The 55,852-nt window shown below is 72.0% G+C and carries 53 protein-coding genes and 1 pseudogene (1 of these 54 running past the window's edge); 40 read left to right on the forward strand and 14 right to left on the reverse strand.

Features of this window, described 5'->3' with window-relative positions:
* The 5 genes from BMW85_RS51450 to BMW85_RS32495 all read right to left on the reverse strand — a co-directional run.
* Nucleotides 1-261, reverse strand: a 261-nt coding sequence (locus BMW85_RS51450) for a TetR/AcrR family transcriptional regulator (RefSeq protein ID WP_245775192.1), incomplete at its 3' end; no start/stop codon positions are given.
* Nucleotides 258-1,415 carry an acyl-CoA dehydrogenase family protein gene (locus tag BMW85_RS32480; protein WP_091089167.1) on the reverse strand — a complete coding sequence of 386 codons (1,158 nt, stop codon included), beginning with the start codon at nt 1,413-1,415 and terminating at the stop codon, nt 258-260. The genes BMW85_RS32480 and BMW85_RS51450, both read right to left, overlap by 4 nt.
* Nucleotides 1,416-1,494: 79 nt before the next feature.
* Nucleotides 1,495-2,649 (reverse strand): acyl-CoA dehydrogenase family protein, encoded by a 1,155-nt coding sequence (locus tag BMW85_RS32485; RefSeq protein ID WP_091089169.1) that lies wholly within the window; start codon nt 2,647-2,649, stop codon nt 1,495-1,497.
* A gap of 2 nt (nt 2,650-2,651) precedes the next feature.
* The gene (locus BMW85_RS32490; protein WP_091089171.1) at nt 2,652-3,806 is read right to left on the reverse strand and encodes an acetyl-CoA C-acetyltransferase; all 1,155 of its coding nucleotides are present in this window, start codon (nt 3,804-3,806) and stop codon (nt 2,652-2,654) included.
* Nucleotides 3,807-3,858: 52 nt separating this feature from the next.
* Entirely contained in the window at nt 3,859-4,656 is a 798-nt protein-coding gene (locus tag BMW85_RS32495; RefSeq protein WP_091089174.1) for an SDR family NAD(P)-dependent oxidoreductase, read from the reverse strand.
* Between the two features lie 104 nt (nt 4,657-4,760).
* Here BMW85_RS32495 and BMW85_RS32500 point away from each other — a divergent pair, with 104 nt between their 5' ends.
* Genes BMW85_RS32500 through BMW85_RS32515 form a run of 4 tightly spaced genes read left to right on the forward strand, consistent with a single transcriptional unit; the run spans nt 4,761 to nt 7,522 of the window.
* A complete protein-coding gene (locus BMW85_RS32500) occupies nt 4,761-5,213 on the forward strand; it encodes a MaoC family dehydratase (protein WP_091089176.1) in 453 nt (150 codons plus the stop codon).
* Nucleotides 5,210-5,959: a 3-oxoacyl-ACP reductase FabG gene (fabG, locus tag BMW85_RS32505; RefSeq protein WP_091089179.1), complete on the forward strand. Its 750-nt coding sequence runs from the start codon at nt 5,210-5,212 to the stop codon at nt 5,957-5,959. Before BMW85_RS32500 ends, fabG begins: the two co-directional genes overlap by 4 nt.
* Nucleotides 5,956-6,711, forward strand: a complete 756-nt coding sequence (locus BMW85_RS32510) for an enoyl-CoA hydratase/isomerase family protein (RefSeq protein ID WP_091089181.1) — start codon at nt 5,956-5,958, stop codon at nt 6,709-6,711. The genes fabG and BMW85_RS32510 overlap by 4 nt, the downstream gene beginning before the upstream one ends.
* 1 nt (nt 6,712) lies before the next feature.
* Nucleotides 6,713-7,522 (forward strand): enoyl-CoA hydratase/isomerase family protein, encoded by an 810-nt coding sequence (locus tag BMW85_RS32515; protein ID WP_091089183.1) that lies wholly within the window; start codon nt 6,713-6,715, stop codon nt 7,520-7,522.
* 53 nt (nt 7,523-7,575) lie between these two features.
* Here BMW85_RS32515 and BMW85_RS32520 read toward each other — a convergent pair whose 3' ends face one another.
* Nucleotides 7,576-8,604 (reverse strand): MBL fold metallo-hydrolase, encoded by a 1,029-nt coding sequence (locus tag BMW85_RS32520; RefSeq protein ID WP_091089184.1) that lies wholly within the window; start codon nt 8,602-8,604, stop codon nt 7,576-7,578.
* A gap of 92 nt (nt 8,605-8,696) precedes the next feature.
* On the opposite strand from BMW85_RS32520, the gene BMW85_RS32525 reads away from it, so the two are divergent.
* From BMW85_RS32525 to BMW85_RS32605, 17 genes are all read left to right on the forward strand, one after another.
* Nucleotides 8,697-9,491: an enoyl-CoA hydratase/isomerase family protein gene (locus BMW85_RS32525; RefSeq protein WP_091089187.1), complete on the forward strand. Its 795-nt coding sequence runs from the start codon at nt 8,697-8,699 to the stop codon at nt 9,489-9,491.
* A 155-nt stretch (nt 9,492-9,646) separates the two neighbouring features.
* On the forward strand, nt 9,647-11,290 hold the full coding sequence (locus tag BMW85_RS32530; protein WP_091089189.1) for a class I adenylate-forming enzyme family protein: 1,644 nt from the start codon (nt 9,647-9,649) through the stop codon (nt 11,288-11,290).
* A 74-nt stretch (nt 11,291-11,364) separates the two neighbouring features.
* Entirely contained in the window at nt 11,365-13,062 is a 1,698-nt protein-coding gene (locus BMW85_RS32535) for a class I adenylate-forming enzyme family protein (RefSeq protein ID WP_091089192.1), read from the forward strand.
* On the forward strand, nt 13,059-14,303 hold the full coding sequence (locus BMW85_RS32540; RefSeq protein WP_091089194.1) for an aromatic ring-hydroxylating oxygenase subunit alpha: 1,245 nt from the start codon (nt 13,059-13,061) through the stop codon (nt 14,301-14,303). Before BMW85_RS32535 ends, BMW85_RS32540 begins: the two co-directional genes overlap by 4 nt.
* On the forward strand, nt 14,300-14,794 hold the full coding sequence (locus tag BMW85_RS32545) for an aromatic-ring-hydroxylating dioxygenase subunit beta (protein WP_091089196.1): 495 nt from the start codon (nt 14,300-14,302) through the stop codon (nt 14,792-14,794). Before BMW85_RS32540 ends, BMW85_RS32545 begins: the two co-directional genes overlap by 4 nt.
* Nucleotides 14,795-14,805: 11 nt before the next feature.
* Nucleotides 14,806-15,036 (forward strand): hypothetical protein, encoded by a 231-nt coding sequence (locus tag BMW85_RS32550; protein ID WP_218156024.1) that lies wholly within the window; start codon nt 14,806-14,808, stop codon nt 15,034-15,036.
* Nucleotides 15,020-16,297 carry an acetyl-CoA hydrolase/transferase family protein gene (locus BMW85_RS32555; RefSeq protein WP_091089198.1) on the forward strand — a complete coding sequence of 426 codons (1,278 nt, stop codon included), beginning with the start codon at nt 15,020-15,022 and terminating at the stop codon, nt 16,295-16,297. Before BMW85_RS32550 ends, BMW85_RS32555 begins: the two co-directional genes overlap by 17 nt.
* Complete coding sequence (locus tag BMW85_RS32560) at nt 16,294-17,505, forward strand: acetyl-CoA C-acetyltransferase (protein ID WP_091089200.1); 1,212 nt, start codon at nt 16,294-16,296, stop codon at nt 17,503-17,505. Before BMW85_RS32555 ends, BMW85_RS32560 begins: the two co-directional genes overlap by 4 nt.
* On the forward strand, nt 17,502-18,875 hold the full coding sequence (locus BMW85_RS32565; protein WP_091089203.1) for an OB-fold domain-containing protein: 1,374 nt from the start codon (nt 17,502-17,504) through the stop codon (nt 18,873-18,875). The genes BMW85_RS32560 and BMW85_RS32565 overlap by 4 nt, the downstream gene beginning before the upstream one ends.
* The gene (locus BMW85_RS32570; protein ID WP_091089204.1) at nt 18,872-20,065 is read left to right on the forward strand and encodes an acetyl-CoA acetyltransferase; all 1,194 of its coding nucleotides are present in this window, start codon (nt 18,872-18,874) and stop codon (nt 20,063-20,065) included. The genes BMW85_RS32565 and BMW85_RS32570 overlap by 4 nt, the downstream gene beginning before the upstream one ends.
* 58 nt (nt 20,066-20,123) lie before the next feature.
* Nucleotides 20,124-21,335, forward strand: a complete 1,212-nt coding sequence (locus BMW85_RS32575; protein ID WP_218156026.1) for an enoyl-CoA hydratase-related protein — start codon at nt 20,124-20,126, stop codon at nt 21,333-21,335.
* A gap of 3 nt (nt 21,336-21,338) precedes the next feature.
* The gene (locus tag BMW85_RS32580; RefSeq protein ID WP_091089209.1) at nt 21,339-22,490 is read left to right on the forward strand and encodes an acyl-CoA dehydrogenase family protein; all 1,152 of its coding nucleotides are present in this window, start codon (nt 21,339-21,341) and stop codon (nt 22,488-22,490) included.
* Between the two features lie 36 nt (nt 22,491-22,526).
* A complete protein-coding gene (locus tag BMW85_RS32585) occupies nt 22,527-23,390 on the forward strand; it encodes an SDR family NAD(P)-dependent oxidoreductase (protein ID WP_091089212.1) in 864 nt (287 codons plus the stop codon).
* A gap of 4 nt (nt 23,391-23,394) precedes the next feature.
* The gene (locus tag BMW85_RS32590; protein WP_091089214.1) at nt 23,395-24,714 is read left to right on the forward strand and encodes a phytoene desaturase family protein; all 1,320 of its coding nucleotides are present in this window, start codon (nt 23,395-23,397) and stop codon (nt 24,712-24,714) included.
* A gap of 31 nt (nt 24,715-24,745) precedes the next feature.
* Complete coding sequence (locus tag BMW85_RS32595; protein WP_091089217.1) at nt 24,746-24,937, forward strand: ferredoxin; 192 nt, start codon at nt 24,746-24,748, stop codon at nt 24,935-24,937.
* Nucleotides 24,934-26,148 carry an NAD(P)/FAD-dependent oxidoreductase gene (locus BMW85_RS32600; RefSeq protein WP_091089219.1) on the forward strand — a complete coding sequence of 405 codons (1,215 nt, stop codon included), beginning with the start codon at nt 24,934-24,936 and terminating at the stop codon, nt 26,146-26,148. The genes BMW85_RS32595 and BMW85_RS32600 overlap by 4 nt, the downstream gene beginning before the upstream one ends.
* The gene (locus tag BMW85_RS32605) at nt 26,145-26,843 is read left to right on the forward strand and encodes a nitroreductase (RefSeq protein ID WP_091089221.1); all 699 of its coding nucleotides are present in this window, start codon (nt 26,145-26,147) and stop codon (nt 26,841-26,843) included. The genes BMW85_RS32600 and BMW85_RS32605 overlap by 4 nt, the downstream gene beginning before the upstream one ends.
* Before the next feature lie 13 nt (nt 26,844-26,856).
* On the opposite strand, the gene BMW85_RS32610 is transcribed toward BMW85_RS32605, so the two are convergent.
* Entirely contained in the window at nt 26,857-27,540 is a 684-nt protein-coding gene (locus BMW85_RS32610) for a TetR/AcrR family transcriptional regulator (RefSeq protein ID WP_091089223.1), read from the reverse strand.
* 102 nt (nt 27,541-27,642) lie between these two features.
* Here BMW85_RS32610 and BMW85_RS32615 point away from each other — a divergent pair, with 102 nt between their 5' ends.
* The 7 genes from BMW85_RS32615 to BMW85_RS50540 all read left to right on the forward strand — a co-directional run bounded on the left by BMW85_RS32615 (nt 27,643) and on the right by BMW85_RS50540 (nt 34,382).
* On the forward strand, nt 27,643-28,494 hold the full coding sequence (locus BMW85_RS32615) for an HpcH/HpaI aldolase/citrate lyase family protein (protein ID WP_091089225.1): 852 nt from the start codon (nt 27,643-27,645) through the stop codon (nt 28,492-28,494).
* Nucleotides 28,491-29,501: a MaoC family dehydratase gene (locus BMW85_RS32620; protein ID WP_091089230.1), complete on the forward strand. Its 1,011-nt coding sequence runs from the start codon at nt 28,491-28,493 to the stop codon at nt 29,499-29,501. Before BMW85_RS32615 ends, BMW85_RS32620 begins: the two co-directional genes overlap by 4 nt.
* A gap of 355 nt (nt 29,502-29,856) precedes the next feature.
* Nucleotides 29,857-31,365 (forward strand): OmpA family protein, encoded by a 1,509-nt coding sequence (locus BMW85_RS32625; protein ID WP_091089232.1) that lies wholly within the window; start codon nt 29,857-29,859, stop codon nt 31,363-31,365.
* 198 nt (nt 31,366-31,563) lie between these two features.
* Nucleotides 31,564-31,977, forward strand: a complete 414-nt coding sequence (locus BMW85_RS32630) for a VOC family protein (protein ID WP_091089235.1) — start codon at nt 31,564-31,566, stop codon at nt 31,975-31,977.
* Nucleotides 31,978-31,982: 5 nt separating this feature from the next.
* Nucleotides 31,983-32,348 carry a YdeI/OmpD-associated family protein gene (locus BMW85_RS32635; RefSeq protein ID WP_091089238.1) on the forward strand — a complete coding sequence of 122 codons (366 nt, stop codon included), beginning with the start codon at nt 31,983-31,985 and terminating at the stop codon, nt 32,346-32,348.
* Nucleotides 32,349-32,409: 61 nt separating this feature from the next.
* Nucleotides 32,410-32,964, forward strand: coding sequence for a cysteine hydrolase family protein (locus tag BMW85_RS32640; protein ID WP_091089240.1), 555 nt, complete (start codon nt 32,410-32,412; stop codon nt 32,962-32,964).
* Nucleotides 32,965-33,167: 203 nt separating this feature from the next.
* Entirely contained in the window at nt 33,168-34,382 is a 1,215-nt protein-coding gene (locus BMW85_RS50540; protein WP_218156027.1) for a metallopeptidase family protein, read from the forward strand.
* On the opposite strand, the gene BMW85_RS32655 is transcribed toward BMW85_RS50540, so the two are convergent.
* The 4 genes from BMW85_RS32655 to BMW85_RS32670 all read right to left on the reverse strand — a co-directional run bounded on the left by BMW85_RS32655 (nt 34,315) and on the right by BMW85_RS32670 (nt 38,428).
* Nucleotides 34,315-35,556 carry a hypothetical protein gene (locus tag BMW85_RS32655; RefSeq protein WP_091089243.1) on the reverse strand — a complete coding sequence of 414 codons (1,242 nt, stop codon included), beginning with the start codon at nt 35,554-35,556 and terminating at the stop codon, nt 34,315-34,317. The genes BMW85_RS50540 and BMW85_RS32655 overlap by 68 nt on opposite strands.
* 4 nt (nt 35,557-35,560) lie before the next feature.
* The gene (locus tag BMW85_RS32660) at nt 35,561-36,607 is read right to left on the reverse strand and encodes a Gfo/Idh/MocA family protein (protein ID WP_091089246.1); all 1,047 of its coding nucleotides are present in this window, start codon (nt 36,605-36,607) and stop codon (nt 35,561-35,563) included.
* 9 nt (nt 36,608-36,616) lie between these two features.
* Nucleotides 36,617-37,387: a ThuA domain-containing protein gene (locus BMW85_RS32665; RefSeq protein ID WP_091089248.1), complete on the reverse strand. Its 771-nt coding sequence runs from the start codon at nt 37,385-37,387 to the stop codon at nt 36,617-36,619.
* A gap of 69 nt (nt 37,388-37,456) precedes the next feature.
* Nucleotides 37,457-38,428, reverse strand: a complete 972-nt coding sequence (locus tag BMW85_RS32670) for a helix-turn-helix transcriptional regulator (protein WP_091089251.1) — start codon at nt 38,426-38,428, stop codon at nt 37,457-37,459.
* 63 nt (nt 38,429-38,491) lie between these two features.
* Between BMW85_RS32670 and BMW85_RS32675 the strand changes: the two are divergent.
* Nucleotides 38,492-39,483, forward strand: a pseudogene (locus BMW85_RS32675) (epoxide hydrolase family protein).
* 25 nt (nt 39,484-39,508) lie between these two features.
* On the opposite strand, the gene BMW85_RS32680 reads toward BMW85_RS32675, so the two are convergent.
* On the reverse strand, nt 39,509-40,399 hold the full coding sequence (locus BMW85_RS32680) for an RNA polymerase sigma-70 factor (RefSeq protein WP_177240999.1): 891 nt from the start codon (nt 40,397-40,399) through the stop codon (nt 39,509-39,511).
* Between the two features lie 176 nt (nt 40,400-40,575).
* Between BMW85_RS32680 and BMW85_RS32685 the strand changes: the two genes are divergently transcribed.
* The 6 genes from BMW85_RS32685 (at nt 40,576) to BMW85_RS32710 (ending at nt 45,726) form a co-directional block, all read left to right on the forward strand.
* Nucleotides 40,576-41,073, forward strand: coding sequence for a carboxymuconolactone decarboxylase family protein (locus BMW85_RS32685; RefSeq protein ID WP_091089256.1), 498 nt, complete (start codon nt 40,576-40,578; stop codon nt 41,071-41,073).
* 14 nt (nt 41,074-41,087) lie between these two features.
* Nucleotides 41,088-41,840: an SDR family oxidoreductase gene (locus BMW85_RS32690; protein WP_091089259.1), complete on the forward strand. Its 753-nt coding sequence runs from the start codon at nt 41,088-41,090 to the stop codon at nt 41,838-41,840.
* A gap of 537 nt (nt 41,841-42,377) precedes the next feature.
* The gene (locus BMW85_RS32695) at nt 42,378-42,797 is read left to right on the forward strand and encodes a cupin domain-containing protein (protein ID WP_091089260.1); all 420 of its coding nucleotides are present in this window, start codon (nt 42,378-42,380) and stop codon (nt 42,795-42,797) included.
* A 114-nt stretch (nt 42,798-42,911) separates the two neighbouring features.
* Complete coding sequence (locus BMW85_RS32700; RefSeq protein ID WP_091089263.1) at nt 42,912-43,121, forward strand: ferredoxin; 210 nt, start codon at nt 42,912-42,914, stop codon at nt 43,119-43,121.
* Nucleotides 43,111-44,481, forward strand: a complete 1,371-nt coding sequence (locus BMW85_RS32705; protein ID WP_091089266.1) for an NAD(P)/FAD-dependent oxidoreductase — start codon at nt 43,111-43,113, stop codon at nt 44,479-44,481. Before BMW85_RS32700 ends, BMW85_RS32705 begins: the two co-directional genes overlap by 11 nt.
* A 33-nt stretch (nt 44,482-44,514) precedes the next feature.
* Nucleotides 44,515-45,726, forward strand: coding sequence for a cytochrome P450 (locus BMW85_RS32710; RefSeq protein ID WP_091089268.1), 1,212 nt, complete (start codon nt 44,515-44,517; stop codon nt 45,724-45,726).
* Here the strand turns inward: BMW85_RS32710 and BMW85_RS32715 are convergent.
* Nucleotides 45,723-46,484, reverse strand: coding sequence for an SDR family NAD(P)-dependent oxidoreductase (locus BMW85_RS32715; protein ID WP_245775193.1), 762 nt, complete (start codon nt 46,482-46,484; stop codon nt 45,723-45,725). The genes BMW85_RS32710 and BMW85_RS32715 overlap by 4 nt on opposite strands.
* Before the next feature lie 145 nt (nt 46,485-46,629).
* Between BMW85_RS32715 and BMW85_RS32720 the strand changes: the two genes are divergently transcribed.
* Nucleotides 46,630-48,933, forward strand: coding sequence for a HelD family protein (locus BMW85_RS32720; RefSeq protein ID WP_091089273.1), 2,304 nt, complete (start codon nt 46,630-46,632; stop codon nt 48,931-48,933).
* A gap of 23 nt (nt 48,934-48,956) precedes the next feature.
* Here the strand turns inward: BMW85_RS32720 and BMW85_RS32725 are convergent, their stop codons facing one another.
* Complete coding sequence (locus BMW85_RS32725; RefSeq protein ID WP_245775194.1) at nt 48,957-49,412, reverse strand: MarR family winged helix-turn-helix transcriptional regulator; 456 nt, start codon at nt 49,410-49,412, stop codon at nt 48,957-48,959.
* A gap of 97 nt (nt 49,413-49,509) precedes the next feature.
* Between BMW85_RS32725 and BMW85_RS32730 the strand changes: the two genes are divergently transcribed.
* The 4 genes from BMW85_RS32730 to BMW85_RS32745 form a co-directional block, all read left to right on the forward strand.
* Nucleotides 49,510-52,737, forward strand: a complete 3,228-nt coding sequence (locus BMW85_RS32730) for an efflux RND transporter permease subunit (protein WP_091089278.1) — start codon at nt 49,510-49,512, stop codon at nt 52,735-52,737.
* Between the two features lie 111 nt (nt 52,738-52,848).
* Nucleotides 52,849-54,279 (forward strand): adenylosuccinate lyase, encoded by a 1,431-nt coding sequence (purB, locus tag BMW85_RS32735; RefSeq protein ID WP_091089541.1) that lies wholly within the window; start codon nt 52,849-52,851, stop codon nt 54,277-54,279.
* A gap of 19 nt (nt 54,280-54,298) precedes the next feature.
* On the forward strand, nt 54,299-55,057 hold the full coding sequence (locus BMW85_RS32740; RefSeq protein WP_218156028.1) for a GNAT family N-acetyltransferase: 759 nt from the start codon (nt 54,299-54,301) through the stop codon (nt 55,055-55,057).
* An 81-nt stretch (nt 55,058-55,138) separates the two neighbouring features.
* Nucleotides 55,139-55,852 carry the 5' portion of a DUF4037 domain-containing protein gene (locus tag BMW85_RS32745; protein ID WP_245775195.1) on the forward strand. The gene runs 309 nt beyond the window's last position, so the window shows 714 of its 1,023 coding nt (coding positions 1-714); it begins with the start codon at nt 55,139-55,141; its stop codon lies beyond the right edge, outside the window.

Here is a 55,852-nt window from a genome sequence, read left to right on the forward strand (position 1 = left end):
TCCGGTCCACATGACCTCTTCGATGAGTTCCTCGCGGGAGCCGAAGTAGTAGTAGATGGCCGGTGCCTGCAGTTGTGCCTGGTCGGCGATGTCGCCGAGGCGGGTGCCCGCGTAGCCCTTGCGGCTGAGCACGTGCGCCGCCGCGTCGAGGATCCGCTCGCGGGTGCGGCTGGACTTGGAGGGGGTGTCGTCGGCCGGGGCCGCCCCGTCCCCGGCCTTCTGCCTGCGGGCCCTGCGCGTCGGGGGGTGTTCCGGCGTCAAAGGTCCAGGCCTCCTCTGCGGACGAGCTGGGAGGCGATGACGTTGCGCTGGATCTCGTTGGTGCCCTCACCGACGATCATGAGCGGGGCGTCGCGGAAGTAGCGCTCGACGTCGAACTCGGTGGAGTAGCCGTAGCCGCCGTGGATGCGGACGGCGTTGAGCGCGATCTCCATGGCCGTCTCGGAGGCGAAGAGCTTGGCCATGCCCGCCTCCATGTCGCAGCGCTGCCCGAGGTCGAGTCGTTCGGCGGCGTGCAGGGTGAGCTGGCGGGCGGCGGTGAGCTTGGTGGCCATGTCGGCGAGGTAGTTGCCGATCGCCTGGTGCTTCCAGATCGGCTTGCCGAAGCTCTCACGCTCCTGGGCGTAGCGCAGCGAGTCCTCGAACGCGGCCCGGCCGACGCCGAGGGCGCGGGCGGCGACCTGGATGCGGCCGGTCTCCAGCCCCTTCATCATCTGGCCGAAGCCGCGGCCCTCGACGCCGCCCAGCACCGCGGAGGCGGGGGCATGGTAGTCGTCGAAGGAGAGCTCACAGCTCTCCACGCCCTTGTAGCCGAGCTTGGGCAGGTCCTTGGAGACGGTCAGGCCGGGCCCGTGCTCGACGAGCAGGATGCTCATGCCGCTGTGCGTGGGCCGCGCGGCCGGGTCGGTCTTGCAGAGCAGGGCGATGAGCTGGGAGCGGCGGGAGTTGGTGATCCAGGTCTTGGCGCCATTGATCACGTAACCGTCGTCGGAACGCCGGGCCGTGGTGGTCATGGCCTGCAGGTCGGAGCCGCCGCCCGGCTCGGTGAGCGCCATGGTGGCGCGGACCTCGCCGGTGGCCATGCGCGGCAGGTAGTGCTGCTTCTGCTCCTCGGTGCCGAAGGCCGAGATGAGCTTGGCGACCACGGTGTGCCCGCCCATGGCGCCGGCCAGGCTCATCCAGCCGCGGGCCAGCTCCTCGGTGACCATCACGTAGCACGCGGTGGAGACGAGGACGTCCCCGTAGGGCTCGGGGACGGCGAGCCCGAAGATGCCGAGCCGCTTCATCTGCTCGATGAGCTTCTCCGGGTACTCGTCGGCGTGTTCCAGCTCGCGGGCCACCGGCCTGACCTCGCGGTCGACGAAGTCCCGCACGGTCTCCACGACCGCCTTCTCCTCTTCGGACAGTGCTGTCATCTCGGCTCCTCCCGTACTGCCGCTGCGCGGCTCCGAGGCCGCTTTGAACATGGATAAGAAAATGTGGTGGGGGCGAAGCTCAGGACCGCGCGGCGAGGTCCCGGCCGATGATCTCTTTCATGATCTCGGTGGTGCCGCCGTAGATGGTCTGGATCCTGGTGTCGGCGAAGGCCCGGGCGACGGGGTACTCCAGCATGTAGCCGTAGCCGCCGTGCAGTTGCAGGCACTGGTCGACGACGCGTTTCTGCAGCTCGCTGATCCACCACTTGCCCTTGGCCGCGTCCACGGGCGTCAGCTCGCCGGCGTTGTGGGCGAGCACGCACCGATCGGTGTAGGCCTGGGCGATGTCCAGCTCGGTCTCCATCTCCGCCAGGGCGAAGCGGGTGGCCTGGAAGTCGCCGATCCGCCGGCCGAACGCCTCCCGCTGGAAGCAGTAGTCCCGGGTCAGCTCGTAGACGGCACGGGCGCCCGTCATGGACTGCGCGATGATCCCCAGCCGCTCGCGGGCCAGATGGCTCATCAGGTAGCGCAGCCCCTGGCCCTCGGCGCCCAGCAGGTTCGCCTGCGGCACCCGGACGTCCTCGAAGAACAGCTCCGCCGTGTCCTGGCCGTGGAGCCCGAGCTTGTCGAGCTGCCGGCCACGGGTGAAGCCGGGCATCCCGTCCTCGACGACGAACAGGCTGTACCCGCGCGAGCCCGCCTCCGGGTCGGTCCGGGCGGCCACGATCACCAGGTCCGCGGTGATCCCGCTGCTGATGAACGTCTTCTGCCCGTTGAGCAGCCAGGAGTCGCCGTCGCGCCGGGCGGACGTCCGCATTCCCTGAAGGTCGCTGCCGGTGCCCGGCTCGGTCATCGCCAGCGCGCCGATCACGTCGCCGCCCGCGAACCCCGGCAGCCAGCGCCGCTTCTGCTCCTCGGTGGTGAGGTCCAGCAGGTAGTTCAGGACCAAGTCGTCCTGGAGTCCGAGGGTGACGGTGAAGGTCGTCGCGTGGACGCGGGCCACCTCCTCGCACACCACCATGCGGTAGCGGTAGTCCTTCACGCCGGCGCCGCCGTACTCCTCGGGGACCTCGAGCCCGGCCACGCCCTGCCTGCGGGCCGCGGCCAGGACGCCGCGGTCCATGCCGCGCTCCTCCTCCCAGCGCCGGTAGTGGGGGACCACCTCGCGGGCCAGGAACTCCCGCACCGTCTGCCGGTACTCCTCGTGGTCCTCGGTGTAGAGCTCTCGCCTCATGCTCAGCCCAGCCGCTCGATGATGGTCACGTTGGCCTGGCCGCCGCCCTCGCACATCGTCTGCAGGCCGTACCTGCCGCCGGTGCGCTCCAGCTCGTGCAGCAGCGTGGTCATGATGCGGGCGCCGGAGGCGCCGAGGGGGTGGCCGAGCGCGATCGCGCCGCCGTTGACGTTCACCCGCGCGGGGTCGGCGCCGATGTGCTTCTGCCAGGCCAGCACCACGCTGGCGAACGCCTCGTTGACCTCGGCGAGGTCGATGTCGCCGATGGTGAGGCCGGCCTTGCGCAGGGCGTGCTCGGTCGCGGGCAGCGGCGCGACGAGGAGGTTCACCGGGCTGGCGCCGCGCACCGACAGGTGGTGGATCCGGGCCCTCGGCACCAGGCCGTGCTCCTTGACGGCCCGCTCGGAGGCGATCAGCAGCGCGGCGGAGGCGTCGGAGATCTGGCTGGAGACCGCCGCGGTCAGCCGCCCGCCGGGGGCCAGCGGCTTCAGCCCCGCCATCTTCTCCAGCGTCGTGTCGGCGCGGGGTCCCTCGTCGTGCTCCACCCCTTCGTGGACGAGGATCTCCCGGCCGAAGCGGCCCTCCTCGCGTGCCGTGAGGGCGCGCCGGTGGCTTTCCAGGGCGAAGCGCTCCATGTCCTCGCGGGAGAAGCCCCACTCCTCGGCGATCGTCTCGGCGCTGCGGAACTGCGAGATCTCCTGCTCGCCGTAGCGCGCCTGCCAGCCCTTGCTGCCGGTCCATGGGTCGGTGGCCCCGAAGGGCTCGCCGGCGGTGAAGGACGACAGGATGGGGAACTGGCTCATCTTCTGTACGCCGCCGGCGATGACCAGGTCGGTGGTCCCGCTCATCACGGCCTGGGCGGCGAAGTGGACCGCCTGCTGCGAGGAGCCGCACTGCCGGTCGACGGTGACGCCGGGGACGGACTCGGGCAGCCCGGCGGCGAGCGCCGCGGTGCGGGCGATGTCGCCGGCCTGCGAGCCGATGGCGTCGATGCAGCCGTACACGACGTCCTCGATCGCCTCGGGGTCGACGTCGTTGCGCTCGACGAGCGCCCGGATCGGCGCGGCGCCGAGATCGGCGGGGTGGACGCCGGCGAATCCGCCGCCGCGCCGGCCGGTGGCGGTCCTGACGGCGTCGACGATGTAGGCCTCGGGCATGTCTTCCTCCATGTACGCGATGATTGAGGGGATTGGGGGGCAGGGGCGATGCTCAGGGCATCGCGTAGCCGCCGCTGACCGAGATCACCTGGCCGGTCACCTGGCGGGCGGCGGTGGGGGAGGCGAGCCAGAGCACGGCGCCGGCGATGTCCTCGGCGGTGGTCAGCCGGCGCAGCGGCGTGGCCTTGAGCATGTGCTCGACCTGCCGCTCGTTGAAGATCGCGTCCTGGCCGCCCGCCCACAGGCTGGTGGCGCCCACGGCCTCCGGGCCCTGCGGGATGACCAGGCCGGGGCACACGACGTTGGCGCGGACGCCGTGCCGGCCGTGCTCCTTGGCGGTGGTCCTGGCGAGGGCCACGATCCCGGCCTTGGAGGCCCCGTAGACCCCCTGCCGGATCTCGCCGAACGCCGCGTCGCTGGCGATGTAGACCAGGGCTCCGGCGCCGGCTTCGCGCATCGGCGCGAGCGCGGCCTGGGTGCCTTCGATCGCGGCGAACAGGTTGACCTCGAAGGTGCGCTGCCACTGCGTCCGGTCGGTGTGCTCGGCGATGAACCCCGGGATGCTGATGCCCGCGTTGCTCACCAGCGTGTCGATGCCGCCCCAGAGCTCCAGGACGCGGGCGACGGCGCGGGTGGCGGCTCCCTCTCCGGCCAGGTCGGCCTGGACCACCTCGGCGGCGGCGGCGCCGCGCTCCAGCGCCTCGCCGCGGACCCGGGCGGCCTGCTCGCCGTCGAGGTCACAGATGGCGATCCTGGCGCCTTCGGCGGCGAACCCGTGCACGATCCCCCGGCCGATGTTGGAGGCGCCCCCGGTCACCAGGACCCGGGCGCCCGCGAGACCAAGATCCATTCAGCTGCTCTCCTTCACGCCGGGCTCGGACGGTTGTCGTACGTTTCTTATTTAATCTAGATTAGAACACGATACGCGAGGTACGGCACCCACCAGGAGGAAACTTGAGGATCTTCACCACCCTGGACGAGCTCGTCGAGGCGCGCGGCGAGACACTGGGCACCAGCGACTGGCTCACGGTCGAGCAGGAGCGCGTCGACGGATTCGCCGACGCGACCGGCGACCACCAGTGGATCCACGTCGACGTCGAGCGGGCCAAGGACGGACCCTTCGGCGGCACGATCGCGCACGGGTTCCTCACGCTGTCGCTGCTCCCGGTGTTCTTCCAGCAGATCTACCGGGTCGACGGGGTCCGGATGGCGGTCAACTACGGGCTCAACAAGGTGCGCTTCCCCGCGCCCGCCCGGGTGGGGGTCAAGCTCCGGGCCACCTCCCGGCTCGTGGAGGTCACCCCGCTGGACGGCGCGGTCCAGGCGGTGCTGTCCACGACCATCGAGGCCGAGGGCGGGCAGAAGCCGGTGTGCGTGGCCGAGTCGGTCGTGAGGTACTTCGCATGACCGGGGCAGGACTGGTCGCGGGGCGCACCGCGATCGTGACGGGGGCCGCGCGGGGGATCGGGCTGGAGATCGCCCGCCTGCTGCGCGAGCACGGCGCCCGGGTGGTCCTGGCCGACCGGGACGCCGGGGAGGCGGCCGCCGCGGCGGCCGGGCTCGGCGACGAGGCGTCGGTGTGGTCGCGCGGCTGCGACGTCACCGACGAGGCCCAGGTCGACGCCCTGGTCACCGAGACGGTGGAGCGCTTCGGAGCGCTGGACATCCTGGTCAACAACGCGGGCATCACCAGGGACGCGTCCCTGAGGAAGATGACCACGCAGGACTTCGACGCGGTGATCGGCGTCCATCTGCGCGGCACCTGGCTGGGCGTGCGCGCGGCCGCCGCGGTGATGCGCGAGGCCGGGACCGGCTCGATCATCAACATCTCCTCCCTGTCCGGCAAGTCCGGCAATCCCGGGCAGACCAACTACAGCGCGGCCAAGGCCGGCATCGTCGGCCTGACCAAGGCCGCGGCCAAGGAGCTGGCTCATCGCGGCGTCCGGGTCAACGCCGTCCAACCTGGGCTGATCCGTACCGCCATGACCGAGGCGATGCCGCCCGACGTCTTCGCCGCCCGTGAGGCCGACATCCCGATGAAGCGGGCCGGCGAGCCGCGCGAGGTCGCGGGCGCGGTCCTGTTCCTCGCCTCGGACCTGGCGAGCTACATGACCGGCGCGGTGCTCGAGGTCGGCGGCGGGAGGCTCATGTGAGCGGCGTGGTGCTGTCCCGGCTGGACGGCGCGGTGGGGCACGTGGTGCTCAACCGGCCGGAGGCGATGAACGCCGTCACCGTCGAGCTCGGCCGCGAGCTGGAGGAGACGCTGGTCCGGCTCGCCGGGCAGGTCAACGTCATCGTGGTGCGCGGCGCCGGCGGGAACTTCTCCGTCGGCGGGGACTTCCACGAGCTCGAACGGCTGCGCGCCGGGGGGCGGGAGGCGATGCGGCCGCTGTTCGAGCACTTCGGCCGGGCCTGCGCCGCCATCCCCGGGCTCCCGGTGCCGGTCGTGGCCGTGGTCGAGGGATACGCGATGGCGGGCGGCTTCGAGCTGATGCAGGCCTGCGACATCGTGCTGGTGCACGAGAACGCCAAGATCGCCGACAACCACGCCCGGTTCGGGCAGGTGCCCGGCGGGGGCAGCACCCAGCGGCTGCCCCGGCTGGTCGGGCGGCAGCGTGCGCTCGCCCACATCCTCACCGGCGAGCGACTCACCGCGGCCGAGGCCGTCGCTTGGGGGCTGGCCTACCGCTCGCTGCCCGCCGACGGCTTCGACGAGGCGGTGGCCGCGTTCGTCACGAAACTGGCCGGCCGGGACCGCGACGCCGCGCGGCGCGTCAAGCACCTGGTGCACGCCGGCCTGGAGCTGCCTCCGGCCGAAGGGCTCGCGCTGGAGCTGGAGACCGTGCTCGACCATCTCGGCGAGGCGGCCGCGGCCGCGGGCATCGCCGCCTTCAAGGGAGCCTGACATGACACGCGAACTGATCGACTCCGGCCCGGTGCTGCTCGACCTCGACGACGACGGGGTGGCCCGCCTGCGGCTCAACCGCCCGGAGGCCTCCAACGGGATGGACGTGCCGCTCCTCCAGGGGCTCTACTCGGCGGTCATGCGCTGCCACGGCGAGCCGGACGTGCGCGCCGTGCTGCTCACCGGGGAGGGCAGGAACTTCTGCGCCGGCGGCGACGTCAAGACCTTCGCGGCCAAGGGCGAGGCCCTGCCCGACTACCTGCGCGAGGCCACCTCGTGGCTGCAGATCTCGACCTCCGCGCTGATGCGCCTGCAGGCGCCGGTGATCGCCGCCGTGCGCGGCTTCGCCGCGGGCGGCGGCGGGTTCGGCCTGGTCTGCGCGGCCGACCTGGTGATCGCCGCCGACTCCGCGAAGTTCCTGGCCGGAGCCACCCGGGTGGGCATGGCGCCCGACGGCGGCGTCTCCGTCACGCTCAGCCGGCTGGTCGGCCTGCGCAAGGCGATGGAGATCGTGCTGACGAACCCGGTGCTCACCGCCGCCGAGGCCCTGGAGATCGGCCTGATCAGCCGGGTCGTCGCCGCCGACACCCTGATCGACGAGAGTCTGGCGCTGGCCCGGGAGCTCGCCGGTGGCGCTCCCAAGGCCCTGGCGGCCGCCAAGCGCCTGGTCTGGGACGGTCTCGGGGCGAACGTCGAGGCCAGGCTGCCCGAGGAGGCCCGCACGGTCGCCGAGCTCTCCGGGACGCAGGACGCGCGCGAGGGCCTGGCCGCCGTCATCGAACGCAGAAGCCCGCGCTTCACCGGCCGCTGACCTCCGCCCGCGCGGGCCGGGCGGAGCGGCCATCAGGGGGCGGGCGGCCGCGATCAGGACGGCGCGTAGGCCCGGACGCCGTCCAGGTCGGCGGTGGCGAGCACACCCTGGTCGGCGAGGACGTCCAGATGGGCGTCGGTCTCCAGCACGGCCAGCATCTGCCCCATCACGTCGAGGTCGTCCAGCCTGCGCGCGCGGCGGGTCCACGGCAGCGCGGCCGCCACCTCGTACGCCGTCCGCGCCCCGGCCCTCACCTCGCGGGCGGCGGCCACCAGCCGCTCCTCGTGATGGCTCAGCAGTTCCTCGACCCTGGTGTGGACGCTTGGGGTGATCGGCCCGTGCGCGGGCAGCAGCAGCGCGTCGGGCATCCCCTGGAGCAGCCGGAGGGAGTCGAGGTAGCTGCGCAGCGGCTTGGCCGAGGGGACGACCTCCAGCCCGAGGGACGGGGTGATGTGCGGGAGCACGTGGTCACCGGCGAACAGCAGGCCGGCCGCGGCGTCGCGCAGCACGACGTGCCCCCTGGTGTGCCCCGGCGTGGCCAGCACGTCGAGCTCGACCTGTCCGAGACGGACCCGCTCGCCGTCGTCCAGCCAGCTGTCGGGGAACTGCCACGGCATGTCCCGCTCGTAGGAGGAGAGCTCCAGGGTGGCGACGCGGCCGGCGAGTTCGGGGGCACCGCAGGCGCGCAGCAGCTCGATCTGGCGGGGGTAGAGGCCCTGCTCGGGGTCGAACGCCTCGACGGAGGGGCGTTCGCCACGCCCGAGCCGCACCCGGGAGCCGAACGCGCCGCGCAGCGCCAGGGCCTGGGAGTAGTGGTCCCAGTGGGCGTGGGTCACCAGGACGCAGGCGACGTCCGCCAGCTGGTGCCCGAGTGTGGAGAGGGCTTGGGCCAGCGTCTTCTCGGTCTCCGGCATGGCCCAGCCGGAGTCGATGACCACCGGCCCCTCGGGGCTCTCGATCACGTAGGCGTTCACCGCGTGGAGGTCCTTCGAGGGCAGCGGCAGCGGCACGCGGTGCACTCCCGGCTTCACCACGTGGGCGCCAGGCTCGGTCCAGTCCTCGGGCTGCTCGCCGATCGTCATGGGCGTCTCCTCACTGCTGGGGTCTTGTCTCGCGGTCCTGGTCACAGCTACTCTATTATTTGAAATTAGATTCAAAAACCTGGGTGGGCAATATGTCGCAGAAGGCGGACGCCGGCGATGCCTGCGTTCTCGTCGCGGATCGCGGTGCCGTACGGGTGCTGACACTCAACCGGCCGCGCCGGCGCAACGCCATCGACCTCGAACTGAGGGTCGTGCTGGCCGAGCGGATCGAGGAGGCGATGGCCGACGCCGAGGTGCGGGTGATCGTGCTGACCGGGGCGGGAGGCGTCTTCTGCTCCGGTGGCGACATCTCGACCATGAGCCGCCAGTCCGCCGAGCGCACCCGTCCGCGGGCGGAGGCCGCGCAGCGCATCGTGCGCGCGATCTGGTCCGGCCCCAAGCCCGTGCTCGCGGCGGTCGAGGGCTTCGCCTTCGGGGCCGGCGCGGCGCTGGCGCTCGCCTGCGACCAGGTGGTCGCCGCCTCGGACGCCACCTTCAACCCGACGTTCACGCGCGTGGGGCTCGCCGGTGATCTCGGCGTCTTCTGGTCCCTGCGCCGCCGCGCCGGGCTCGCCGCCGCGCGACGGCTGCTCATGCTGCCCCGGGCGGTCGGCGGAGCCGAAGCGGTGAAGATGGGGCTGGCCGACGTCCTGGCCGAGCCCGGCACGGCGCTCGAGACCGCGCTGGCGGACGCCGAGCGGCTCGCCGCCGGACCGCCGCTGGCTCTCGCCGCCATCAAGGAACTGCTCGTCGAAGGGCCCTCCGACCCCTACGAGGTGCTCGCGCGCGAGGTCGACAACCAGGTCCGCCTGTTCGACACCGACGACTTCGCCGAAGGGGTGGCCGCGTTCCACGAACGCCGCCCGCCGATCTTCCGCGGCAGGTAACCGATCCCCGCCGCAGGGGCGCTGCGCGGCGACAGCCGCAAGTGACCTCTTATTTTTCTAATGCAAATTATGTAACCTGAGTCACCCTCGCCCACCGGCCCGTGTCGCCGGTGCTCCTGCGGCGTGGGTAGCTTCGTACCAGGAGGGTGTGACCCGTGACCACTGACCGCAATGCCGGCTCGACGGTGGCGCTGCCGCTCAGCGAGTCCCTGTGGCCGCGCGACACCAGCGTGGCCCTGATCGATCACACCGTCGGCTCCCTGCTCGCCGAGCGGGCCCGTACCCATGCCGACACCCTCGCCCTCGTGGGCCACGCGCACGGCACGGGAGAGGAGCGCCGGCTCAGCTACGCGCAGCTGTACGCCGAGGCCCGGCAGGTCGCCGCCGGCCTGGCGAAGCTGGCCGAGCCGGGCGAGCACGTCGCGATCTGGGCGCCCAACGTCGTGGAATGGCCGATCATCCAGTACGGCGCCGCACTGGCCGGCGTCGTCCTCGTGGCGCTGAACCCGGTGCTGCGCCCCGACGAGCTCAAGTACGCGCTGAACCACTCGCGCGCCGTGGCGCTGCTGCACGCCGACCGCAGCCGCGACTACGACCTGGCCGCGGTCGTGTCCGAGGTCGCCCCCGGCTGCCCCGCGCTGCGGCACACGATCAGCCTCTCCGACCGGGAGTGCTGGACCGCCGAGCCGGGGGACTGGTCCGGCCCGCGGCTCGACCCGGACTCCGCGGTCATGCTGCAGTACACCTCGGGCACGACCGGCAGGCCCAAGGGCGTCCTGCTGTCGCACCGGGCCCTGGTCAACGTGGCGAAGTTGACCGTGGAGACCGCCGAGGTGCCCGCCGGGGCGGTGTGCGCCGCGCCGCTGCCCATGTTCCACACCGCCGCGTGCGTGATCTCCACGCTCGGGCCGCTCTGGCTGGGCGGCACCATGCTCCTGGTCGAGAAGTTCGAGCCCGCCGGGGTGCTGCGCCTCATCGAGCGGGAGGGGGCCACGGTCCTGTTCTACGTGCCGACGATCCTGATCGCCGTGCTGGAGGCCGCCCGCGCGGGAGCGGGTCCGATGCCGCGGCTGACCGCCGTGGTGGGCGGCGGGGCGAACGTCCCCGGCCCGGTGATCGACTCCGTCGCGCGGGAGTTCGGCGCCTCGGTGCACAACCTGTTCGGGCAGACCGAGCTCGCCCCGGTGCTCACGCTGACCCGCAAGTCGGACACGCCCGAGGACCTGGTCACCACCGTGGGGCGGCCCATCCCGCAGGTCGACTGCAAGATCGCGGACCCGGCCACCGGAGCGGTGCGGCCGCTGGGCGTCGAGGGCGAGATCTGCGCCCGCGGCTACCAGCAGATGATCGAGTACTTCGACGACCCCCAGGCGACCGCGCTGGCCGTGGACGCCGAGGGCTGGGTGCACACCGGCGACCTCGGCACCATGGACGAGCGCGGCGTCGTCACCGTCACCGGCAGGCTCAAGGATCTGATCATCCGTGGCGGCGAGAACATCGCCCCGGCCGAGATCGAGTCGTGCCTGATCGCGCACGAGGCCGTGGTGGACGCTGCCGTCGTGGGCGTCCCGGACGACCGGTGGGGGGAGACGGTCGGCGCGGCGGTCGTGCTGCGCGGGCCCGCGAGCGCGGAGCTCAAGGAGGAGCTGGCCGCCCACTGCCGGGCGCGGCTGTCGCCGTACAAGGTTCCCCAGCACTGGTACTTCGCCGAGGCCCTGCCGCTCACCGCGACCGGCAAGACGCACAAGCCCACGCTCAGGTCGTCCATCGCGGACGGCGCGCTGAAGCCGGCCGACTGACCGATGTCCGTGCGAGGATACGCACGCCTTGACGAATTAATCTAATTAAGATTAAGTAATTTGAGGAGGGCCACGTGATTCCGAGTGTCGACGAGCGCAGGGCGTCGCTGAGCGAGCGGTTCCCCGAGTGGACGCCGCTCACGCTCGACGCCCGGCTGGACCGCTGCGCGGCGGAGTACGGCGAGCGTCCCTTCGTCCTGACCGACGATCGGACCCTGACCTACGCCGAGACCGCCGCCTGGGCCGCCCGGCTGGCCGACGGCCTGGTGGCACTCGGGGTCCGCCCCGGTGACCGGGTCGGCCTGCTGATGGCCAACTATCTCGAGTTCGTCCCGCTGAAGTTCGCCATCGCGCGAGCGGGCGCCGTGGCGATCCCGTTCAACTACCTGTACCGGCAGGAGGAGCTCGCCTACGTCCTGGCCCAGTCCCAGTGCAACGTGCTGATCAGCATGACCGGCTTCGCCGGGCTCGACTACCTGGAGATGCTCGACGCCGTCGCCCCCGGCTGGGACGGCGGCGGCAGCGAGGCGCTGCCCGACCTCCGGAGCGTCGTGCTGCTGGCGACCGACGGCCGCACCCGTGAGGGCGTCCGCACCGTGGACGGCCTCGGCGAGCTCGGCGGGCGCAACCCCGGCGCCGCCGCGCCCGGGCTGCGGACCCCGGACGACCTCGGCGACATCCTCTACACCTCCGGCACCACCGGCTCGCCCAAGGGCGTCATGGTGACCCACGACGCGGTGCAGCGCACGGGCTACGCCTCCGCGCTGAGCAGGGCGTTCGAGGACGGCCGCCGCATCCTGTTCTCGCTGCCCTGTTACCACATGTTCGGCTACGTCGAGGGCCTGCTGGCGGCCATGATGGTGGGCGGGGCGATCATCCCGCGGACCGCCTTCAGCCCGGCCGACTACTTCGAGGCCATCGAACGCCATCGGGCCACCGAGATCCTGTGCGTGCCCACCATGACGGTGGCGCTCCTGGAGCACCCCGACCGGCTCAAGCGCGACCTGTCCTCGCTCTTCTCCGTGCTGTCCGGCGCCGCGCCCTCCCCGGTGTGGCTGTGGGAGAAGGTCCGGGCCGAGCTCGGCGTCACCGAGGTGGTCACCGGCTACGGCATGACCGAGTGCGGCGGCGCCATGACCATGTCCCTGCCGGAGGACCCGCTGGAGCGGGCCTCGGACACCGTCGGCCGGCCCAAGCTCGCCGGCGTGGCCGGGATGCCCGGAGACCTCTGCGTCTACAAGACGGCCGACCCGCTGACCGGGGAGTTCCTGCCGGCCGGTGTCGAGGGCGAGCTGGTCTCCACCGGGCCGACGCACATGCTCGGCTTCTGGAACAAGCCGGAGGAGAGCGCGCTCGCGCTCCGCGACGGCTGGGTCTTCTCCGGCGACCTCGGCATCGTCCGCGAGGACGGCTACCTCCAGATCACCGGCCGCAGCAAGGAGCTCTACAAGAGCGGCGGCGAGCTGGTGATGCCCAAGGAGATCGAGGACCTGCTCACCGCGCTGCCGGGCGTCAGCCAGGCGTACGCGATCGGCGTGCCCGACGACAGGTGGGGCGAGACCGGGTGCGTGTGGGTCGTCCCCGAGCCGGGAGCGACGCTCGACGCCGACGAGATCATCGCGTTCTGCAAGGAGAACCTGGCCCGGTTCAAGGTCCCCAAGCACGTCTTCTTCGCCGAGCCGTCGGACCTGCCGGCGACCCCCACCGGCAAGATCCAGAAATTCCGGCTTGTCCAGCAGGCCAAGGAACGCATCGAAGGAGGGAAGTCGTGACCGTCCAGTACTCGGAGCTGATCCAGCCCGAGAGGGTGCACGGTTCGCTGTACACCGACCAGGACATCTTCGCCGAGGAGCTCCAGCGGATCTGGTACCGCACCTGGGTGTGCGTCGGCCACGTGAGCGAGGTCGCCCGGCCCGGCGACTACGTCCGCAAGAAGGTCGCCTCCCAGGACGTCATCATGACCCGGAGCAAGGACGGGGAGGTGAGCCTGCTGCTCAACCGGTGCGCGCACCGGGGCAACCTGGTCTGCGAGGACCAGCGGGGCAACTCCAGCACCTTCCGCTGCCCGTACCACGGCTGGACCTACCGCAACACCGGCGAGATGCTCGGCTACCCCTACAACCAGGGCTACGGCGGCAAGGGCAAGCTGTCCCTGGGCCTCGGCCGGGTGCCGCGGGTCGACACCTACCAGGGGTTCGTCTTCGCCAGCTTCGCCGCCGACGGTCCGAGCCTCAAGGAACACCTCGGCGCCGCGGCCGGCGAGCTCGACCGGCTGGCGAGACTCTCCCCGGAGGGGGAGATCGAGCTCACCGCCGGCTGGCTCCAGCACCGCGCCAAGGCCAACTGGAAGCTGCTGGTCGAGAACGAGACCGACGGCTACCACCCGCAGTTCGTGCACGGCTCGGTGTTCAGCGTCACCGGCAGCCACATCGGGACCCTCTACAGCGACAAGTCGACCGCGGTCACCCGCGACCTCGGCGGCGGCCACAGCGAGAACGACCTGCGTCCTGAGTTCCGCAAGATGGAGCCGATGAACTGGTTCGGCACGTCCGAGGCCAGGGTGCCCGACTACGTCGCGAAGATGCGCGCGCTCCACGGCGAGCAGGCCGAGGAGATCCTCATCGAGGGCGCTCCGCACGTCATGGTCTTCCCCAACCTGTTCGTCGCCGAGATCAGCGTCTTCATGATCAACCCGGTGGCCGTGGACGAGACGGTGCAGAACGTCACCGCCGTCCAGCTCAAGGGCGCGCCGGAGATGAACCGGCGGCTGCTGTCGCAGTGCATCGGCTCGGTGGGACCGGCGGGCATGCTGCTGGCCGACGACTCGGAGATGTACGAGCGCAACCAGCGCGGCGTGACCGCGCGGGTGCCCGAATGGCTCGACATCCGGCGTGGCGCGCACCGCGAGCGCGTCGACGAGAACGGCTTCCGGATCGGCGCAGCCAACGACGAGACCGGGATGCGCGGCTTCTGGTCCCACTACCGGAGCCTGATGGAAGGGGAGGCGCAGTGAGCGGCGTGGCCGCGCAGACCGGCCTGGACATCCGTGAGGTCGAGCAGTTCCTCTACCGGGAGGCGCGGCTCGCCGACGAGCACGACTACGACGGGTGGGAGGCGCTGTGGACCGACGACGCGCTCTACTGGGTGCCCGCCGGGGGTGACGACACCGACCCGGAGCGGCAGATGTCCGTTATTTACGACAACCGAAACCGGATCGCCACCCGGATCAAGCAGCTGAAGACGGGCAAGCGCTACGCCCAGTCGCCGCCGTCCAACCTGCGGCGGCTCATCTCCAACGTCGAGATCGTCACGGTCGAGGGGACCGACACCGTCGTCGGGGCCAACTTCCTGGTCGTCGAGTCCCGCGAGCGGGGCACCACCATGTGGGCCGGGCGCACCACCTACCGGCTGCGCCGCGCCGGCGACGACATCAGGCTCGCCTACAAGAAGGTCGTCCTGGTGGACAGCGCGCAGGCGCTCTTCACCCTGGCGTTCCTCATCTGAGGGGTCACACCGTGAATCAGTGGATCATCGCAAGCGAGTTCGCGGAGGTGGCGGTCAGCCTCGACCTGGACGCCAACGGGCCACGGCTGCGGCTGGAGGATCTGCGCAGCGGCCACGTCCGTCATCTCGACGCGCTGGAGCTGGAGAGCATCGCCTGGGCGCCGGACGAGCGGCTGCGGGAGCTGATAGACCCGTCCGCCGGCCGCTGGAGCGACAGAGCCGACGATGCCGACGGTGCCTGAGGTGCCGGACCAGGCCGGGCGGCTCGACCTCGCCGCCCACATCAGGCCCGGTGACACGGTCCTGTGGGGGCAGGCGTGCGCGGAGCCGCTCACCCTCACCGAACGGCTCATGGAGCAGCGCGCCGCGATCGGCGGCCTGCGATGCTTCGTCGGGGCGCCCGCCTCGGGCACGGTACGCCCGGAGCACGCCGATCACGTGTCGTTCCTGTCCTACTGCGGCAGCGGCGGCAACCGGGCGCTGCACCGGGCCGGCGTCCTCGACATCCTGCCCGGCCACTACTCGACGCTCCCGTACCTCATCGAGAGCGGCGCCCTGCCCGTCGACGTCGTCCTGGTCCAGCTCTCGCCCGCCGACGGGGCCGGGCGGCACAGCCTCGGCCTCGCGGAGGAGTACCTCTCCGCCGCCATCGACCGGGCCCGCGTGGTCATCGCCGAGGTGAACGACCAGGTGCCCTGGACGCACGGGACGCGCACGCTCACCGCGGCTGAGCTGGACCTGGTGGTGCACACCTCCAGGCCGCCGGCCGAGATCGCCGCGAAGCAGGCGGGCGCCGCCGAGCAGCGGGTGGCCGACCACGTCGCCGCCCTGATCGAGGACGGCGCCACGCTGCAGCTCGGGCTGGGCGCGCTGCCCGAGGCGATCGTCGCCCGGCTGGCCGGGCACCGCCATCTCGGCGTGCACTCCGGCCTGATCGGCGACGCCGTGGCCGACCTGATGGAGGCCGGGGTGATCACCAACGCCCGCAAGTCGCTCGACCGCGGCCGCACGGTCACCGGAGCGCTCATGGGCACCGCCCGGCTGTTCGGCTACGCCGACGGCAACCCGGCGATCGAGCTGCGCGACACCCGTTACACCCATGATCCCGAGGTCCTGGCGGCGCAGGACCGCTTCGTGGCGATCAACTCGGCGATCGAGGTCGACCTCACCGGCCAGATCAACGCCGAGGTCGCGCGCGGCGCGTACGTCGGCGCCGTCGGCGGCGCGGTCGACTTCCTGCGCGGGGCCGCCCGCTCCCGCGGCGGCCTGCCCATCGTGGCGCTGACCTCCACCGTGAACGCGGCGGGAGGAGGGACGGCGAGCCGGATCGTGGCGAACCTGAGCGGGCCGGTGAGCACGCCGCGCTGCGACGCCGGGCTCATCGTCACCGAGCACGGCGTCGCCGACCTGCGCGGCCTGCCGCTCGGCGAGCGTGTGGCCGCGATGCTCGCCATCTCCCACCCAGACCACCGCCCCGCGCTCGAGAAGGAGTGCCCGCTATGAGAAGAGCCGCGATCGTCGCCCCCGTCCGCACACCGGTCGGGACGTTCGGCGGATCACTGCGCCCGGTACCGGTCGAGGACCTGGCCGCCACCGTCATCAAGGCCGTGGTCGAGCGCTCGGGCATCGACCCCGAGCTGATCGAGGACGTGGCGATGGCCCAGTCCTACGCCAACTCCGAGACGCCGTCCATCGGCCGCTGGGCGGCCCTGCACGCCGGCCTGCCGGTCCACGTGCCCGGCTTCCAGCTCGACCGGCGCTGCGGCGGCGGCCTGCAGGCGGTCGTGACCGCCGCGATGATGGTGCAGACCGGCGCCGCCGACGTCGTGATCGCCGGCGGCGTGGAGAGCATGAGCAACGTCGAGCACTACTCCACCCAGGTCCGCTGGGGCAGCCGGTCCGGCGGCGTGCAACTGTACGACCGGCTCGACCGGGGGCGTGAGCGGTCCCAGCCCGAATGGCGGTTCGGCCCCATCTCCGGCATGATCGAGACCGCCGAGAACCTGGCCCGCGAGTACGACATCAGCCGCGAGCAGGCCGACGCCTACGCCGTGCGCAGCCATCATCGGGCGGCGGCCGCCTGGGAGGCGGGCGCCTTCGCCGAGGAGATCGTCCCGGTCCAGGTGCCGGTGCGGCGCGGTGACCCGGTGACCTTCTCCCGCGACGAGGGCATCCGCCCGGACTCCGACGTCGAGACGCTGGCGAGGCTGCGCACGATCACGCCGGGCGGCACCGTGACCGCCGGCAACTCCAGCCAGCAGAACGACGCCGCCGCCGCCTGCCTGGTCGTGGCCGAGGACAAGCTGGACGAGCTCGGGCTGGAGCCGCTGGGATTCCTGGTCGGCTGGGCGGCGGCCGGCTGCGAGCCGGCCACCATGGGGCTCGGCCCGGTGCCGGCCGTCAGCAGGCTGTTCGCCAGGACCGGGGTGAGCTTCGACGACCTCGACCTGGTGGAGCTGAACGAGGCCTTCGCCTGCCAGGTGCTCGCGGTGCTCAAGGGATGGGGGTTCGACGACCCCGCCGAGCTGGACGACCGGCTGAACGTCAACGGGTCGGCCATCTCGCTCGGGCACCCGATCGGCGCGACCGGGGTGCGCATGCTCACCACGATGCTGTACGAGCTGCGCCGCCGGGGCGGCCGCTACGGCCTGGAGACCATGTGCGTCGGCGGCGGCCAGGGAATGGCCGCCCTGTTCGAGGGGGTGTCATGACCGGGCACGGGATCGTCGCCTACGCCAGCTACCTGCCGCGGCACCGGCTGCGGCACGCGGACCTGGGCGCCGCGCTCGGGGTCAAATCGGGGTCCGGGTCGCGGGTGGCCGCCTCCTTCGACGAGGACAGCACCACTCTCGGCGTGGAGGCCGCCCGGCGGGCGCTGACCGGCCCGCCCGGGGCCATCTTCTTCGCCACGACCTCGCCCGCGTACCTGGACAAGACCAACGCCGCGGCCCTGCACGCGGCCCTGGGGCTGGGCCGGGACGGCCTGGCGGTCGATCTGGCGGGGTCGGCGCGCTCCGGCACGGGCGCGCTGCTCGCCGCGGCCGCCGCCGGCGGGCTCGCCGTGCTCGCCGACGTGCGGACCGGCCTGCCGGGCTCGGCCGACGAGCGGGGCGGGGCGGACGGCGCCGCGGCGTTCCTCTTCGGCGGGCCGGACGAGGCGATCGCCGAGCTCGCCGCCCGCGTGTCGGTCACGGCCGAGTTCCTCGACCGCTGGCGCCTGCCCGGTGAACCGGCCTCCCGCCGGTGGGAGGACCGCTTCGGCCTGGAGAGCTACCTGCCGCTGGTGACCGAGGCGGGGCGGCGGGCACTGCAGGAGGCCGGCGTCACCGAGCCCGACCACGTCGTGGTCACCTCGCCGAACCCGCTGGTGGCCAGGCGGGCGAGCGCGCTGTTCCCCGCGCGGGTCCCCGCCGGGCGGCTGCCGGGACACGCCGGCGCGGCGGACGCCGGGCTGGCCCTGGCGGACGTGCTGGACCGGGCGGCGCCGGGCGAGAGCGTGCTGCTGCTCGCCGCCGCGGACGGCTGCGACGCGCTGGTGCTGCGCGTCACCGGCCGCATCGCGCAGGGGCGGCAGGCGCACCCGCTGGCCGCCCAGCTCGCCGCCGGCCGCGACGTCGCGTACGCGACCTACCTGACCTGGCGTGGCCTGCTGGATCGGGAGCCGCCCCGACGGCCGGAGCCCGACCTGCCCGCCGCGCCCCCGTCGGCCCGGTCGCAGGCGTGGAAGTTCGCGTTCACCGGGTCGCGCTGCGGCCGCTGCGCGTTCGCGCACCTGCCGGCGGCACGGGTGTGCAAGGGCTGCGGAGCCGTGGACGCGATGGAGCCGCTCCCGCTGTCGGCCACCCGGGGGACGGTGGTCACCTTCACCGCCGACCGGCTGGCCTACTCGCCCTCGCCGCCCCTCATCGACGTGGTGGTCGATTTCGACGGCGGAGGGCGGTACACGATGGAGCTGGCCGACGCCTCGCCCGCCGAGGTGGCGATCGGGATGCGGGTCGAGCCGACGTTCCGCAGGCTCTACACGGCAGGTGGGACCCACAACTACTTCTGGAAGGTCCGGCCCGTGGAGGAGGAGAGATGAGCGCCAGAGGGATCAGCGACCGGGTCGCGATCGTCGCGATGGGCTGCACGCGCTTCGGCGAGCACTGGTCGGCGTCCACCGACGACCTGGTGATCGACGCGGTGCGCGAGTGCCTGTCGGCCGTGCCGGGCACCGGGCTCGCGGACGTGGAGGCGTACTGGCTCGGGACGCTCGGCTCGGGCCAGTCGGGGCTGACCCTCAGCCGCGCGCTCGCCCTGGACTACCGGCCGGTCACCCGCGTCGAGAACTACTGCGCGACCGGCTCGGAGGCGTTCCGCAACGCCTGCTACGCGGTGGCGTCCGGGGCGTACGACAAGGTCATGGCGGTCGGCGTGGAGAAGCTCAAGGACTCCGGCTTCTCCGGCCTGACCCGGGCCGACCCGCCGGGTGACGGCACGGCGCCGGAGAACACGCTCACCGCGCCGGCCGCGTTCTCGCTGCTGGACCCCGCCTACTGCGCGAAGTACGGTGTGGATCCCGCGGACATGCGGGCCGCCATGACCCATGTGGCGTGGAAGAACCACGCCAACGGGGCGCTCAACCCCAAGGCGCAGTTCCGCTCGGCGGTGTCGAAGGAGAAGATCGACGCGGCGCCGCTGGTGGCCGGGCGGCTCGGCGTGTACGACTGCTCCGGGGTCTCCGACGGCGCGGCCTGCGCGCTGATCGTCCGGGCCGAGGACGCCCACCTCTACACCGACCGTCCGGTGTACGTGAAGGCGCTGGCGCTGTCGGCCGCGCCGGGACGCGCCGCGATGGACACCGGCTACGACTACACCACCTTCCCCGAGGTCGTGCGCAGCGCCGAGGACGCCTACCGGCAGGCCGGGATCACCGATCCGCGCACGCAGATCTCGCTGGCCGAGGTCCACGACTGCTTCACGCCGACCGAGCTGGTGCTGATGGAGGACCTGGGTTTCGCCGGGCGGGGCGAGGCGTGGCGGGACAGTCTCGACGGCGCCTTCGAGCTGGGCGGCCGGTTGCCGGTCAACCCGGACGGCGGCCTGAAGTCCTTCGGGCATCCGGTCGGGGCGAGCGGCCTGCGCATGCTCTACGAGTGCTGGCTGCAGTTCCGCGGCGAGGCGGGGGAGCGGCAGCTCGCGGAGCCCCGGCTGGCCCTGACCCACAACCTGGGCGGACGCCCGGGGGCGTGTGTGTCCTTCGTCTCCGTGGTCGGTTCCGAGCTCGGCTGATTGGCATGCGCCGATTTTTTAGTCTAGATTAGATTAAATACGAGTGGAGGAACTCACGGTGAAGGAAGTCCAGGCGGCTCGCGATCTCTACGTCGCGCTGACCACCGGCGACCAGGCCCGGCTCGCGCACCTGCTGCACCCGGGCTTCGTCGTCAGGGCCACCGACGGTCTGCCCTTGGACCTGGGCGGCGTCTACAGCGGCTCCGAGGAGGCGTGGCGGAAGTTCTGGGGACGCATCGGGCAGCATTTCCGGGTCCGGGCCGAGCCTCAGGACTTCCACGAGCTCGCCGGCGGCGGGCTCCTGGTGACCGGCAGGTACGTCGGCAAGGCCCGCGCCACCGGGGCGCCCGTAGACGCGGGCTTCGCCCACGTGCTCCGGTTCACCGACGGCCGGATCTCCGAGCTGGTGCAGTACACCGACAGCGCCCGCTGGGCCGAGGCGCTGCACGGCCGCCCCCCGGCGGACAAGGCCGGACGCAGAGAGCTGACCGTGGTCGGCTTCGACATCAGCGACGGCCTGGCCCGGATCCGGCTCGACCGGCCCGCCGCACGCAACGCCCTCGACCTCGACATGGCGCTCGACCTCCAGGAGGTGTCGCTGCGCTGCGCCGAGACCCCCGGCCTGCGCGCGGTGCTGCTGACCGGAGAGGGACCGGCGTTCACCGTGGGCGGGGACGTCAAGCTGTTCGCCTCGACCCCGCACGCGGAGCTGGCCGGCCTGGTCGACACGATGATCACGCCCTACCACGACGCGCTCGACCGGCTGGCCCTGCTGGACGTGCCCATCGTCTGCGCCGTCCACGGCGCCGCGGCGGGCGGCGGGCTCGGCCTGATGCACTGCGCCGACCTCGTGCTCGCGGCCGAGGACACCAAGTTCGCCCTCGGCTTCAGCGCACTCGGCCTGTCCGGGGACGGCGGCAGCACCTGGTTCCTGCCCCGGATGATCGGATACCGGCGGGCGGCGGAGCTGTTCCTCGAACCCCGCGTGCTGAGCGCCCGCGAGGCGCAGGAGTGGGGGATCGTCACGCGCGTCGTGGCGACCGGCACGATCGAGGACGAGGCGCTCGCCGTGGCCCGGCGGCTCGCCGCCGGCCCGACCCGCGCCTTCGCCGAGCTGCGGCGGCTCCTGCACGAGAGCTGGCACCACACCCTGCCCGAGCAGCTGGCCGCCGAGCAGCGGGCTCAGGGGCGGGCGACCGCCACCGCCGACTCGGCCGAGGGCATCGAGGCATTCAAGAGCAGGCGCGAACCCGACTTCCAGGGACGGTAACCCATGAACACAGACACCGCGGAGCAGCGGCTGCTCCGGCAGAGCGTCGGCAAGATCGCCGAACGGTACGGCCACGCCTACTTCGCCGACCGCGCCCGCGCCGGCGGCCGGGTCGACGAGCTGTGGTCCGAGCTGGGCGAGGCCGGATTCCTCGGCGTGCACCTGCCCGAGGAGTACGGCGGCGGCGGAGGCGGCCTGCGCGAGTACGGCGTGGTGCTCGAAGAGCTGGCGGCGCACGGCATGCCGCTGCTGATGGGCGTCATCTCGCCCGCCATCACCGCCTCGATCGTCTGGCGGCACGGCTCCGAGGAGATGAAGCGCGACTGGCTCCCCGGCATGGCCGCCGGGACCAGGAAGATGGCGTTCGCGCTCACCGAGCCGGACGCCGGCACCAACAGCCACGCGGTCACCACCACCGCGCAGCGGGACGGCGACGGCTGGCTGCTGACCGGCGCCAAGTACTACATCTCCGGGGTCGACGAGTCCGAGGCGCTGCTGGTGGTGGCCCGCGACGGCGAGGAGAGCCCGTCGGGACGCAGCCCCCTCTCGCTGTTCGTGGTGCCCGTCGACGCTCCCGGCCTGCGCGCCCAGCAGATCGTCACCGAACTGGTCGTCCCGGAGAAGCAGTTCACCGTCTTCTTCGACGACGTGCGCATCGGACCGGAGTCGCTGATCGGCGAGGCGGGCCGCGGCCTGCGCCAGGTGTTCGCCGGCCTCAACCCCGAACGCATCCTGGCGGCCTCGCTCAGCAACGGCATCGGCCGCTACGCCCTGGACAAGGCCGCCCGCTACGCACGGGAGCGGCAGGTGTGGTCCACGCCGATCGGCGCCCACCAGGGCGTGTCGCATCCGCTCGCGGAGGCGTACATCGGGGTCGAGCTGGCCCGGCTGGCCACCGCCCGCGCCGCCGAGCTGTACGACTGCGGCGAGGACGCCGCCGAGGCGGCCAACATCGCGAAGTTCGCCGCCGCCGACGCCTCGCTGAAGGCGCTCGACCAGGCGATCCAGACGCACGGCGGCAACGGGCTGTCGCGCGAGTACGGCCTGGCCGACCTGTGGTTCGCGGCCCGGCTGCTGCGCACCGCCCCCGTCAGCCGGGAGATGGTGCTCAACTACGTCGCCCAGCACAGCCTCCAGTTGCCCCCTTCCTACTGACCGCACGCTTTCCCAGAGACGAAAGAGGTTCCATCGATGGCAGGTGTAGAGGACCGCGTGATCGCCGTGACCGGCGCCGGAGGAGGGCTCGGCCGCGAGTACGCGCTGCTGCTCGCCCGCTCAGGGGCGAAGGTCGTGGTCAACGACCTGGGTGGCGCGCGTGACGGCACGGGCTCCGGCAGCGGCATGGCCGACGCGGTGGTCGCCGAGATCACCGGGGCGGGCGGGCAGGCGGTGGCCGACTACCACAGCGTGGCCACCGAGGAGGGCGGCGCCGGCGTCGTCCGTACCGCGCTGGAAGCCTTCGGCCGCATCGACGGCGTGGTGAGCAACGCCGGGATCCTGCGCGATGTGGCCTTCCACAAGATGACCCACGAGCAGTGGGACGCGGTGATCCAGGTCCACCTCAACGGCACCTACCACGTCGTGCGCGCCGCCTGGCCGCACTTCAGGGAGCAGGGGCGCGGCAGGGTGGTGGTCGCCACCTCCAACACCGGCCTGTACGGCAACTTCGGCCAGGCCAACTACGGCGCCGCCAAGCTCGGCATGGTCGGCCTGATCAACACCCTCGCCATCGAGGGCCGCAAGTACAACATCCTGGCCAACGCGGTCGCGCCGCAGGCGGCCACCCGCATGACGGAGGACATCGCGCCGCCCGAGCTGCTGGCCAAGCTGCCGGCCGCGCACGTCGCGCCGATCGTCGGCCACCTGCTCACCGACGAGTGCGCCGACAGCGGCACCGTGGTCGTCGTCGGCGGTGGCCTCTGCACCCGGGTGCAGCTCTACGAGTCCAAGGGCGTCACCTTCGCCGAGGTGCCGACGATCGAGCAGGTCGGCGAGCGGTGGGCGGAGATCACCGACATGAGCGGGGCGGTCGCGGCCGTCAACAGGGTGGGCTGAGCCGATGACGAACACGACGACCACCGACTTCGACGCCCTCGTCATCGGGGCCGGCGCCGGCGGCCTGTGCGCCGCCGCCCGGCTCTCGCACCTCGGTTACCGCACGCTCGTGGTGGAGCGGCTGGACCGGGTCGGCGGGCGCGCGTCCACGTACGACATCGACGGCTTCAAGGTCAACAACGGCGCCATCGTGCTGGAGCTCGGCGGGGTCACCGAGGAGACCTTCGCCGAGGTCGGCGCCCCCTACGACGTGCGCATGCCCAAGCCCCCGATCCTCTACCGGATCGGCGGCAAGGACATCGACGTGACGGGCGGCGGCTGGGGATTCCTGCTGGGCAAGCTCACCCGGCAGGGGGCCAAGCTGGTCCAGGGCCTCGGAGCCGCCCGCGAGGACAGCGGGCTGCCGGACGCGGAGCTCACCACCGCCGAGTGGGTGTCGAAGTACACCAAGAACGAGAACGTGCACGGCATGTTCCGCAACATGTGCGCGTCCATCTTCGCGGTCGGCTCGGAGGAACTGCCCGCCCGGGTCTTCCTCACCTACTTCACCCGCAAGAGCGCCTTCAAGAAGTTCGGCTACCACCCGGAGGGCACCATCGGCGCCTGGCGGGCGCTCGCCGACGTGGTGACCAGGAACGGCGGCGAGGTCTGGCTCGACAGCGAGGTGCGGTCCCTGACCCTCACCGACGGCCTGGTCACCGGAGCGGTGGTCACGCGCGGCGGCGAGAACGTCGAGGTCGGCTGCCGGGTCGCGGTCAGTGACGCCGGACCGGTCGCGACCGTGGACCTGGTCGGCGCCGGCCACCTGCCCGCCGACTACCGCGAGGAGGTCAGGCGGCGCGACCGCCCCTCCTCGATGATCACCGTGAACATCGCCAGCAGGGAACGGCTCATCGAGGCCCCCGGCATGCTGAGCTTCGGCAAGACCCGGCGCCTGTGCTACATCGCCAACTTCACCGACCTGTGCCCCGAGATGGCGCCGGAGGGCTGGCACCTGTACGCCGCGGCCGGCGTCCCCAAGCCGGCCGTCGGCGACTTCGACGAGGCGGCGGAGACCGAGCTGATCATGGAGGACCTGCGCGAGCAGGTGCCCGGTTTCGACCGGGCGCGCGTGCTGTCCACCGCCGTCATGCGCGACTCCTGGCCGCCGCAGCGCGCCGTCGCCGGTTTCGACCTGGCCCCGGCCACCCCGATCCCGAACCTGTGGAACGTCGGTGACGGGGTCAAGGAGTACGCCAACGGCGGCACCACCGCCTGCGCCGAGACCGCCAAGCTCGTCGTCGAGCAGATCGCGGCCCGGCATCCGGTCGCGGCCGGCCGCTGAGCCGCCGCCCGCGTTCACCAAGGAGAGACTGATGAAGATCATCGTAGATCGGAGCGCCTGCACCGGCCTGGGCATCTGTGAGTCGCTGGCCCCGAACTGCTTCGAGGTCGACGACGCCGGAGACCTGATCCTGCTGACCGAGACGGTCTCCGACGAGGACCTCGACGGGGTCAGGCAGGCGATCGAGGGCTGCCCCACCGAGGCTCTGCGGCTGGAGCCATGAGCGGCCGGCGGCTCGTCGTCGTCGGGGCCTCCCTCGCGGGGCTCCGCGCGGTCGAGGCGGCCAGGAAGAGCGGCTTCGACGGCTCCGTCGTGCTCATCGGCGCCGAGCCTCATCTGCCCTACGACCGGCCGCCGCTGTCCAAGGCGTTCCTCGACGGCGCCGGGCTGCCCGCCTTCCGTACCGAGGAGGTGCTGCGCGACGAGCTCGGGGTCCGGCTCGTGCTGGGCGCGCCGGCGACGGCGCTGGACACCGCCGCCCGGGTCGTCACGGCGGGAGAGCGGGAGTTCGGCTACGACGCCCTCGTCATCGCGACCGGAGCCGCGGCCAGGACCCTCCCGGGCACCGGCGGCCTGACCGGGGTGCACACGCTGCGCACCCGCGACGACGCGCTCGCCGTGCGCTCGGCGCTCGACGACGGCGCCCGCACGGTCGTGGTGGGAGCCGGGTTCATCGGCTCCGAGGTCGCCTCGGCCGCCCGCAAGCGGGGCCTGGACGTGACGATCGTCGAGGCGCTGCCCACCCCGCTGGTACGCGCCGTCGGCGAGACCATGGGCCGCGCGTGCGGCGCCCTGCACGCCCGCAACGGCACCGACCTCAGGTGCGGGACCGGCGTGGCCGCCGTGGAGGGCGACGGCAGGGTCGAGCGGGTCCGGCTCACCGACGGGACGGTGCTCCCGGCCGACCTCGTGGTGGCCGGCATCGGGGCCGTCCCCGCCACCGGCTGGCTCGCGGGTGCGGGGCTGTCGCTCGACGACGGGGTCGTCTGCGACGAGACCCTGTTCACGGGGGCTCCGGGCGTGTACGCGGCCGGCGACGTCGCCCGCTGGCACAACCCGGCCTTCGGCCGCCACATGCGGCTGGAACACTGGACCAGCGCGGCCGAGCAGGGAGCCACGGCGGCGCGCAACGCGCTCGACCCGGCGAACGCCAAGCCCTACTCCACCGTCCCGTACTTCTGGTCGGACTGGTACGACTCCCGCATCCAGTTCGTCGGAGTGCCGGCGACCGAGGAGGTCCGCGTGGTCGACGGGGACCCCGGCGGGGACCGCTTCGTCGCCCTCTACCGGGAAGGCGACCGGCTGGCCGGCGCTCTCACGCTCAACGGCCAGACGCAGATCATGAAATATCGCGCTCTGATCATGCGGGGTGCCTCCTGGGCGGACGGGCTGGAGTTCGCCGACCGCCGCCGCTCGGCCCTGGAGACGGCTTGACCACCGGCGGCGGGCTCGACGGCGGGCTCGGCGACGCGCTGGAGCGGATCCTCACGGAGAGGTACAGCTGCCGTGCCTTCCGCCCGGACCCGGTGCCGCGCGACCTCCTCGACCGGATCTTCGCCCTGGCCCAGCGGACCCCGTCCTGGTGCAACTCCCAGCCCTGGCAGGTCATCCTGACCAGCGGCGAGGCGACGGAGAGGTTCCGTACCGCTCTCTACGCCGCCGCCTCGACCGGGCAGGGGCGCGCCGACCTGCCGGGGCCGCAGGAGTACCGCGGCGTCTACCTGACACGGCGGCGCGAGGCCGGCTACGCCCTCTACCGCAGCCTGGGCATCGAACGGGAGGACCACGAGGGACGCAGGCGCCAGCTGCTGGAGAACTACCGCTTCTTCGGCGCGCCCCACGTGGCGGTGATCACGTCCGACCGGTCGCTCGGCCCGTACGGCGCCATCGACTGCGGCGCGTACGTGTCGACCTTGCTGATGGCCGCGCAGAGCCTGGGCGTCTCGGCGGTCCCGCAGGCCGCGCCGGCGATGCACGCCGACACCGTGCGAGCGCATCTCGGGATCCCCGAGGACCGCGTGATCGTCTGCGTCGTCTCTCTCGGCTATGCCGAGGAGCGGCATCCGGCCAACGCATTCCGTACCGGCCGGGAGGAACCGGGCAACGTCGTCGACCGGCGAGACCGGTGACCCTCGCCGTGGATCAGCGGGACGACCGCCTCCGCCGCGCCGCGGTGGCGGGGGTCTCTCCGGCCTCCTCGACCAGTTGTGATCGGCTGCTCAGGCCGTGGCGGACCAGGGACTGTGCGGTGCGGACGACCGTCTCATAGGTGTCACGTCGGGGGTTCCACCACTCGGCCGCCCAGTTGAGCGCGCCCATCACCAGCAGCTGGGCCGTGCGGGGATCGAGGTCGGGCCGCAACTGGCCGTCCTCGTGGAGGTCCTGGAAGAGGTTGCGCCATACCTTGCCGTAGGCGGCCTCCTCGGCGAGTTGCCTCGTGCGCAGGTGTTCGGGCATCTGTCCGGAGTTGCGGATCACGGCGGTGGCGAAGTCGGAGAGTTCGAGTTCGAGGTGCAGGTGGGCCTCGACGGCGGCGCAGATGCGGTCCATCGGGGTGGTGTCGTCGGGAAGTTCGTCGAGGACCTTGGTCACGTGTTCGCGGACGCGCTGGGCTCCGGTCCACATGACCTCTTCGATGAGTTCCTCGCGGGAGCCGAAGTAGTAGTAGATGGCCGGTGCCTGCAGTTGTGCCTGGTCGGCGATGTCGCTGAGGCGGGTGCCCGCGTAGCCCTTACGGCTGAGCACGTGCGCCGCCGCGTCGAGAATCCGCTCGCGCGTCCGCGCTGACTTGGAACTGTCTTCCGAACCGGCAACTCTCCTGGACACCCGGCGATTCTACTGCCGGCCACCGTCACCGACGCCCGAGTGGGCGAGACACAGGAGAATCTGCTTTAATTTAATATAAATTAGACACTTCGGGAGAGCCGAATGATCGATGCCGTCCCTCCTCGTTCCTGCCTGTCCGTGCCGGGCACCGACGACAGGAAGATCCGCAAGGCGTGGGACTCCGCGGCCGACGAGGTCGTGCTCGACCTTGAGGACGCCGTACAGGTCGCGCGCAAGGACGAGGCACGCGGGATGCTCGCCGCGCTTCCCCGCCGCGCGGCCGGCCAGGTCGCGGTCCGGGTTAATGCGCCGCGCACCGCGTGGTGCCATCTGGACGTCATCGCCTCGGCGGGGCTGGACGGACTGCCCGCCTCCATCGTGCTGCCGAAGGTGGAGAGCGCGGGAGACCTCGAGTTCCTGGACAGGCTGCTCGACGGCGTGGAGACGGCGGCGGGACGGGACCGGCCGATCGGCGTGCAGGCATTGATCGAGACCGCCAAGGGCCTGGCCAACCTGCGGGAGATCGTGACGGCCTCGCCGCGGCTGCGTACCCTCGTTCTCGGTTACGCCGACCTCGGAGCATCTCTCGGCCGGACGGCGGACAGCTGGTCGTACGCTCAGGACGCGGTCCTGATCGCCGCGCGCAGCGCGGGCCTGGCGGCCATCGACGGCCCCTGGCTCGGCGTCGCCGACGACGAGGCGTTCCGGCGCGCCGTGCTGCGCGCCAGGGAACTCGGCTTCGACGGCAAGTGGGTGATCCATCCACGTCAGCTCGGCACCGTCAACGGCGTCTTCACCCCGAGCACGGACGAGGTGGCCGAGGCCCGCGCGGTGCTCGACGCGCTGCGCGGGTCCGAGGCGGGAGCGGTGGAACGGGAAGGGAAGATGATCGACGAAGCGGTGGCGGTCGCGGCCAGGCGGGTCCTGGCCCGGGCGGAAGGGATGCAGCGATGACGACGATCGCCGAAGGGCCGTACTTCGAGGAGCTGACGGTCGGGCAGGTCTTCGACGGCGCGCCGGGCCTCACCTTGACGGAGGGGCACGGCGCCACTCACCAGGCCATCGTGGGCGACCGGCTCCGCCTGCCGCTCGACTCCGACCTCTGCCGGGAGGTGACGGGAGGAGAGCCGCTGGCTCATCCGGCGCTGGTCTGGGACGTGGCGATCGGGCAGTCCACTCTCGTCACCCACCACGTCAAGGCGAACCTGTTCTACCGCGGCCTCGCCTTCCGCCGTCTGCCGGTGATCGGCGACACCCTCCGCACCTCCACAGAGGTGGTGGCGCTGCGCCAGAACCGGGCGAAACCGGGCCGCCGTCCCACGGGACTGGCGGTCCTGCGGATGACCACGGTGGACCAGCGAGGACGCCCGGTGCTGGACTTCTGGCGCTGTGCCATGCTGCCGCTGCGCGACCCCGGGACGCTGACGGGTCATGACGCGGACCTCGACCAGGTGGGGGAGCGGGTCTCCGACGCCGAACTCGCCGCCAGGACGGCCGAGTTGCTGAAGGGCTGGCGGCTCGACCGGTTCAGGGAGCAGGTCCCTGGCCGGCACTTCTCCGATGTCGCCGAGGGCGAAAGCCGGCAGGTGGGCGGGGGAGACGTGGTGTCCAGCGCTCCGGAGCTGGCCAGACTCACCCTCAATGTCGCACAGGTCCACCATGACGCCAGGGCCGCCGGAGGCAGCCGGCTGGTGTACGGCGGTCACACGATCGGTCTCGCCCTGTCGCACGTCGCACGGGCCCTGCCGAACCTCGTCGCCGTCGTGGCCTGGCACGGCTGCGACCACCTGGGGCCGGTCCGTGAAGGCGACACGCTGTCCAGCGAGGTGCTGGCCGAGCGCCGCCAGCCGCTGCCCGGCGGCGGCGGGCTGGTCCATCTCCGCTCGCTGGTGAAGGCGACGGCCGGCGACGGCGAGCCGCGAGACGTGCTGGACTGGCGCTTCGTCGCCGTGATGGCGTAGGCCGGGCGGGAGCTGTGCCGCAACGGTGGAAGCCGGCCTGCCACTCTCGAAGCGGTTCTCGATTCCGAAGGCGACCTTCGACCACCTGGCCTCGCTGGAGCCGTTTCGACGTGCCGGTCGAGGTGGTCTTCTCCACGGCCCCGTTCCCGAGGATCGGCGAACGCGCTGCCTGATATATCGGTATAAATAACGATCTATGACTCTCAGGTGCGGTTCGGCGGCCAGGATCGGCATCGCGGCGTTACTCCTCGGCGGATGCGGGCTCGTGCCCTTACCGGGCGGGAGTTCCCAGCCGCGGCAGCCAACCGCATCCGCCGCCACCGCATCCGCCGCCACCCCGCCCGAAGCCTCCCCGGTGCCGTCGGTCTCCGCCACCTCCGCAGGCTCCGCATCCGCCGCAACGCCCGAGACCGCCGGCGGGCCCGCCCTGGCCACCCTGTACGGCGACGGCCACGACGACGATCACGGCGGCGCGAAGATCGAGGTGATCGGGCTGGAGCGCACCACCCCGACATCGGTCACCGCCCGCTTCCGGATCAGCGCCGAGACCGGCATGGTCAGGGTGGCCGGCTTCAGGGCCTCCGGTCTGCCCGGAACCACGCTCTACGACGACACCCGCGCCTTCTCCGGCTTCTACCTGCTGGACCATCCGCGCCTGAGCGCGTACTACCCGATGCGCAAGGAGGACATCGACCGCCGGGCCCCCTGCCTGTGCAGCTATCCGGACTTCTTCGCGAAGGCCACGCCCGGCGCGCCCGCCCAGCACTGGGCCGTCTATCAGGTCCCGCCGGAGACGACCAGCGTGGCGGTCGGCTTCCACCATGCGGGCGTCACCGCGCCCCTGCCGATCAGCCCCGCGGGCACTGGCGCCCGACTGGACGACGAGCCTGACGCCGCGGCCATCACGGCGGCCTTTCCCACCACCGTCCCGCTCGCCACCCACCTGTCCGGCACCACGTCCTCGGTCGCAGAGTCGGACAAGCAGGTCGAGATCGCGCTCAACACCGACGTCCTGTTCGCCTTCGACGAGGCCAGGCTCACCTCCCAGGCCCGCAAGATCTTGCGCCGCACCGCTGACCGGATCGACGCCGAGGCCACGGGCGCCGTACACATCGTCGGCCACACCGACGACGTCGGCACCGGACGCTACAACCTCGCCCTGTCCCTGCGCCGCGCCAAGGCGGTCGAACAAGCGCTCGCCGCGCTCGTCCCGGACGCGAGGTTCCGTACCGAAGGCAGGGGCGAGGACGAGCCGGCCGACAAGGGCGACTCCGACCAGGCCCGTGCCCGCAACCGGCGGGTCGAGGTGACGTTCGAGCGGGCGAGTGCCGTCGCGTCCCAGCCTGGCCCGGAGGCGACTTCGGCCCCCTCTGGTCCCGGGTCCGCTTCTGCTCCCTCCACCACCCAAGCCTCCGCGACGCCCGGTCCGGCCGTGGCCACCGCCACCGGGCAGCGCGAGCTGACCGGCCTGTCGGCCGACCTCCTCGAACTGCGCCGGCTCAGCGGCAGGACACTCATCGCCACCGTCGACTTCCGCCACACCGGTGAGGGCGGTCCGGTCCGCCTGGAGAGCGGCGCCTGGGACCGTGACGCCGAGAGGTTCGGGTCCGTGCTCGCGGTCAAAATCGACTTCTTCTGGCTCGCGCTGACCGACGCCGCCGGGACGCGCTACTTCCCGTTGATGACAGCAGGGGACCGCCACCCGGAACGCTGCGTCTGCTCGACGCCCATCCTGACCAAGGTCGGGCCCGGGGAGCACATCCGGATGTTCGTGCTCATGACCGCGCCGCCCGCCGACGTGACCAGCGTCGACGTCAACCTCTTCGGGTTCACCCCAATGAGGGGTGTAGCCGTCAGCGGGTGACTGTCTGTCGGCGGCACGGGCACGACGGCCACCGTCTGCGGCGCTGACACGTCGCGCTGTCAGGGGCGGGCTCGCAGCCCTGGCGGCTGGGGGAGGGGCCGGCGGTCATTCCGAAGCCGCCGAGAAAAGTGCTCATTGGGTGAGCACTTTGCCTGGAAGCATCGATCTCACAAGCCACCGTACGGAAGGCAGAGAGACATGCTCCGCGGACTCACCACCATCAGCTTCTTCGCCCATGACGTCGTCGCCGCCCGCGACTGGTACGCCGAGCTCTTCGGCGTACGGGCCTACTTCCAGCGGCCCGAGCAGGGCGACCCGGCCTACGTGGAGTTCCGCGTCGGCGACTACCAGCACGAGCTCGGCATCGTCGACGCGCGCTACGCCCCGGACGGCTGGAGCGCCGAGGGCGGCGGAGCGATCGCCTACTGGGCCGTGGACGACCTGGAGGCGGCCTGGGCGCGGCTGCTGGAGATGGGGGCCACCCCGTTCGACAAGGCGACGGAGCGCGGCCCCGGGTTCGTCACCGCCTCGGTGCGCGACCCGTTCGGCAACATCCTCGGCATCATGGTCAACCAGCACTACATGGACGTCCTCGCCGGCCGGAACGGCTGACCACGATGACCGGCGACGACGCCCTGCTCCTGCCCGACGCCGCCGCGTGGCGGGCATGGCTGGCCGGGCACCACGACAGCGCCCGCGACGTCTGGCTGCTGATAGCCAAGAAGAACAGCGGCGCGACGACCGTCACCATCGACGAGGCCCTGGACGAGGCGCTGTGCCACGGCTGGATCGACAGCCACCGCAGGAAGTTCGACGGCGACCACTACCTGCAGCGCTACTCGCCGCGCGCCCGCCGGAGCCCTTGGTCCAGCATCAACGTCGCCAGGGCCGAGGCGCTGACGGCCGCCGGCCGGATGCGCCCGGCAGGCCACGCCGCGATCGAGACCGCCAAGGCCACCGGCCGCTGGCCCGCCCAGCGATGACCGTGACACGTTCCTTACCGACAGCCCGATTAGTCATGGCCCTCCGGAGAAGGGAAGGGCCATGACTAAATCCGCGCTGGTCGTCATCGACATGTTGAACCCCTATGACCATCAGGACGCCGACAAGCTCACCCGGCACGTCGCGCCGACCGTTGAGCCTCTGGCGAGGCTCGTCGCCCGCGCCCGTGAGCGTGACGACGTGGAGCTGATCTACGTCAACGACAACTACGGCGACTTCTCCGCCGACCGGCACGAACTGGAGAAGCGGGCGATGGAGGGGGAGCGGCCGGACCTGGTGGAGCCGATTTTGCCGCCGGCGGAGTGCGCCTTCCTGCCCAAGGTGCGTCACAGCGCGTTCTTCGGCACGTCCCTGGAGTACCTGCTGTCTCACCTGGAGATCGGGACCGTCGTGCTGGCGGGGCAGGTGACGGAGCAGTGCGTGCTCTACAGCGCGCTGGACGCGTACGTGCGCCACTTCGACCTGACGGTGCCGCCGGACTGTGTGGCCGCCATCCACGAGGACCTCGGCGAGGCGGCGCTGCGCATGATGGAACGCAACATGTCGGCGCGCCTGACCCCGTCCCGCGACGTCTTCGCACAAAAATCTACATTGTAAAGGCGCTGGCTCGGGTGAAGTGAAAGTTTCAGGAGGAAGCCGCAGGTCGTCCGGCGCCGTGTCCGGGCGCCGGTTGACGCCTTACCGGTGGCGTGCGATCAAAGCTCGCACGGGACGACGGAGTCGCGTGTCAGGGCATGTTAGCGCTACCAAAGGGGACCCGACCCATGAGACGCCTGGCAATCCTGCCCCTCCTGCTACTCATGACGTTACTTTTCCCGCTGCGGGAGGCCGCGGCGGACACCAACGTGGCCCGCTCGGCCACCCCGTCGGCCTCCTACACCTCCACGTGGGAGAGCGTGGCGGCGATCAACGACGGCATCGACCCGCCCCGCTCGAACGACACCGTCAACCGCCGCTGGGGCACCTGGCCCCAGACCGGCACGCAATGGGCCGAGCTGACCTGGCCGGCCACGCAGACCCTGCGCTCGGCCGACGTGTACTTCTTCGACGACGGCGGCGGCGTGCGCGTCCCGGCGTCCTGGAAACTCCAGTACTGGACCGGCAGCGCCTACGCCGACGTGCCGGGGACATATCCGGTGGCCGCCGACACCTACAACACCGCGTCCTTCGCCCAGGTCAGCACCACGCGGCTGCGGGTGGTGCTGCAGAGCGGCCAGGGGTCGGTCGGGCTGCTGGAGGTGCGGGCGTTCGCGCCGGACACCGGCGGCGGCACGAGCGGCTGGAACCCGCCCGCCTCCCTCGTCACCCCGCTCGACGAGGTGTGGCGGCACGTCGAGTCGACGTACCCCAACCCGTACGGGTTCCGCAACTACGGCTGGGACCAGATCATGGCCAACCGCGGCTCCATCAACTACTGCGTCCGCTGGGACTCCAGCGCCACCGTCACCGCCGCCCAGCGTGACCAGATCCACGCGGCGCTGGCCCGCCAGTTCAAGAAGTGGATGGACGTCATGGCCGGGCACAACGGCTGGCCGTACGCGGAGGTGCCGCTCAAGGTCGTCGGCTGGGCCGTGCGCGACCGCGCCCAGCTCCAGTGGAGCGACACCAGCGTCGACGTCTACGTCAACAACATCCGCGAGAACGCGCCTCAGTGCGCCGAGCCGTGCGGCCGTTTCTTCAACCAGAGCGGCAATTACCCGAACTGCCCGGGCGGCGCGTCCCACCACTACGACATGTCGCTGTGGCTGACCGCCGGGTTCTCCGGGGGAGCGGGAGGTGACTGGGGGCAGCGGGTCGGCAGCGAGTACTACATGTCCAACCTGAACACCGCCAGCATGCACATCCTGCTGCACGAGATAGGCCATTCGTTCGGGCTGGACGACTTCTACGACTGGACGCCGACCGGCGTGTGCTGCTTCCTCATGAAGGCCGGCAGCGCGACGTCGATCACGGACTTCGACGCGTGGATGTTCCGTGACTGGTGGCGTCACCTGAAGAGCCGCTACGGCCTGTGAGCACCGCGAGCCGGGCGGCGGCCAGGGCCACGGCCGGGGCGAGGAACGCGGTCAGCAGCGCCTGCAGGTACGGGTCGCTCTGCGTGCTGTGGTCGTAGGCCCGGGCCCCGACCGCCGCGTACACGGCCCAGACGAGGAGGGGCCCGGCCAGGCCCGCGACGAGGCCGGGCCCCATCCGCGCGGCCCGTCGCGCCGCGCGGGCCGCCACCACCGCCACCACCACGAACGGCACCAGCAGGAGCACCGGGTCCGCCATCGCCTCGACGGGCTCCGGCCACTCTCCGGGGGCGCGGTCGAGGGCCTGCAGGGTGCGGAGCACGACGAAGCACACCAGTCCCGCTCCGGCCCCCGGATGGCGCAGCGCGAGGGCTCCGGCGGCGGCCCCGATCCCGCCGCCCGCCAGTGAGGCCAGCAGCGCCACGCCCGGGGGATCGCCGGTCGCGCCGAGGGCCTGCGCGTACTGCAGCGGGCCACCGGCCAGCGCCGCGCCCAGCCAGGCGGCGACGGGCACGGCGGCCCACGCCTCGCGCCCACCCCGCAGCCGCCCGGCGAGCACCGACGCCAGCACGACGGAGGCAGCCGGGTACCACAGGGCGGAGGTGACGTCCCGGTACCAGCCGGGCCCGTCGTACGGGTGGTAATCCGTCCACAGCGTCAGCCCGGCCGCTTGGGCGGCGGCGAGCTGCCCCGCCACCAGCGCCGCCCCCGCTCCGGCGGCGACCGTCACCGCCGCCACCGGAAGAGGGGAGCGCCGGACACCATCCGGCACATGCCGGCCGCCGCCGGGCAGGTGCCGGACGCGACCGAGCACGTGCCAGATCCCACCTGGCATTCGCGGGACGCCACCGGGCATGGGCCGGGCGGCCAGCGCGTATGCGAGCACGGCCCCCACCGCCCACCCGGGCCAACCGGGCCACTCCAACCAGCTCCCCATCGCGTCGGCGGTCTCGATCCCGGCCAGCTCGGTGGCGAGCACCGCCCACGCGCCTCCCCACAGGGTGGCCAGGGCCGCAGCGGCCGGCGATCCCCATAACAGCAGGCCCGCGAGCACGCCGGTGAGCGGCCCGGCGGGCTCGGGCCGCCCGGCCAGGGTCAGCAGCGCGGCCGCCGCGGGCGCCGGCAGGCCGCTCACGAGCGCGGCGCGGAGGATCGGTATCCGCTCAGCGAACCACATCCCGCTAAGTCGTGACAGGCGTTCGCATCCCGGTACGGGCCGACTCCAGGGCCGCCGTGACCATGGCGAGGCTGCGGATGTTGTCGTGGCACTCGCCCTGCGGCGCCCGCCCGGTGCGTAACCCGGTCACGAACTCCGCCAGCCCCTCGGCCAGCCCGCCGAAGCGCCGAGGCCGCTCCGGGTAGGGGTCGTCCTCCCGCTTGTAGGCCCGTACGACCTCGCCCTTGGCCGGTTCGGCCACCGGATCGCCCTCGCCGTCCCACAGGGCGGTGCCGCGCGTGCCGGCCGCCCGCCAGGAGCCGGTCCACGAGGTCGGCAGGCCGGGCGCCGACCAGCTCCCGGTGAAGGTGTAGCGCAGCCCGCCGGTCATCTCGAAGATCGCCGTCGCCGAGCACGCGCCCGGATACCAGGTCCACGCCGGCCGGAACGACTCGCAGTACACCGCCACCGGATCGGCTCCCGACACCGCCCGCGCCGCGTCGAACAGGTGGATCGCCATGTCCTGCAGCAGCGGGTGCTCCAGCGTGGACAGGAACGCCGCCCCCCGGTACGGGATGAAGAACTCCGACGTCATCAGCCCGAGCGGCCCCAGCTCGGCCACGGTGCGCCGGTAGGCGACCAGGCCGCGCTGGTGGCGGCGGTTCTGGCTGACGGCGAACAGCCGGCGGGACTCGTCGGCGGCGCGCACCATGGCGCGGGCCTCGTCCAGGGTGACCGCCATCGGCTTCTCGCTCAGCACCGACACCCCGCGGCGCAGCGCCGTCACCGTCACCTCGTGGTGGGCCTGCGGGACGGTGCAGTTGACGAGGAAGTCGGGCTCCTCGCCGTCCAGCAGCGAGGTCAGGGACGCGCCGGTGGGCAGGTCGTCCAGGCCCAGGGCGTGGGCGGCGGCGCGGGCCCGTTCGGGGGCCACGTCCACCCAGCCCACCAGCTCGACGCCGGGATGGGCGAGCAGCTCCGGCGCCCACTGCCCGCCGATGAACCCGGCTCCGGCGACCACCGCGCGCAGCGGCCGGTCGGCTTCCACGGTCGCGAACGTCGCTGACGTCATCGTGCCTCCCTACCAGGTGATCGGGGTGTGGGCGTTCTGGAGCGGCTCGCCGGTCCCGGCGTCCGGGGCGGCCCACAGGACCGCGTTGGCCAGCACCCGGCGTACGTCAGGGTGGTGGTAGACGGGGTACTTCTGGTCGCCGGGGCTGAAGTAGAAGACACGGCCGAGGCCGCGGCGGTAGCAGCAGCCGCTGCGGAACACCTCGCCGCCGGCGAAGCCGCTGACGAAGACCAGCTCGTCGGGCTGGGGAATGCCGAACGGCTCGCCGTAGGTCTCCTGCGCCTCGATGACCAGCGGGTGGGGGACGCCGCGGGCGATGGGGTGGCCGGGGGAGACCGTCCAGACCAGCTCGCGTTCGCCGGCGTCGCGCCAGTTGAGCGTGCACGTGGTGCCCATGAGCGAGCGGAAGATCTTGGAGTAGTGGCCGGAGTGCAGCACCAGCAGGCCCATGCCGCCGAGCACGCGGCGCCGTACGCGTTCGACGATCTTGTCGTCCACCTCCTCGTGCGCCATGTGCCCCCACCAGGTGAGCACGTCGGTGGCGGCGAGGATCTCGTCGGTCAGCCCGTGCTCGGGCTCCTCCAGGACGGCGGTGCGGACCCGTGCCCGCCGGCCCAGCGCCTCGCGCAGCCCGTCGGCGATGGCGCCGTGGATGCCGGTGGGGTAGCGGCGGCGTACGTCCTCCTCGCGCTGCTCGTGGTAGTTCTCGCTCCACACGGTGACGTTGAGCGGGACATCGGCTGTGTCGTCGTCGGCTGGGGGTGGGACGTTGGCCGCCATCCGTTTCCTTCCGGTCGTCGATCGTCGCCCCTTTTCCTCCCCCGCCGCTCCCACCCCGGAACTAGTGATCTACTTTGTAAAGGCGCTCGGCGTTTTCACCACCCTGGCCAGCCGAGCGAAAAGAACACCAAAACGATCGACGAGTTCGGGCGGTTCATGCACGTCGAAGTCGATGTCCATGAGCACGACCCACATGGCGAGCTCGTCCAGGTCGTTCGAGCCGGTGGACAACGTGCAGGAACGTTCGTCGAGGGGCTCGATCGTCCCCACCGTGGCCGGCATGCGCTCGGCGACGACCTCGGCGGCGGCGTGCATCGTGAAGCGACCCTGGTACCGGTAGGGCGCGCTGGAGATGGACCGGGACATGTAGGCGGCCAGGTCGGTGTCGGGCGGGTCGCGGGGGGCGAAGCGGGGTCCGTTCGGCGTCCGCAGGCGCAACCGGTCGACGCGGTAGGTGCGCCAGCCGGCCCGGCCGGTGTCCCAGCCCAGCAGATACCAGTGCCGCCCGGAGTGGAGGAGCCGGTACGGCTCGGCGGCGCGGGCGCTGTCCTGCCCGTCGTGCGTCCGGTAGTCGAAGCGCAGGGTCTCGTGGTCGCGGCAGGCGGCGGCGATCGCGGTGAGGGCAGCCGGGTCCACCGCGGAGCCTGCTCTGTTCATCGGCACGGTCATCGACTGCAGGGCGTGCACGCGCTGCCTGAGCCGGGACGGCAGCACCCGTTCCAGTTTGGCGAGCGCTCGTGCGGAGGTCTCCTCGATGCCCGCGACGGAGCCTCCCGCGGCCGTCCGCAGTCCCACGGCGACCGCCACCGCCTCGTCGTCGTCCAGGAGGAGCGGCGGCAGGTCGGTGCCGGCGCCGAGCCGGTAGCCGGGGGTGCCGGCGGTGGCGTGAACGGGATAGCCGAGCTCGCGCAGGCGTCCGACGTCGCGGCGGACGGTTCGGGCGGTCACGCCGAGGCGTTCGGCCAGTTCGAGGCCGGACCATTCCCGGTGGGTCTGGAGGAGTGAGAGCAGTTTGAGCAGCCGGGCCGAGGTCTCCAACATGTTCTCCAGATTGCCTGACGGCTAGGACCGGCTCTGTCCTAACTGGTCCGTAGCGTGCTCTTCATGACGTTCACCGGCGAGATCAGCCCGTTCCGTATCGATGTTCCGCAATCCGTGCTCGATGATCTGCATGACCGGCTGGCGCGCACTCTGTGGCCTGACGAGCTGCCCGGTGTCGGCTGGTCGTACGGGATCCCGGTCTCGTACGTGAAGCGGCTGGCCGAACACTGGCGCAGCGGGTACGACTGGCGGCAGCACGAGGCGGCGCTCAACGAGTACCCGCAGTTCACCACGGTGATCGACGGCCAGACGTGGTGGCGCCGTCCATTCCCGGGTTCGGTTTCTCCGGTCCCACCCGCGAGACCGGCTGGGACCTGCTCCGGGTGGCGCGCGCGTGGGCGGAGCTGATGGGCCGCCTCGGTTACGGGCGTTACGGCGCTCAGGGGGGTGACAGCGGTGCGGTCATCTCTCCGGAGCTGGGGCGCCTGGCTCCTGACCGGGTGGTGGGTGTGCACGTCAACGGCGCGCTCGGTTTCCCCACTCTCGACCCGGCCGAGATGGCGGGCCTGACGGAGGGCGAGCGGGCTCGCCTGCGGGTTTACGCCGATCACGACAGGGCGGGTTATGCGAACATCCAGGCGACCCGGCCGCAGACGGTGGCGTTCGGTCTGCATGATTCCCCGGCCGCGCAGTTGGCGTGGATCGTGGAGAAGTTCAAGGAGTGGACGGATCCCGCGCGTGATCTGCCCGAGGACGCGGTGGATCTCGACCAGCTGCTGACGGATGTGACGATCTATTGGGTGACCCGTACCGCTGCCTCGTCCGCGCGGCTCTACAAGGAGGGTTCGGCGCGGTGGGGGATGCCGGTCGAGCGTTCGGAGGTTCCGCACGGGGTCGCGGTCTTTCCCGGCGACGGCGGGGTGCGGCGGGTCGCGGAGCGGGAGCACAGCGTGATCCACTGGTCGGAGTTCGGCCGGGGTGGTCATTTTGCCGCGATGGAGGTTCCTGACCTGCTGGTGGAGGATGTGCGGGCGTTCTTCCGCAAGGTCCGCTGACCAGGGGCCGGCAGGGGCGCCGGGTTCAGCGGGTCACGGTGGTCTCCCGTTCCATGCGCGACAGCTTCTCGGGGTTGCGTACGTGGTAGACGCCGGCGACGTGGCCGTTCTCCACGCGTACCGCCACCACGCCGTCGATCTCCCCGCCGACGCGTACGAGCAGGCCGGGGCCGCCGTTGATCTGCACCGGTTCGACCGACCTTTCGGCGTCGCGTCTCCACCAGCCGATGGCCAGCAGGCGGGCCACGTTCCCGATCCCCGCGACGGGGCGGAGCAGGGCGTGCCGGACGCCGCCGCCGTCGCTGAGGGCGACGACGTCCGGCGCGAGGACGTCGAGCAGGCTCTGCAGGTCGCCGGTCTCGATCGCGCGCTGGAAGGCCTGGAGCACGGCGCGGGTCTCGGCCGGGGTGGCGATGCCGCGGGGGCGTCGGGCGGCGACGTGGGTCCTGGCCCGGTAGGCGAGCTGGCGTACGGCGTTGGGGCTCTTGCCGACGGCTTCGGCGATCTCGTCGTAGTCCAGGTCGAACACCTCGCGCAGCACGAACACCGCCCGTTCGGACGGCTGCAGCGTCTCCAGGACCAGCAGCATCGCCATGGAGACGCTTTCGGCGAGTTCGACGTCCTCGGCCACGTCGGGCGCGGTGAGCAGCGGTTCGGGCAGCCAGGGGCCGACGTAGGACTCCTTGCGCCGGCCGAGCGCGCGCAGCCGGTCGAGTGCCTGCCGGGTGACGATCCGCACCAGGTAGGCCCGTTTCTCCCGTACGGTGCCGAGGTCGACGTCGGCCCATCGCAGCCAGGTCTCCTGCAGGACGTCCTCGGCGTCGGCGGCCGAGCCGAGCAGTTCGTAGGCGACGGTGAACAGCAGGTTGCGGTGGGCGACGAACGTCTCGGTGGCGGAGTCGACGTGGTCGCTCATGTGCTGCTCCTGCCTGTTCGTGCTCCACGCTGCCATACGCACAAGACGCCGGTCGGGGCCGTCGCGTAACACGGGTGGCAGGTGGCCTATGTCACATGGCGGGGCTGTTACGGGGGTGGGGGCGCTGTCGTCTCGTGGTCGTCACGTACGGATCGACCACCACGAAGGGAAGCCCCATGTCCACACCCACGACGACCGGCCGGCGCTCGCGCATGCCCAACCCTCTGCCCTTCCTCCCCGAGATGGCGGAGGTCGGCGCGGGTCTGCACAAGGCCCTGCAGAACGGGGCGATTCCGCAGGCCACCATCCACCTGTTGCAGTTGCGTGCCGGGCAGCTCCTCGGCAGCACGTACTTCACCGTCAGGGAGACCGGCAACCTGCGCGGCATCGGTGAATCGGAGGAGCGCATCACCGCCGTGGCGACCTGGCGGGACGCCACGCGTTTCACCGACCCGGAACGGGTCGCGCTGGAGCTGGTGGAGGCGGTCCTCACCCCGAACCCGTCGGGGGAGCGCGTCCCCGACGAGCTGTACGCCAGGGCGTCGGCGCACTACGACGACAGGGCGATGTGGTCGCTCATCATGGCGATCGCCCATATCGGCTTCTTCACCCCCGCCGCCCTGATCGCCAAGCCGATTCCCGGCATGCCCCCCGGCCAGAACTACAGCGCGTGAGAGAGGAGCCCTGCATGAGCGTCACCACGTTCGCGGTTGCGGGAGCGACCGGGCGGCTCGGCCGCCACGTCGTGGAGGTCCTGACCGAGCGGGGGCATCGGGTCGTGCCGATGTCGCGCGCCACCGGCGTGGACGTCATCACCGGTCAGGGCCTGGCCGAGGCCCTGACCGGGGCGGAGGTCATCGTCGATGTCGCCTCGTGGCACGCCTCCGACCAGGACGCCGCGACGGAGTTCTTCCGTACGTCGGCCGGCAATCTGCAGGAGGCCGGCCGGGAGGCGGGGGTCGCCCGGATCGTCATGGCGTCCATCATCGGCGTCGACAAGGCCACCGCCGGTTTCCTCGCGGCCAAGAAGGTGCACGAGGAACGCCTGCTGTCCGGCCCGGTGCCCGTCCGCATCCTGCGGGCGGCGCAGTTCCACGAGTTCGTCGGCCAGCTCCTGGACTGGCAGCAGGGGGACGTCGCCTACATACCGGCGCTGCCCAGCCAGCTCGTGGCCTGCCGCACCGTGGCCGAGGAACTGGCCGATCTGGCCACCGCCCCTGCCGTTCCGGGAACACCGATCCCCGAGATCGCCGGGCCTCGCAGGGAGATCCTGGCCGAGGCCGCGCAGCTTCTCGGGGCCCGGCGGGGCGTCAAGGTCGTCGGCGTCGACGGGGCCGCGATGCCCGACGCCGAGCTGGCCGCCGACGGCGCCTTCCTGCCCAGCCCGCACGCCAAGCTCGCAGGCCCCACCTTCCGTGAGTGGCTGGACGCCCAGCCCTGAGAGAGCCCGATTATGATCTACATTGTAAAGATGTCGGGTTATTACAGAACCTAGCAGCATCACACCCAGAACAAACCCGACGACCAGAAACGCCGCCCCCTGGCATCTCAGTCGGTTGGTTCGGCTCCCGGGTGGGCCTGGTCATCGGCCGCGTTCTTGGCCGCCTCGCGTCGTTCCTCCTCGGCCTTGTGTTCAGGGTCGGGCGGAGGCTCGACAGGTTCGGCGGGTATCGGGCGTGGGGAGGAGGTGCGGACGTCGCCTCCGGAGCGTTCGGCGACGATGTCGCTCTCTCCGTTGACTCGGCCTACTGCGGCGGGGAGATCGGCATTTGTCCCGTCTTGTGCGTTCATGACCGGCATCTGCCCGGTGCGTGGCAGATAAGGCGGTACTTCCGGCGTCGTACGCGGGCCGGCCATCAATCCTTGCGAGGTAGGGGGAGTTCGCTTCGCTCGCGGGATGTGCCTGGGGTGTGGCCGGCGAAGAATGCTCGGTCATGGGGGCCAAGGCCCGAACGATTCCGCGGGAGGGTGCTTCGGCATGAGTGTTACCCCGATCGATCTCTTCGCCTCGTCCGTCCACCTCGATCAGGAGGGCCGGATCCGCGCCGGGAGAAGGACCGCTGACCTCGACGGGGACGGCTGGCGGCTGACGGCGTTGCATGCCAAGACGGGTGGGGACGTGCATGTCGGTCACTGGGAGGTTCATCCGGAGGCTGAGGAGATCGTCTCCTGCCTGGTGGGGAAGATCCGTCTCTTTCTCCGTCGGGAGGGGCCGGGGGAGCAGGAGGAGGAGGTCAGGTTGACGGCGGGTACGGCCGTGATCGTGCCTCGTGGGCGGTGGCACCGCATCGAGCTGGACATTCCCAGCGACATCCTGGCGGTGACGCTGCCGCGGGGCAGTCGTCTGGAGAGGCGCGCCGAGGCTCGGGCCGGCTGGTCGGCGGGGCCACTTGCCTGAGCCGCCCGGCGGTTGGCCCGACGTCGGGGATTGCCGATTCCTCGCCGCGTATCCGATTTCTCTTTGCCGTCGCTCCGGGCATGAACGGGGGGAGGCGACGGAGGGAGCGGTGGGATGCAGGTCGTCGTGGACCTTACCCGTTGCCAGGGTTACGCGCAGTGCGTGTTCCTCGCGCCCGAGGTGTTCCACCTGCACGGGGAGGAGGCGCTGCTGTACGACCCGGCCGTTCCTGACGATCAGTTCGAGCGGGTGCGTGAGGCCGCGGCGGCGTGTCCGGTCCAGGCGATCCTCCTCGGTGAGGAGGTGGGCTCCGGTGGCCGGTGATCCGCGTGAGGGCCGCATCGTCGTGGTGGGGGCGTCGCTGGCGGGGTTGCGGGCCGCGGAGACGCTGCGCGAGCAGGGTTTCGTCGGTTCGCTGACCGTGGTGGGGGACGAGCCTCATCCGCCCTATGACCGGCCGCCGTTGTCGAAGCAGGTGCTGCTGGGTCATGCGGCGGCGGACGGGACGGGGTTGCCGATGCGGCGGGACCCGGATGCGGAGTGGCGGCTGGGGGTGCCGGCCACGGGTCTGGATCCTCTGCGGAAGCGGGTGCTGCTGGCGGACGGGGAGTGGCTCCCCTATGACCGTTTGCTGATCGCGACGGGGACCCGTGCGCGGCCGTGGCCGAATCCGGAGGAGGCGGTCCTGGACGGGGTGTTCACGTTGCGTACCTGTGACGACGCCGGGCGGCTGGCCGAGCGGCTGGCGGCCGGGCCGCGGCGGGTGCTGGTGATCGGCGGTGGCTTCACCGGTTCGGAGATCGCGTCGGCCTGCCGGGAGCGGGGGCTGGAGGTGACGGTGACCGAGCGTGGCCCGGCGCCTTTGGTGGGGGCGCTCGGTGGCACGCTGTCGAAGCTGGCCGCCGGGGTGCAGCGCGCGCACGGCGTGGACCTGCGCTGCGGCGTGACGGTGACCGCTCTGCGCGGGGACGGGATGGGCCGGTTCGTGGGGGCGGATCTGTCCGACGGCGCCCGGGTGGAGGCGGATGTGTGTGTCGTGGCGTTGGGGGCGGTGCGCAACGTCGAGTGGCTGGCGGATGCCGGGTTGGCGGCGGGTCCGCGCGGGGTGGCGTGTGACGCGGGGTGCCGGGCTTTCGACATGTACGGGATCGTCACCGACGATGTGTTCGTCGCCGGTGATGTCTCGCGTTTTCCGCATCCGTTGTTCGAGTACCAGTTGCTCTCGCTGGAGCATTGGGGCAACGCGGTGGCGCAGGCCGAGGTGGCGGCTCACAACATGGTCAGTCCGGGGCCGCTGCGGCGTCCTCATCTTTCGTTGCCGTCGTTCTGGTCGAGTCAGTTCGGGCTCAACATCAAGTCGGTGGGGGTCCCCACGTTCTCCGATCAGATCGTGCTCGCGCAGGGGACGTTGGAGGCGCGCCGTCTGGCCGTGGTGTACGGCTATCGGGGCCGGGTGACGGCCGCGGTGACGGTCAACATGGCCAAGTCGCTCGAGTACTACCAGCATCTGATCGAGACGGCTGCTCCGTTCCCGCCGGGGCCTGGTGCGGCGGATCGGCCGCTGGCCGCGGAGTTGACGCTTCCTTCGGACGTGCCGGACTCGAAGAAGCTGTCGCATGGTCCGACGGTGGCGCTCACCGGTCATCTGCCGGACCGCCGGCTGACCGTGGTGCGGCATGCCTGATCGTTTCGCCCGTTCACGAGGAGCCGTGACATCATGACCGCCGACACCCTGCTGGAGCGGATCACGGACTACGCCTGCCGTCCGGATCCTTACCCGTTGTACGCGGAGTTGCGGGAGGCGGGTCGCGTGGTGCGGCAGGCGGACGGCAGTCATCTGGTCGGCACTTATCACGAGATCAACGCCTTGCTTCACGATCCGCGGGTGAGCGTGGATCCTCGTCACGGCCTGGTCCGTGACCCCGGATTGTCGGAGCAGGAGCAGCTCCCCTTCCTCATCCTCGACGATCCCGCGCATCACCGGTTGCGGACGTTGGCGATGCGGCCGTTCGGTCCGCCGCACAGCCCGGGCCGGGTGGACGCGATGCGTGGTCAGATCGCCGAGCTGACCGGGGAGTTGGTCGAGGGGCTGCGTGACCGGGCGGAGTTCGATCTCGTGGACGATTTCGCCTATCCGCTGCCGGTGACGGTCATCTGCCGGTTGCTCGGGGTGCCGCGGGAGGACGAGCCGCTGTTTCGGCGCTGGTCCGATCTGGTGGTCGCCTCGGCGGATGTGCAACCGGGTGAGGAGGCCGCGGAGCGGGCCCGTACGGGTCGGCAGGCGCGGGTGGAGATGGGCCGGTATCTGGTGGATCTGGCGGAGCAGCGTCGCGGGCGTCCGGGTGAGGACATGCTGTCGGCCTTCGTGAACGAGCCGGACCCGGCGCTGCGGCTGACGCGGGAGGAGTTGGCGGAGACCGCGGTGCTGCTGCTCATCGCCGGTCATGAGACCACGGTGAACCTGATCACGAACGGGGTTCTGACGCTGTTGCGGCATCCTGACCAGTTGGAGCGGTTGCGCCGGGATCCGGGTCTGCTGCCCGGCGCGGTGGAGGAGCTGCTGCGTTACGAGCCTCCGGTGCATCTGCGCAGGCGGGTGCCCCTTGTCGACCTGGACATCGCCGGTTCCGTGGTGCCGAAGGGTGAGCCGTTGATCCTCGTGATCGCTTCGGGCAACCGTGATCCCGGGCGGTTCCGTGACCCGGACCGGTTCGATCCGGCCCGGGTGGACAACCAGCATCTCGGCTTCGGCGGCGGCATCCATCTGTGTTACGGCGCGCCGCTCGCCCGGATCGAGGCCCGGGCCGCGCTTGGGGCGCTGATTCCTCGTCTCGGGGCGGTGACGCTGGTGGAGGATCCGCCGCCGTACCGGCGCAATGCGATGTTGCGTGGTCCGCGGCACCTGCCGATCAGGGTGGGGTCGCTCTAGTGGACGGAGAAGCCGCCGTCGACGTACAGCATCTGGCCGGTGACGAACGCTGAGGCGTTGCCGGCGAGGAAGACGGCGGCGCCGGCGAAGTCGGCGGGGATGCCGTTGCGGCCGGTCATGTGGCGGGCGGCGAGGGCGTCGACGCGGCCGGGGACGGCTTGGGCGGGGGCGGTGAGCGGGGTGAGGACGAAGCCGGGGATGATCGTGTTGACGCAGACGCCGGCGGCTGACCAGGCTTCGGCCTGGGAGCGGGTGAGGCCGGCGAGGCCGGCTTTGGCGGCTCCGTAGGCGCCGCTGTCGCCGAAGGCGCTGATGGACTGCTGGGAGCCGATGTTGATGATGCGGCCCCAGCCGCGGGCGGCCATGCGGGGCCCGAAGTGCTGGCCGAGCAGGTAGGGGGCGGTGAGGTTGACGGCGACGGTGAGTTCGTAGTCGTCGGTGGTCAGCTCGGCCATGGGTTTGCGGATGTTGTTGCCGGCGTTGTTGACGAGGATGTCGATGTCGCCGGCGGTGTCGCAGACGCGCTGGACGTCGTCGCGGTGGGCGAGGTCGGCGCTGATGCAGGTGGTGGTGACGCCGTGGTGGCGGAGGTGGTCGGCGGCCTGGTCGAGTTCGGTGGGCCGGCGGGCGACGAGGACGACGTCGGCTCCGGCGCGGCCGAGGGCTTCGGCGATGGCGTGGCCGATTCCGGAGCTGCCGCCGGTGATGAGGGCGCGGCGGCCGTGGAGGGAGAAGAGTTGCTGCAGATAGTGCGACACGGTCGCACAAGTTAGCATCCGGCGGGCTGCGGGGTCGGTTGCGGGGCGTGCGGCGATTGCGCGGGCGTGATGGGGCGGAGTAAGCTCGAACGCTCCCATTAACACGCCAGCTTCGACAAGCTTCCCGATAGGAGTATACCACTCGATGGCTAATCGTCAAGATGGTCTCGCCGAAGCCCTTGACACCGAACAGCGGACCGTGTCCTGGCTGTACGGGCTGCTCGACCTCGCCAGGGAACGGGCGCAGGCGACGCTGCGCCAGGTGTACGGCCGGGGCGGCGGCACCCGGCAGGCGATGGTCGAGCGTGAGGCGCTGGCCTCGGAGCAGGCGCGCAGGCTGGCGCAGCTCAACGCGGTCGAGCGGGGCCTGTGTTTCGGCCGGGTCGACGAGCGTTCCGGCGCCAGCACCTACATCGGCAGGATCGGGCTGCGTGACGAGCGGCACGAGGCCGTCCTGATCGACTGGCGGGCGCCGGCGGCGCGGCCGTTCTACGTGGCCACGGCCACCGACCCGGCCGGCCTGCTGCGCCGCCGCCACCTGCATCTGAAGGACCGCCGCGTGGTCGCCATCGACGACGAGGTGTTCGACCTGGAGCGGATGAGCGAGGGTGACCGGCGCACGCTGGTGGGGGAGGCGGCGTTGCTGGCGGCGCTGCGCCGGGGCCGTACGGGCCGGATGGGCGACGTGGTGGCCACCATCCAGACCGAGCAGGACCGGGTGATCCGGGCCGGCCTGCAGGGGGCGCTGGTGGTGCAGGGCGGCCCGGGCACCGGCAAGACGGTCGCGGCCCTGCACCGGGCGGCCTACCTGCTCTACACCCACCGCGACGTGCTGGAACGGCGCGGGGTGCTGGTGGTCGGCCCGAACGCGATGTTCCTGCGCTACATCGGCCAGGTGCTGCCGTCGCTGGGGGAGACGCAGGTGGTGATGACGACGGCCGGGGAGATGTTCCCGGGCGTGCGGGCGACGGCGGCCGACGCGCCGGCCGCCGCGGTGGTCAAGGGCGACCCGCGGATGGCGGGGGTGGTGGCCGAGGCGCTGGAGCTGCGCCGGCGGCCGCCGGAGGACGACCTGGTGGTGGGGCTGGACGGGCTGGCGCTGCGGGTGCCGCGCGAGACGTGCGTGGCGCTGCACGAGCGGGCGCGGGCGGTGCGGCTGCCGCACAACATGGCCCGCAAGCTGTACGTGAGCGAGCTGCTGAAGGAGCTGGCCCGGGCGGAGGCGCGGGCGCTGGAGGAGTCGCTGCACATCGAGGAGCTCGCCAACGGCGACCCGGAGCTGGAGGAGCTGGCCCAGCCGCTGGACCTGGAGGGTGACCTGGACGAGCTGGACCTGGACCTGGCCTCGGAGCGGCTGTGGGGGGAGCCGGCGGTGCGCCGCGCCGTGGACGGCCTGTGGCCGGAGCTGACGCCGCAGCGGCTGGTCGCCTGGCTGCTGTCGGAGCCGGATGCGCTGGCGTCGGTCGTGCCGCCCGACCTGGACTGGACGCATCTGGTGCGCCCGGCGGACGCGCCGTGGACGGTGGAGGACGTCCCGCTGCTGGACGAGGCGGCCGAGCTGCTGGGCGAGGACGACTCGGCGCGGCGCGCGGCCTCGCGGCGGACGCGGGCGGAGCGGGAGGAGGAGCTGCTGTACGCGAACGAGGTGCTGCAGACGACCGGCGTGGCCGAGGAGGGTGTGTTCGCGCGGGCGGACGTGCTGGCCGGGCGGCACGCCGACCCGGGGGCGGAGCTGACCACGGCCGATCGGGCGGCGGCCGACCGGGGCTGGGCCTACGGGCACGTGATCGTGGACGAGGCGCAGGAGTTGTCGCCGATGGCGTGGCGGATGGTGATGCGGCGGGTGCCGGCCAAGTCGCTGACCGTGGTGGGCGACATCGCGCAGACGGGTTCGGCGGCCGGGGCGCGGTCGTGGGGCGAGATGCTGGACCCCTACCTGCGGGGCCGGTGGCGGATGGAGCACCTGCGGGTCAACTACCGGACGCCGGTGGAGATCATGGACGTGGCGGCGGACGTGCTGCGGGCCTTCGACCCGGGGCAGGAGCCGCCGGAGTCGGTGCGGTCGGGGGAGTCGGCGCCGCGCGCGGTGCGGGTCGCGGCGGGCAGGCTGGTGGAGGGGCTGGCCGAGCTGGTGGCGCAGGAGCGGGCGGCGATCGGGGAGGGCCGGGTCGGGGTGGTGACCTGCGACGCGCTGCGTGAGCGGGTGGCGCGGTCGTTCCCGGCGGCGGACCTGGACGCGCCGGTGGCGGTGCTGACGGTGACGCAGGCCAAGGGGCTGGAGTTCGACGCGGTCGTGGTGGTGGACCCGGCGGGCATCCTGGAGCAGTCGCCGATGGGCGGGCGGGACCTGTATGTGGCGGTGACGCGGGCGACGCGGCGGCTGACGGTGGCCTACGAGGGCGAGTTGCCGGCCGTCCTGTCCCGCCTGGCCGACGGCTCCCCCGCGTAGGGGTGGCGGGGTCGCCCGGGGTTTCAGGAGTCGCCGAGTTTCTCCGCGACGGTCCAGATCGCCCGGGTGACCTCGTCGAGCGCGCGCAGGGTCTCGGTGTCGAGGTGGTCCATGATGCGGCGCATCTGCTGGCTGCCGACGCTGTTGACCTCTTCGAGGAAGGCGGCGCCCGCGGGGGTGAGCTCGACGCGGCGTACGCGGCGGTCGTGGGGGTCCTCGTGCCGGCTGACGAGGCCCTGGGCGAGGAGGCGGTCGACGATGCCGGTGACGGTGCCGGGTCCGACGCCGAGGCCGGCGGCGATCTCCTGGCCGCTGGCCGAGCCGCCGCGTACTGACAGGAGCATGACGACCTTGAGCTGGCGCATCGTGAGGTTGGAGGTGAACAGGGGGGACGGATGCTGGGCGAAGACGCGCCCCAGGTTGCGTTGCGTCTCGTTGATCCTGCGGATCAGGTCTTCGCGTTCGTCGTTCACTTTCACCTCTCGCTTCCTGAGAAGGTTATCAGGAAGGTTCGATGTGTCTAAATATTCGTGCGATGCGAAGTGTTAGTCTAAGCCGAACTCTTGGAGGGGGCTTATGACCGCTTTCGCCAGGTTGAGCCTGGTCAACCGCACTCTTGTGATCCTGATCGCGGTCGTGCTCAGCGCGTTCGGCGCGTTCACGATCCCGCAGCTGAAGCAGCAGTTGCTGCCGTCGTTGTCGTTCCCCGGCGCGTTCGTGATCGCCCCGTACCCGGGCGCGTCACCGGACATCGTGGAGGAGCAGGTCACCAAGCCTATCGAGGAATCCTTCCAGGGGCTGGACGGCATGGAGGAGCTGACGTCCACCTCACGGGAGGGCGTGGCCCAGGTCCAGGTGGCCTTCGAGTACGGCACCGACATCGAGGCGTCGCTGAACAAGATGCAGCAGGCGCTCAACCGGGTGAGGCTGCCGGACGGCGTCGAGCCGCAGGTCGCGGCGGGCAGCACCGACGACATCCCGGTGCTGGTGCTGGCGGTCGGCGACGGCGGCGACCAGCAGGCCATGGCCGACAAGCTCAACCGGATCGTGGTGCCGGCGTTGCAGGGCGTGGAGGGCGTGCGCGAGGCGACGGTCACCGGCGTCCGCGGCGACGTGGTGACGATCGAGCCGGACGCCGGGAAGATGGCCCTGGCGGGCGTGTCGCCCGCGCAGATCCCCGAGGCGCTGAGGGCGAACGGCACGCCGATCCCGGCGGGCACCCTGGTCGAGGACGGCAGGGCGCTGACGGTGCAGGTGGGCACCCGGGTCGACTCCCTGGAGAAGCTGAAGAACCTGTACCTGACGCCGGCCCAGCCCCAGCAGGCCCAGCCCCAGCAGCCTCAGCAGCAGGCGCAGGCCCAGCAGCAGGCCCGCACCCCCACGTCCCAGGCCCAAGCACAAGCGCAGGCCCAGACGCGGTCGTTGCGGCCGGTCAAGCTGGGCGACGTCGCCACCATCAAGCAGGGGCTCGCGGCGGCCACGTCGATCACCCGCACCGACGGGCGCACCAGCCTCGGCGTGTCGGTCACGATGACGCCCGACGGGAACGCGGTGTCGATCTCGCACGAGATCCGCGAACTGCTGCCGGACCTGACCAAGGCGCTGGGCGACGGGTCGGACACGGCGGTGTCGGTGGTGTTCGACCAGGCCCCCTACGTGGAGCAGTCGATCGAGAGCCTGACCACCGAGGGCCTGCTGGGCCTGGTGTTCGCGGTGCTGGTCATCCTGGTGTTCCTGCTGTCGGTGCGCTCGACGCTGGTGACGGCGGTGTCGATCCCGCTGTCGGTGGTGATCGCGCTGATCGCCCTGTGGGCGGGCGGCCACTCGCTCAACATGCTGACCCTCGGCGCGCTGACGATCGCGGTCGGCCGGGTCGTGGACGACTCGATCGTGGTCCTGGAGAACATCAAGCGGCACCTCGGCTACGGGGAAGCCAAGCTGCAGGCGATCCTGACGGCGGTGCGCGAGGTGTCGGGCGCGGTGACGGCCTCGACGCTGACGACGGTGGCGGTGTTCGTGCCGATCGCGGTCGTCGGCGGCATGGTCGGGGAGCTGTTCAGCCCGTTCGCGATCACCGTGACGGTGGCGCTGCTGGCGTCGCTGGTGGTGTCGCTGACGGTGGTGCCGGTGCTGGCGTACTGGTTCCTGAAGGCGCCGCAGCTCACGCCCGAGCAGGCGCGCAAGCAGCGCGAGGAGGCCGAGGCCAAGGAGCTGCGCTCGCCGCTGCAGCGGGCCTACCTGCCGGTGCTGCGGTTCGCGACGCGGTTCAAGCTGACGACGGTGCTCATCGGGGTGGCGGTGTTCGTCGCGACGATGGGCGTCGCGGGCGCCCTGCAGACGAACTTCCTGGACTCCTCGGGCCAGAACACGATCTCGCTGTCGCAGCGGATGCCGGTCGGCACCGACCTGGAGACCACCGACCGGGCGGCCAAGAAGATCGAGCAGGTGCTCGCCGAGGACGACCAGGTCGAGATGTACCAGGCGAACGTGGGCGGCGGCAACGCGATGGCGGCCGCGTTCGGCGGGGGCGGCGGCTCGGACCGGGCGTCGTACTCGGTGACGCTCGCCGACGGGGCCGACACCCCGGCGGTGGAGCAGCGGCTGCGCGAGAAGATCGGCAAGCTGACCGGCGTCGGTGAGGTCACGGTCGGCGCGGCCGGCGGCGGCGGGTTCAACGCCGACGGCATCAGCGTCATCGTCCGCGGCCCCGACCTGGACACGCTGCGCTCCGCCTCCGAGCAGGTCGCCAAGGCGATGGGCGAGGTCGAGGGGCTGCGGGACGTCTCGTCGAACATGGAGGCGTCCGCGCCGCGCATCGAGGTCGTCGTCGACCGGGAGAAGGCGGCGGCGCGCGGCCTGTCGGAGGCGCAGATCGGGCAGAGCGTGGCGCAGGCGTTCCGCGGCGCGCCGCTCGGCCAGGTGACGCTCGACGGCCGCAACAGCGACCTGGTGCTGCGCGGCGCGGCGGCGCCGCAGGACGTCAAGGAGGTACGGGACCTGCGGCTGATGACGGCCTCGGGCCTGGTGCGGCTGTCGTCGGTGGCGCAGGTCAAGGAGGTCGCCGGGCCCACCCAGGTGACCCGCATCGACGGTGAGCGGTCGGCGACGGTCACGGCCAAGGCCGCCGACGCCGGCGACCTGGGGGCGGTGACGCAGAAGCTGCGCGAGAAGCTGGACGGGCTGCAGCTGCCGTCGTCGGCCTCCTACACGCTGGGCGGCGCGTCGGCGGACCACGAGGACGCCTTCGCCGACCTCGGCATGGCGATGCTCGCGGCCATCGCGATCGTGTTCCTGATCATGGTGGCGACGTTCCGCAGCTTCGTGCAGCCGCTGATCCTGCTGGTGTCGATCCCGTTCGCGGCGACCGGCGCGATCGGGCTGCTGGTCGCGACCGGCACCCCGATGGGCGTGCCCGCGCTGATCGGCATGCTGATGCTGATCGGCATCGTGGTGACGAACGCGATCGTGCTCATCGACCTCATCAACCAGTACCGCGATCAGGGCATGGGCGTGGTCGAGGCGGTCATCGAGGGCGGCCGGCGGCGGCTGCGGCCGATCCTGATGACGGCCGTGGCGACCATCTGCGCGCTGACGCCGATGGCGCTGGGCGTGACGGGGTCGGGCGGGTTCATCTCGCAGCCGCTGGCGATCGTGGTGATCGGCGGGCTGATCTCCTCGACGCTGCTCACGCTGGTGCTGGTGCCGACCCTGTACACGATGGTCGAGCGGGCCAAGGAGCGGCTGCGGCGCGGCCCGGCGGCGCCGGTCAAGGAGGAGAAGGTGCTGGAGCCGACGCCGTCCTGACGGCGCGCGGCAGGTGCGGGCCCGGTCGCCGGTGACGGCGGCCGGGCCCTTCCTTCTCGTACGGGATCCTGTGTGCGGTGTGGCCGGCGGCGATGCCTACACTTGTCGAACGTGACTTCCAAGCCGCGCATCCCGAACGTCCTGGCCGCCCGCTACGCCTCGCCGGACCTGACCCGCCTGTGGTCACCCGAATACAAGATCGTCGCCGAGCGGCGGTTGTGGCTGGCGGTGCTGCGGGCGCAGGCGGAGCTGGGCGTCGCGGTGCCGGACGGCGCGGTCGCCGACTACGAGAAGGTCGTCGAGCACGTCGATCTGGAGTCGATCGCCGCGCGCGAGCGGGTGACGCGGCACGACGTGAAGGCGCGCATCGAGGAGTTCAACGCGCTGGCCGGGCACGAGCAGGTGCACAAGGGCATGACCTCGCGCGACCTGACGGAGAACGTCGAGCAGCTGCAGATCCGCGACAGCCTGCTGCTGGCGCGCGACCGGGTAGTGGCGCTGCTGGCGCGGCTGGCGACGCTGGCGAAGGAGCACGAGGCCACGGTGATGGCCGGCCGCTCCCACAACGTGGCCGCGCAGGCCACCACGCTGGGCAAGCGGTTCGCGACGGCGGCCGACGAGCTGCTGGTCGCCCACCGGCGGCTGGAGGAGCTGATCACCCGCTACCCGCTGCGCGGCATCAAGGGCCCCGTCGGCACCTCCCAGGACATGCTGGACCTGCTCGGCGGCGACCGGGCCAAGCTCGCCGCCCTGGAGGGCCGGGTGGCCGAGCACCTGGGGTTCGCCGGCGCCTTCACCAGCGTGGGACAGGTCTACCCGCGCTCGCTGGACTACGAGGTGGTGACCGCTCTGGTGCAGGCCGCGGCGGCGCCGTCGTCGCTGGCCAGGACCATCCGGCTGATGGCCGGGCACGAGCTGGTCACCGAGGGGTTCGCCGAAGGGCAGGTCGGCTCCTCGGCCATGCCGCACAAGATGAACACCCGCTCCTGCGAGCGGGTCAACGGCCTGGCCGTCGTGCTGCGCGGCTACGCCTCCATGGCCGGGGAGCTGGCGGGCGACCAGTGGAACGAGGGCGACGTGTCGTGCTCGGTGGTGCGCCGGGTGGCGCTGCCGGACGCGTTCTTCGCCTTCGACGGGCTGACGGAGACGATGCTGACGGTGCTGGACGAGTTCGGCGCCTTCCCCGCGGTGATCGCCGCCGAGCTGGACCGCTACCTGCCGTTCCTGGCCACGACGAAGATGCTGATGGCGGCCGTACGGGCCGGGATGGGCCGGGAACAGGCCCACGAGCTGATCAAGGAGCACGCGGTCGCGGCGGCGCTGGCGATGCGCTCGCGCGGCGCGGCCAACGAGCTGCTGGACCTGCTGGCCGGCGACGAGCGTTTCCCGCTGGACCGGGAGCGGCTGGACGGGCTGCTGGCCGACCGGGTGTCGTTCACCGGCGCGGCGGCCGACCAGGTGGAGGCGGTCACGCAGCGGGTCGCCGAGATCGTGGCCGAGCACCCGGAGGCGGCGGCCTACCGGCCCGGCGCCATCCTGTGACCCACCAGGGAGCCGTCCGTTGACGCGGGAGCTGCGCACCCCGGCCGAGGTGAGGTCGGCGTGCGGGGACGACGACCTGGTGATGTGGGCGGCCCAGGGCCTGCGGCCCGGCGCGCGGGCCTGGGCGTCCGGCGGCGCGGTCGTGGCCGGCTGCCCGGTGATCTCCCGCTGGGACCGGCTCGCGGTGTGGGGTCGGCCGCGTGACGCCGTCCCGCTGGTGCGGCACGCCCTGGCCGAGCTGGGGCCGTCGTACCGGCCGCTCGGCGACGTCGAGCTGATCGGGCGGGTCGCCGGCGCGGTGGAGGGGCTGCGGGCGGGGCCGTGCTTCTCCTGGATGAGCCTGGCCGACCTCCACGACGACACCGGCGGCAACGGCGAGGACGGCGAGGACGGTGAGGACGGCGTGGGGTGGCTGGACGGCGCCGAGGCGGAGATCACGGCGCTGCTGGCGGCCGACGCCCCCGACGCCTACGCGGTCCCCGGCGGCATCGGGGTGCGCCGGTGGGCGGGGCTGCGGGACGGCGACCGGCTCGCGGCCGTCGCCGCCGACGCCTGGTCGGCCCCCGACGTCGGGCTGCTGGCCGGCGTCGCGACCGTCGCCGCCTACCGCGGGCGCGGGCTGGCCGAGCGCGTGTGCCGGTGGGTGTCGGGACGGCTCGTCGACACCTACGGGCGGGCGGCGCTGATGGTGGACGACGACAACCTGGCCGCGATCCGCGTCTACGAGCGCATCGGCTACCGGCGCCGCCAGGTGAGGACCTCGTACGTCACCGCCTGACACGCCCGCGGGGAGCGGGCTGAAAATCGGGTGAGGTTCGGGCGGTGCTGGTGCAGAGTTGACGGCGTGATGTGCGATTTCATGCCGGGTATTGAGTTGTCGCGGGCTTTCTACCACGAGGTGGTGGCGCCGCTGGTGCCGCGGACCGCGCACAGCGCCGCGCTGGTGGGGCCGGGGTCGGAGGTGCTGGCGTTCGACACCGCGCGTTCGGCCGACCACGACTGGGGGCCGCGGGTGCTGCTGTTCGTGCCGGGCGAGCAGGTGGCCGAGGTGGAGGCGCGGGTGCTGGCGGGGCTGCCGGAGCGTTTCCACGGCCTGCCGACGGTGTTCCCCTACCACGGCCGGACCCGGCCCGGCGTACGGGTGTGCGAGCCGGGCGCGTGGCTGCGCGAGCAGCTGGGGTTCGACCCGCGGGCGGGCATGTCGCTGCTCGACTGGCTGTCGGTGCCGTGGCAGCGGCTGGCGGAGGTGACCCGCGGCGAGGTCTTCCACGACGGCCTGGGCGCGCTGGAGGCGGCGCGGGCGGCGTTGCGCTGGTATCCCGAGGACGTGTGGCGGTACGTGCTGGCCTGCCAGTGGCGGCGCATCGCGCAGGAGGAGCCGTTCCCCGGCCGGTGCGGCGAGGTGGGCGACGAGCTGGGGTCGGCGGTGGTGGGGGCGCGGCTGGCCCGCGAGGTGATGCGGCTGGCGCTGCTGCTGCGCCGCCGCTACCCGCCCTACGCCAAATGGCTCGGCAGCGCCCTGGCGCGGCTGCCCGGGTCGGCGGAGCTGGGGGAGTGCCTGGGGGCGGCGGTG

The organism is Nonomuraea wenchangensis (assembly GCF_900111685.1).
Classification (GTDB): domain Bacteria; phylum Actinomycetota; class Actinomycetes; order Streptosporangiales; family Streptosporangiaceae; genus Nonomuraea; species Nonomuraea wenchangensis.

Excerpts from the sequence above, each read along its gene's own strand:
- fabG (WP_091089179.1), top strand. The coding sequence starts at position 5,210 with ATGACCGGGGCAGGACTGGTCGCGGGGCGCACCGCGATCGTGACGGGG.
- BMW85_RS32585 (WP_091089212.1), top strand. The coding sequence starts at position 22,527 with ATGGCAGGTGTAGAGGACCGCGTGATCGCCGTGACCGGCGCCGGAGGA.
- BMW85_RS32695 (WP_091089260.1), top strand. The coding sequence starts at position 42,378 with ATGAGTGTTACCCCGATCGATCTCTTCGCCTCGTCCGTCCACCTCGAT.
- BMW85_RS32520 (WP_091089184.1), bottom strand. The coding sequence starts at position 8,604 with ATGACGATCGGCGAGCAGCCCGAGGACTGGACCGAGCCTGGCGCCCAC.
- BMW85_RS32595 (WP_091089217.1), top strand. The coding sequence starts at position 24,746 with ATGAAGATCATCGTAGATCGGAGCGCCTGCACCGGCCTGGGCATCTGT.
- BMW85_RS32670 (WP_091089251.1), bottom strand. The coding sequence starts at position 38,428 with ATGTTGGAGACCTCGGCCCGGCTGCTCAAACTGCTCTCACTCCTCCAG.
- BMW85_RS32480 (WP_091089167.1), bottom strand. The coding sequence starts at position 1,415 with ATGACAGCACTGTCCGAAGAGGAGAAGGCGGTCGTGGAGACCGTGCGG.
- BMW85_RS32660 (WP_091089246.1), bottom strand. The coding sequence starts at position 36,607 with ATGACGTCAGCGACGTTCGCGACCGTGGAAGCCGACCGGCCGCTGCGC.
- BMW85_RS32680 (WP_177240999.1), bottom strand. The coding sequence starts at position 40,399 with ATGAGCGACCACGTCGACTCCGCCACCGAGACGTTCGTCGCCCACCGC.
- BMW85_RS32685 (WP_091089256.1), top strand. The coding sequence starts at position 40,576 with ATGTCCACACCCACGACGACCGGCCGGCGCTCGCGCATGCCCAACCCT.
- BMW85_RS32525 (WP_091089187.1), top strand. The coding sequence starts at position 8,697 with ATGTCGCAGAAGGCGGACGCCGGCGATGCCTGCGTTCTCGTCGCGGAT.
- BMW85_RS32560 (WP_091089200.1), top strand. The coding sequence starts at position 16,294 with ATGAGAAGAGCCGCGATCGTCGCCCCCGTCCGCACACCGGTCGGGACG.
- BMW85_RS32640 (WP_091089240.1), top strand. The coding sequence starts at position 32,410 with ATGACTAAATCCGCGCTGGTCGTCATCGACATGTTGAACCCCTATGAC.
- BMW85_RS32495 (WP_091089174.1), bottom strand. The coding sequence starts at position 4,656 with ATGGATCTTGGTCTCGCGGGCGCCCGGGTCCTGGTGACCGGGGGCGCC.
- BMW85_RS32600 (WP_091089219.1), top strand. The coding sequence starts at position 24,934 with ATGAGCGGCCGGCGGCTCGTCGTCGTCGGGGCCTCCCTCGCGGGGCTC.
- BMW85_RS32690 (WP_091089259.1), top strand. The coding sequence starts at position 41,088 with ATGAGCGTCACCACGTTCGCGGTTGCGGGAGCGACCGGGCGGCTCGGC.
- BMW85_RS32700 (WP_091089263.1), top strand. The coding sequence starts at position 42,912 with ATGCAGGTCGTCGTGGACCTTACCCGTTGCCAGGGTTACGCGCAGTGC.
- BMW85_RS32485 (WP_091089169.1), bottom strand. The coding sequence starts at position 2,649 with ATGAGGCGAGAGCTCTACACCGAGGACCACGAGGAGTACCGGCAGACG.
- BMW85_RS32720 (WP_091089273.1), top strand. The coding sequence starts at position 46,630 with ATGGCTAATCGTCAAGATGGTCTCGCCGAAGCCCTTGACACCGAACAG.
- BMW85_RS32515 (WP_091089183.1), top strand. The coding sequence starts at position 6,713 with ATGACACGCGAACTGATCGACTCCGGCCCGGTGCTGCTCGACCTCGAC.
- BMW85_RS32665 (WP_091089248.1), bottom strand. The coding sequence starts at position 37,387 with ATGGCGGCCAACGTCCCACCCCCAGCCGACGACGACACAGCCGATGTC.
- BMW85_RS32710 (WP_091089268.1), top strand. The coding sequence starts at position 44,515 with ATGACCGCCGACACCCTGCTGGAGCGGATCACGGACTACGCCTGCCGT.
- BMW85_RS32615 (WP_091089225.1), top strand. The coding sequence starts at position 27,643 with ATGATCGATGCCGTCCCTCCTCGTTCCTGCCTGTCCGTGCCGGGCACC.
- BMW85_RS50540 (WP_218156027.1), top strand. The coding sequence starts at position 33,168 with ATGACGTTACTTTTCCCGCTGCGGGAGGCCGCGGCGGACACCAACGTG.
- BMW85_RS32620 (WP_091089230.1), top strand. The coding sequence starts at position 28,491 with ATGACGACGATCGCCGAAGGGCCGTACTTCGAGGAGCTGACGGTCGGG.
- BMW85_RS32655 (WP_091089243.1), bottom strand. The coding sequence starts at position 35,556 with ATGTGGTTCGCTGAGCGGATACCGATCCTCCGCGCCGCGCTCGTGAGC.
- BMW85_RS32730 (WP_091089278.1), top strand. The coding sequence starts at position 49,510 with ATGACCGCTTTCGCCAGGTTGAGCCTGGTCAACCGCACTCTTGTGATC.
- BMW85_RS32635 (WP_091089238.1), top strand. The coding sequence starts at position 31,983 with ATGACCGGCGACGACGCCCTGCTCCTGCCCGACGCCGCCGCGTGGCGG.
- BMW85_RS32630 (WP_091089235.1), top strand. The coding sequence starts at position 31,564 with ATGCTCCGCGGACTCACCACCATCAGCTTCTTCGCCCATGACGTCGTC.
- BMW85_RS32570 (WP_091089204.1), top strand. The coding sequence starts at position 18,872 with ATGAGCGCCAGAGGGATCAGCGACCGGGTCGCGATCGTCGCGATGGGC.
- BMW85_RS32490 (WP_091089171.1), bottom strand. The coding sequence starts at position 3,806 with ATGCCCGAGGCCTACATCGTCGACGCCGTCAGGACCGCCACCGGCCGG.
- BMW85_RS32555 (WP_091089198.1), top strand. The coding sequence starts at position 15,020 with ATGCCGACGGTGCCTGAGGTGCCGGACCAGGCCGGGCGGCTCGACCTC.
- BMW85_RS32580 (WP_091089209.1), top strand. The coding sequence starts at position 21,339 with ATGAACACAGACACCGCGGAGCAGCGGCTGCTCCGGCAGAGCGTCGGC.
- BMW85_RS32565 (WP_091089203.1), top strand. The coding sequence starts at position 17,502 with ATGACCGGGCACGGGATCGTCGCCTACGCCAGCTACCTGCCGCGGCAC.
- BMW85_RS32590 (WP_091089214.1), top strand. The coding sequence starts at position 23,395 with ATGACGAACACGACGACCACCGACTTCGACGCCCTCGTCATCGGGGCC.